56 protein-coding genes and 1 pseudogene (2 of these 57 running past the window's edge) are annotated in these 56,232 nt (G+C 71.6%); 20 read left to right on the top strand and 37 right to left on the bottom strand.

Annotated features, from left to right (window positions below; translation table 11 throughout):
• Positions 1-141, bottom strand: the 5' portion of a protein-coding gene (locus RV986_RS13025; protein ID WP_475917551.1) for a DUF4267 domain-containing protein. 231 nt of this gene lie to the left of the window's left edge; the window shows 141 of its 372 coding nt (coding positions 1-141); it begins with the start codon at positions 139-141; the stop codon falls past the left edge of the window.
• Between the two features lie 462 nt (positions 142-603).
• Between RV986_RS13025 and RV986_RS13020 the strand changes: the two genes are divergently transcribed.
• Positions 604-3,108 (top strand): SpoIIE family protein phosphatase, encoded by a 2,505-nt coding sequence (locus RV986_RS13020; RefSeq protein WP_475917550.1) that lies wholly within the window; start codon positions 604-606, stop codon positions 3,106-3,108.
• A gap of 18 nt (positions 3,109-3,126) precedes the next feature.
• Here RV986_RS13020 and RV986_RS13015 read toward each other — a convergent pair whose 3' ends face one another.
• The 5 genes and pseudogenes from RV986_RS13015 to RV986_RS12995 form a co-directional block, all read right to left on the bottom strand.
• Entirely contained in the window at positions 3,127-3,909 is a 783-nt protein-coding gene (locus RV986_RS13015) for a peptidyl-tRNA hydrolase (RefSeq protein ID WP_475917549.1), read from the bottom strand.
• Between the two features lie 83 nt (positions 3,910-3,992).
• On the bottom strand, positions 3,993-4,187 hold the full coding sequence (locus tag RV986_RS13010) for a hypothetical protein (RefSeq protein ID WP_475917548.1): 195 nt from the start codon (positions 4,185-4,187) through the stop codon (positions 3,993-3,995).
• A gap of 65 nt (positions 4,188-4,252) precedes the next feature.
• On the bottom strand, positions 4,253-5,134 hold the full coding sequence (locus RV986_RS13005) for a polysaccharide deacetylase family protein (RefSeq protein ID WP_475917547.1): 882 nt from the start codon (positions 5,132-5,134) through the stop codon (positions 4,253-4,255).
• A gap of 93 nt (positions 5,135-5,227) precedes the next feature.
• Positions 5,228-6,130: a PPK2 family polyphosphate kinase gene (locus RV986_RS13000; protein WP_475924265.1), complete on the bottom strand. Its 903-nt coding sequence runs from the start codon at positions 6,128-6,130 to the stop codon at positions 5,228-5,230.
• A gap of 82 nt (positions 6,131-6,212) precedes the next feature.
• A pseudogene (locus RV986_RS12995) lies at positions 6,213-7,012 on the bottom strand (aminoacyl--tRNA ligase-related protein); the annotation flags it as partial.
• Between RV986_RS12995 and RV986_RS12990 the strand changes: the two are divergent.
• Entirely contained in the window at positions 6,921-7,214 is a 294-nt protein-coding gene (locus RV986_RS12990) for a hypothetical protein (RefSeq protein ID WP_475924731.1), read from the top strand. The pseudogene RV986_RS12995 and the gene RV986_RS12990 sit on opposite strands and share 92 nt — an antisense overlap.
• Here RV986_RS12990 and RV986_RS12985 read toward each other — a convergent pair.
• The 5 genes from RV986_RS12985 to zapE all read right to left on the bottom strand — a co-directional run bounded on the left by RV986_RS12985 (position 7,150) and on the right by zapE (position 12,049).
• A complete protein-coding gene (locus RV986_RS12985; RefSeq protein ID WP_475917546.1) occupies positions 7,150-8,208 on the bottom strand; it encodes a slipin family protein in 1,059 nt (352 codons plus the stop codon). The genes RV986_RS12990 and RV986_RS12985 overlap by 65 nt on opposite strands.
• 108 nt (positions 8,209-8,316) lie before the next feature.
• Positions 8,317-9,789 (bottom strand): SulP family inorganic anion transporter, encoded by a 1,473-nt coding sequence (locus RV986_RS12980; protein WP_475917545.1) that lies wholly within the window; start codon positions 9,787-9,789, stop codon positions 8,317-8,319.
• Positions 9,790-9,797: 8 nt separating this feature from the next.
• Positions 9,798-10,376, bottom strand: a complete 579-nt coding sequence (locus tag RV986_RS12975; protein ID WP_475917544.1) for a carbonic anhydrase — start codon at positions 10,374-10,376, stop codon at positions 9,798-9,800.
• Between the two features lie 70 nt (positions 10,377-10,446).
• Positions 10,447-10,803: a hypothetical protein gene (locus RV986_RS12970; RefSeq protein WP_475917543.1), complete on the bottom strand. Its 357-nt coding sequence runs from the start codon at positions 10,801-10,803 to the stop codon at positions 10,447-10,449.
• A 142-nt stretch (positions 10,804-10,945) separates the two neighbouring features.
• Positions 10,946-12,049: a cell division protein ZapE gene (zapE, locus tag RV986_RS12965; RefSeq protein ID WP_475917542.1), complete on the bottom strand. Its 1,104-nt coding sequence runs from the start codon at positions 12,047-12,049 to the stop codon at positions 10,946-10,948.
• Positions 12,050-12,086: 37 nt separating this feature from the next.
• On the opposite strand from zapE, the gene RV986_RS12960 reads away from it, so the two are divergent.
• The 4 genes from RV986_RS12960 (at position 12,087) to msrB (ending at position 15,505) form a co-directional block, all read left to right on the top strand.
• Positions 12,087-12,977, top strand: coding sequence for a pyrimidine reductase family protein (locus RV986_RS12960; RefSeq protein WP_475917541.1), 891 nt, complete (start codon positions 12,087-12,089; stop codon positions 12,975-12,977).
• 125 nt (positions 12,978-13,102) lie between these two features.
• Complete coding sequence (locus RV986_RS12955) at positions 13,103-13,576, top strand: indole-3-glycerol phosphate synthase (protein WP_475917540.1); 474 nt, start codon at positions 13,103-13,105, stop codon at positions 13,574-13,576.
• Between the two features lie 107 nt (positions 13,577-13,683).
• Positions 13,684-15,069 (top strand): UDP-N-acetylmuramate--L-alanine ligase, encoded by a 1,386-nt coding sequence (gene murC / locus RV986_RS12950; RefSeq protein WP_475917539.1) that lies wholly within the window; start codon positions 13,684-13,686, stop codon positions 15,067-15,069.
• 28 nt (positions 15,070-15,097) lie between these two features.
• Complete coding sequence (gene msrB, locus RV986_RS12945; protein WP_475917538.1) at positions 15,098-15,505, top strand: peptide-methionine (R)-S-oxide reductase MsrB; 408 nt, start codon at positions 15,098-15,100, stop codon at positions 15,503-15,505.
• Between the two features lie 3 nt (positions 15,506-15,508).
• On the opposite strand, the gene RV986_RS12940 is transcribed toward msrB, so the two are convergent.
• On the bottom strand, positions 15,509-16,516 hold the full coding sequence (locus RV986_RS12940; RefSeq protein WP_475917537.1) for a lysylphosphatidylglycerol synthase transmembrane domain-containing protein: 1,008 nt from the start codon (positions 16,514-16,516) through the stop codon (positions 15,509-15,511).
• A gap of 451 nt (positions 16,517-16,967) precedes the next feature.
• Between RV986_RS12940 and RV986_RS12935 the strand changes: the two genes are divergently transcribed.
• The gene (locus RV986_RS12935) at positions 16,968-17,729 is read left to right on the top strand and encodes a Crp/Fnr family transcriptional regulator (RefSeq protein ID WP_475917536.1); all 762 of its coding nucleotides are present in this window, start codon (positions 16,968-16,970) and stop codon (positions 17,727-17,729) included.
• A 17-nt stretch (positions 17,730-17,746) separates the two neighbouring features.
• Here the strand turns inward: RV986_RS12935 and RV986_RS12930 are convergent, their stop codons facing one another.
• From RV986_RS12930 to RV986_RS12895, 8 genes are all read right to left on the bottom strand, one after another.
• Entirely contained in the window at positions 17,747-18,352 is a 606-nt protein-coding gene (locus RV986_RS12930) for a hypothetical protein (RefSeq protein ID WP_475917535.1), read from the bottom strand.
• The gene (locus tag RV986_RS12925) at positions 18,253-18,645 is read right to left on the bottom strand and encodes a hypothetical protein (RefSeq protein ID WP_475917534.1); all 393 of its coding nucleotides are present in this window, start codon (positions 18,643-18,645) and stop codon (positions 18,253-18,255) included. The genes RV986_RS12930 and RV986_RS12925 overlap by 100 nt, the downstream gene beginning before the upstream one ends.
• A gap of 71 nt (positions 18,646-18,716) precedes the next feature.
• Positions 18,717-19,364, bottom strand: coding sequence for a hypothetical protein (locus tag RV986_RS12920; protein ID WP_475917533.1), 648 nt, complete (start codon positions 19,362-19,364; stop codon positions 18,717-18,719).
• A gap of 246 nt (positions 19,365-19,610) precedes the next feature.
• Positions 19,611-20,867, bottom strand: coding sequence for a vWA domain-containing protein (locus tag RV986_RS12915; RefSeq protein WP_475917532.1), 1,257 nt, complete (start codon positions 20,865-20,867; stop codon positions 19,611-19,613).
• Positions 20,864-22,129, bottom strand: coding sequence for an AAA family ATPase (locus tag RV986_RS12910; RefSeq protein WP_475917531.1), 1,266 nt, complete (start codon positions 22,127-22,129; stop codon positions 20,864-20,866). Before RV986_RS12910 ends, RV986_RS12915 begins: the two co-directional genes overlap by 4 nt.
• A gap of 90 nt (positions 22,130-22,219) precedes the next feature.
• Positions 22,220-23,683, bottom strand: coding sequence for a hypothetical protein (locus tag RV986_RS12905; protein ID WP_475917530.1), 1,464 nt, complete (start codon positions 23,681-23,683; stop codon positions 22,220-22,222).
• A 160-nt stretch (positions 23,684-23,843) separates the two neighbouring features.
• Positions 23,844-25,157, bottom strand: coding sequence for an amidase (locus tag RV986_RS12900; RefSeq protein ID WP_475917529.1), 1,314 nt, complete (start codon positions 25,155-25,157; stop codon positions 23,844-23,846).
• A gap of 27 nt (positions 25,158-25,184) precedes the next feature.
• Positions 25,185-25,802 (bottom strand): TetR/AcrR family transcriptional regulator, encoded by a 618-nt coding sequence (locus RV986_RS12895; protein ID WP_475917528.1) that lies wholly within the window; start codon positions 25,800-25,802, stop codon positions 25,185-25,187.
• 138 nt (positions 25,803-25,940) lie between these two features.
• Here RV986_RS12895 and RV986_RS12890 point away from each other — a divergent pair, with 138 nt between their 5' ends.
• Positions 25,941-26,693, top strand: a complete 753-nt coding sequence (locus RV986_RS12890; RefSeq protein WP_475917527.1) for an NADPH-dependent F420 reductase — start codon at positions 25,941-25,943, stop codon at positions 26,691-26,693.
• Between the two features lie 83 nt (positions 26,694-26,776).
• Here RV986_RS12890 and RV986_RS12885 read toward each other — a convergent pair whose 3' ends face one another.
• The 7 genes from RV986_RS12885 to RV986_RS12855 form a co-directional block, all read right to left on the bottom strand.
• Positions 26,777-28,960, bottom strand: a complete 2,184-nt coding sequence (locus RV986_RS12885; protein ID WP_475917526.1) for an ArnT family glycosyltransferase — start codon at positions 28,958-28,960, stop codon at positions 26,777-26,779.
• A gap of 178 nt (positions 28,961-29,138) precedes the next feature.
• Positions 29,139-30,185, bottom strand: coding sequence for a glycosyltransferase (locus tag RV986_RS12880; protein WP_475917525.1), 1,047 nt, complete (start codon positions 30,183-30,185; stop codon positions 29,139-29,141).
• Positions 30,186-30,377: 192 nt separating this feature from the next.
• Complete coding sequence (locus RV986_RS12875; protein WP_475917524.1) at positions 30,378-30,980, bottom strand: GTP-binding protein; 603 nt, start codon at positions 30,978-30,980, stop codon at positions 30,378-30,380.
• Positions 30,967-31,323 carry a DUF742 domain-containing protein gene (locus tag RV986_RS12870; RefSeq protein ID WP_475917523.1) on the bottom strand — a complete coding sequence of 119 codons (357 nt, stop codon included), beginning with the start codon at positions 31,321-31,323 and terminating at the stop codon, positions 30,967-30,969. Before RV986_RS12870 ends, RV986_RS12875 begins: the two co-directional genes overlap by 14 nt.
• Position 31,324: 1 nt before the next feature.
• A complete protein-coding gene (locus tag RV986_RS12865) occupies positions 31,325-31,756 on the bottom strand; it encodes a roadblock/LC7 domain-containing protein (RefSeq protein ID WP_475917522.1) in 432 nt (143 codons plus the stop codon).
• An 11-nt stretch (positions 31,757-31,767) separates the two neighbouring features.
• Complete coding sequence (locus RV986_RS12860; protein WP_475917521.1) at positions 31,768-34,218, bottom strand: sensor histidine kinase; 2,451 nt, start codon at positions 34,216-34,218, stop codon at positions 31,768-31,770.
• A 215-nt stretch (positions 34,219-34,433) separates the two neighbouring features.
• Positions 34,434-35,456, bottom strand: a complete 1,023-nt coding sequence (locus tag RV986_RS12855) for a substrate-binding domain-containing protein (protein WP_475917520.1) — start codon at positions 35,454-35,456, stop codon at positions 34,434-34,436.
• A gap of 354 nt (positions 35,457-35,810) precedes the next feature.
• Between RV986_RS12855 and RV986_RS12850 the strand changes: the two genes are divergently transcribed.
• On the top strand, positions 35,811-36,254 hold the full coding sequence (locus tag RV986_RS12850; RefSeq protein WP_475924264.1) for a cupin domain-containing protein: 444 nt from the start codon (positions 35,811-35,813) through the stop codon (positions 36,252-36,254).
• 37 nt (positions 36,255-36,291) lie between these two features.
• Here the strand turns inward: RV986_RS12850 and RV986_RS12845 are convergent, their stop codons facing one another.
• Both RV986_RS12845 and RV986_RS12840 read right to left on the bottom strand, forming a co-directional pair.
• Positions 36,292-38,685, bottom strand: a complete 2,394-nt coding sequence (locus RV986_RS12845) for a SpoIIE family protein phosphatase (protein ID WP_475917519.1) — start codon at positions 38,683-38,685, stop codon at positions 36,292-36,294.
• A gap of 32 nt (positions 38,686-38,717) precedes the next feature.
• The gene (locus tag RV986_RS12840; protein ID WP_475917518.1) at positions 38,718-39,686 is read right to left on the bottom strand and encodes an AraC family transcriptional regulator; all 969 of its coding nucleotides are present in this window, start codon (positions 39,684-39,686) and stop codon (positions 38,718-38,720) included.
• Positions 39,687-39,877: 191 nt separating this feature from the next.
• On the opposite strand from RV986_RS12840, the gene RV986_RS12835 reads away from it, so the two are divergent.
• Genes RV986_RS12835 through RV986_RS12815 form a run of 5 tightly spaced genes read left to right on the top strand, consistent with a single transcriptional unit; the run spans position 39,878 to position 43,910 of the window.
• Complete coding sequence (locus tag RV986_RS12835; protein WP_475917517.1) at positions 39,878-41,212, top strand: ATP-binding protein; 1,335 nt, start codon at positions 39,878-39,880, stop codon at positions 41,210-41,212.
• Entirely contained in the window at positions 41,209-41,622 is a 414-nt protein-coding gene (locus RV986_RS12830; protein WP_475917516.1) for a roadblock/LC7 domain-containing protein, read from the top strand. The genes RV986_RS12835 and RV986_RS12830 overlap by 4 nt, the downstream gene beginning before the upstream one ends.
• Complete coding sequence (locus RV986_RS12825) at positions 41,619-41,978, top strand: DUF742 domain-containing protein (protein WP_475917515.1); 360 nt, start codon at positions 41,619-41,621, stop codon at positions 41,976-41,978. Before RV986_RS12830 ends, RV986_RS12825 begins: the two co-directional genes overlap by 4 nt.
• Positions 41,956-42,558, top strand: coding sequence for a GTP-binding protein (locus tag RV986_RS12820; RefSeq protein WP_475917514.1), 603 nt, complete (start codon positions 41,956-41,958; stop codon positions 42,556-42,558). The genes RV986_RS12825 and RV986_RS12820 overlap by 23 nt, the downstream gene beginning before the upstream one ends.
• Positions 42,555-43,910, top strand: a complete 1,356-nt coding sequence (locus tag RV986_RS12815) for a cytochrome P450 (RefSeq protein ID WP_475917513.1) — start codon at positions 42,555-42,557, stop codon at positions 43,908-43,910. The genes RV986_RS12820 and RV986_RS12815 overlap by 4 nt, the downstream gene beginning before the upstream one ends.
• A 247-nt stretch (positions 43,911-44,157) precedes the next feature.
• Here RV986_RS12815 and RV986_RS12810 read toward each other — a convergent pair whose 3' ends face one another.
• Positions 44,158-44,577 carry a DUF6114 domain-containing protein gene (locus RV986_RS12810; protein ID WP_475917512.1) on the bottom strand — a complete coding sequence of 140 codons (420 nt, stop codon included), beginning with the start codon at positions 44,575-44,577 and terminating at the stop codon, positions 44,158-44,160.
• The gene (locus RV986_RS12805) at positions 44,577-45,263 is read right to left on the bottom strand and encodes a DUF6230 family protein (protein WP_475917511.1); all 687 of its coding nucleotides are present in this window, start codon (positions 45,261-45,263) and stop codon (positions 44,577-44,579) included. Before RV986_RS12805 ends, RV986_RS12810 begins: the two co-directional genes overlap by 1 nt.
• A 605-nt stretch (positions 45,264-45,868) precedes the next feature.
• On the opposite strand from RV986_RS12805, the gene RV986_RS12800 reads away from it, so the two are divergent.
• Positions 45,869-46,513 carry a Tat pathway signal sequence domain protein gene (locus tag RV986_RS12800; RefSeq protein WP_475917510.1) on the top strand — a complete coding sequence of 215 codons (645 nt, stop codon included), beginning with the start codon at positions 45,869-45,871 and terminating at the stop codon, positions 46,511-46,513.
• A 30-nt stretch (positions 46,514-46,543) separates the two neighbouring features.
• Here RV986_RS12800 and RV986_RS12795 read toward each other — a convergent pair whose 3' ends face one another.
• Positions 46,544-47,497: a lytic polysaccharide monooxygenase gene (locus tag RV986_RS12795; RefSeq protein WP_475917509.1), complete on the bottom strand. Its 954-nt coding sequence runs from the start codon at positions 47,495-47,497 to the stop codon at positions 46,544-46,546.
• 389 nt (positions 47,498-47,886) lie between these two features.
• On the opposite strand from RV986_RS12795, the gene RV986_RS12790 reads away from it, so the two are divergent.
• Both RV986_RS12790 and RV986_RS12785 read left to right on the top strand, forming a co-directional pair.
• On the top strand, positions 47,887-49,434 hold the full coding sequence (locus tag RV986_RS12790; RefSeq protein ID WP_475917508.1) for a S8 family peptidase: 1,548 nt from the start codon (positions 47,887-47,889) through the stop codon (positions 49,432-49,434).
• Positions 49,435-49,510: 76 nt separating this feature from the next.
• Positions 49,511-50,677 (top strand): damage-control phosphatase ARMT1 family protein, encoded by a 1,167-nt coding sequence (locus RV986_RS12785; RefSeq protein ID WP_475917507.1) that lies wholly within the window; start codon positions 49,511-49,513, stop codon positions 50,675-50,677.
• 35 nt (positions 50,678-50,712) lie between these two features.
• On the opposite strand, the gene RV986_RS12780 is transcribed toward RV986_RS12785, so the two are convergent.
• The 3 genes from RV986_RS12780 to RV986_RS12770 form a co-directional block, all read right to left on the bottom strand.
• Positions 50,713-51,984: a cytochrome P450 gene (locus RV986_RS12780; RefSeq protein ID WP_475917506.1), complete on the bottom strand. Its 1,272-nt coding sequence runs from the start codon at positions 51,982-51,984 to the stop codon at positions 50,713-50,715.
• Complete coding sequence (locus RV986_RS12775) at positions 51,981-52,775, bottom strand: alpha/beta fold hydrolase (protein ID WP_475917505.1); 795 nt, start codon at positions 52,773-52,775, stop codon at positions 51,981-51,983. Before RV986_RS12775 ends, RV986_RS12780 begins: the two co-directional genes overlap by 4 nt.
• A gap of 162 nt (positions 52,776-52,937) precedes the next feature.
• Positions 52,938-53,495 (bottom strand): DUF1062 domain-containing protein, encoded by a 558-nt coding sequence (locus tag RV986_RS12770; protein ID WP_475917504.1) that lies wholly within the window; start codon positions 53,493-53,495, stop codon positions 52,938-52,940.
• A 53-nt stretch (positions 53,496-53,548) separates the two neighbouring features.
• Here RV986_RS12770 and RV986_RS12765 point away from each other — a divergent pair, with 53 nt between their 5' ends.
• The gene (locus RV986_RS12765) at positions 53,549-53,728 is read left to right on the top strand and encodes a hypothetical protein (protein WP_475917503.1); all 180 of its coding nucleotides are present in this window, start codon (positions 53,549-53,551) and stop codon (positions 53,726-53,728) included.
• Here the strand turns inward: RV986_RS12765 and RV986_RS12760 are convergent.
• Both RV986_RS12760 and RV986_RS12755 read right to left on the bottom strand, forming a co-directional pair.
• Positions 53,725-54,267, bottom strand: a complete 543-nt coding sequence (locus tag RV986_RS12760; protein ID WP_475917502.1) for a GNAT family N-acetyltransferase — start codon at positions 54,265-54,267, stop codon at positions 53,725-53,727. The genes RV986_RS12765 and RV986_RS12760 overlap by 4 nt on opposite strands.
• A gap of 101 nt (positions 54,268-54,368) precedes the next feature.
• A complete protein-coding gene (locus tag RV986_RS12755) occupies positions 54,369-54,743 on the bottom strand; it encodes a VOC family protein (RefSeq protein ID WP_475917501.1) in 375 nt (124 codons plus the stop codon).
• Between the two features lie 285 nt (positions 54,744-55,028).
• Here RV986_RS12755 and RV986_RS12750 point away from each other — a divergent pair, with 285 nt between their 5' ends.
• Both RV986_RS12750 and RV986_RS12745 read left to right on the top strand, forming a co-directional pair.
• A complete protein-coding gene (locus RV986_RS12750; protein WP_475917500.1) occupies positions 55,029-55,883 on the top strand; it encodes a TIGR03619 family F420-dependent LLM class oxidoreductase in 855 nt (284 codons plus the stop codon).
• A 109-nt stretch (positions 55,884-55,992) separates the two neighbouring features.
• A protein-coding gene (locus RV986_RS12745) for a terpene synthase family protein (RefSeq protein ID WP_475917499.1) crosses the window boundary here: on the top strand, positions 55,993-56,232 show its 5' end (the start). 2,241 nt of this gene lie beyond the right edge of the window; only the first 240 of its 2,481 coding nucleotides appear in the window; the start codon lies at positions 55,993-55,995; its stop codon lies beyond the right edge, outside the window.

Below are 56,232 nucleotides of genomic sequence, written 5' to 3'. Positions count from 1 at the left end.
ATAGGCGGCGTCGCCGTTCGGCTTGGCCGGGACGCCGTACCCCGTGGCGGCGGCCACCGGCTGGAACAGGAAGCGCGCGCCGATGAACACCACGAAGAGATCGAGCACGATCGCAAGGCCGTAAGCGGTGGTGGTAAGCACGTCAACTCTCCTTGTTGGTTTCCAGCGGTGCTAGGGACAAGGACGACGCTAACATAGCGGAGACAAAAGTTCTAGCACCGCTAGAATCACGGTCATGAGGATCCGGACATCCTCACGGAGACCTTCTGGAGCGGACTGCACGGTCTCGTCACGCTGATGCGCAGTGGTCGCCTCCCCCGGGAGGGACGCGACCGCCGCCTGTCTCTCCTGATCGGCCACTTCGCCCCGGGCCCTGCCTGACTTCGGCGACGCGGGGCGGTGCGCGCCATCGCGCGGACTGCCGTCACCTCGGCGCCGCCGCCGCGCTGTCACAGGACAGGGCGTTGTCCGGTCTATCGGTCAAAAGGTGCAAATCAATTCAGATCGATGTGTGCACCTGCGTCTGGAAGCGAGGGCGGAGATGAGACACGGGTTGCTCCGGATGTCCGCGCCTCCCTCCACCTATCTGAGGACAAAGGCTCGATGACAAGCACGAACGTGGTAACGCGCGGCAATCATGCGAACACGCAGGAGATATCCGGCTCGGCGATCGCGATGCTCGACGAGCAGGGCACGGTGGTCGGATGGACGAAGGCCGCCGAGCGGATCGTCGGATACTCCGCGGGGGACGCGGTGGGCCGGTCCGCCGCGCTCCTCCTGCCGTCCGCCGAGAAAGCGCCGACGATATCGGCGTTCGTCGAGCAGTGCCGTGCGCAAAATGGCTGGTCGGGCACTACGGCGGTGTGCCACCGAGACGGCCGCATGCTCAACATCAGCCTGCGGATCTCGATGTTGTGGGGGCAGGACGGAACGGTCCGGTGGCTCGTTTCCTGGACCGACATCGGCAGGCTCTCCTCGGAAGCGATGAACGGATCGGTGCGGGAGTCGCTTCTCACCCGCGCACCGATCGGCATCGTCGTCTGTGACCCGCAGCTGCGGTGCACCTGGGTGAACGACACGATGGAGAGCCGCGACGGCATTTCCCGTGACCGACGGCTCGGACGTCTCCACACCGATGCCCAGCCCGGTGCCCAGGCCGAAGCGTTCGAGGCAATGATGCGGAAGGTACTCCGGAGCGGCACCACAGAGGTCCACGAGTACCAGGCGTGGGTGCCGACGAGTCCGTCCCAGGAGCACGCGTTCGCGGCTTCGTTCTTCTGCCTCCAGGACGCGAAAGGCCAGGTGCTGGGGGTGTGCGCCATCAGCGTCAATCTCACCGAGAGCCGGCGGGCGCGCGAGCGCCTCGCCATCCTCAGTGAGGCCAGTACGCGCCTGGGCAGCACCCTGGACGTGATGCGGACCAGCCAGGAACTGGCCGACCTTGCCGTGCCCCTGCTCGCCGACTTCGTCGTCGTCGACCTGGAGCAGTCGGTCCCGTTCGGCGAAGGGCTCCCGGGCCGCATCGGCCTGGTGGACGGGCGCCTGCCTGTGTTCCGGCGTGCCGGTATGGCCTCGATCCGCCAAGGGGTCCCGGAATCCGCATATGCGCGCGGTGAGCGGGTCCCCATGACGCCCCCCTCACCCCGCACCGGCGTCCTGAGCACCGGAAGGTCCTACCTGGAGCCGATGCTGGACACCACCCCGGGCACATGGATCGACAGGGATTCGGCACGGGCGCAGAAGATCCGTGAGTACGGCATGCACTCCTTGATGATCGTTCCCATCCGTGCGCGGCGCGTCCTGCTGGGCGTGGCGTTGTTCATCCGCACCGAGGACCAGATGCCGTTCCAGGAGGTCGATCTGCTCCTCGCCGAAGAACTCGTCACTCGCGCCGCGCTGTCGTTGGACAATGCTCGTCAGTACGCTCGCGAACACACCGCGGCCCTCGCCCTCCAACGCAACCTGCTCCCGCACTGTCTGAGGGGCGGCGCGGCGGTCGAGACGGCCTCGCGCTACCTGCCCGCCGACATGGGCCGCGGCGTCGGGGGCGACTGGTTCGATGTGATCCCGCTGTCCGGTGCCCGCGTGGCCCTCGTCGTCGGCGATGTGGTCGGACACGGCATCAACGCCGCCGCGACCATGGGCAGGCTCCGCACCGCCGTCCACACGCTCGCAGACATGGAGCTGCCCCCCGACGAAGTGCTGGCCCACCTCGACGACACGGTCCAGCGACTGGCCGAGGAGGACGCCCTGGCCCCGGACCAGACCCCCACGGCCATGGGCGCCACCTGTCTGTACGCCGTCTATGATCCGGTCACCCGCCGGTGCACCATGGCGCGGGCCGGGCATCCCCCGCCCGCGATCATCGACCCGCAGGGCCGGGTCACCTTCCCCGACCTTCCCACCGGAACCCCGCTCGGTATCGGGCTGGGGGTCCCTTTCGAGTCCGTGGAGCTGGAACTGCCGGAAGGAAGTCTTCTCGCCATGTACACCGACGGCCTGATCGAGACCCGCGACCACGACATCGACGTGGGAATGCAGCGCCTGGGCGCTGCCCTGGCAGAACCGGGTCGCTCCCTGGAGGACCTCTGCGTCCGTGCGACGGAGGCCTTCCCGGGGCCGGCACCGTCCGACGACGTCACCCTGCTGCTGGTGCGGACCCGCTCACTCAGCCCGGCCCAGGTCGCCTCCTGGACGTTGCCGAACGACCCGACCGCTGTCCGCAGCGCCCGGCACCTGGCAGCCCGCCAGCTGACCGAATGGGGCCTGGAAGGTCTTGAGGACTCCACGAAGCTGATCGTCAGTGAACTGGTCACCAACGCCGTCCGCCACAGCACCGGCCCGATCCGTCTGCGTCTGATCCAGCATCAAGTCCTGACCTGCGAAGTGTTCGACACCGACGACCGCTCCCCACGTCCACGTCGCGCACGCGCCCTCGACGAGAGCGGCCGCGGCCTCTTCCTGGTCGCCCAGCTGTCCCGCAGATGGGGCTCCCGCTCGACACCGGGCGGCAAGGTCGTCTGGGCCGAAGAAGACCTGGGCTGCGCACCCTCACGCCCACTGGCATGCGGGTCGAGCAACAAGAACGACAAGAATGAAAGGGCGTGACCCCGGCCGTCGTAGGCGCTACAGAGAACCGACGCGGTGATGTCCCTCCACCGCGAGAGTCAGCCCGGGGGCGATCTCGGTGAAGCCCGCGTCGCGGACCAACGGCTGCCCGGAGGTGGTGAGTTCACGCCAGCGGGCCGGGACCGCGGTGCGGACGGCGAGGGGGAAACCGGCGTCGCGCCAGGCCGCCCGCTCCTCGTCCGACAGCTCCCACCAGGCGAGCTGGGCGCCGTGCCCCGCCTGCGCCATCGTCTTGCCGGCCGACATGTCGAGGTCGGGGTTGAGCCAGAGCACGGGCGCGGTCGGGTCGGCGTCCATCGGTGGCTCCGGGTCGTCGAGGTCCGTGCCGGAGACCTGGAGCCGGGCGAGATCCTTCGGCCAGCCGTCCAGCGGCACCGGCGGGAAGACGCGCACCTCGGCGGCCTTCCCGGTCACCGTGATGCCGGGCAGCGCCTCGGCCCGCCGCCACTCGGCCCCACGCGCCCGTCGTACGACTTTGCGAATCCGGGCGTCCTGCCAGTCCCGCATCGCCGATGCCCACTCGCCGTCCCCCAGCGACCGCTCGTCGCTCAGGATCGTCAGCACGGCACGGGCCGCGGTCTCCAGCGCGTCCGTACGGGCCGGAGGCGCGGCCTTCTCGATGCGCACGACCAGGGGCAGCACGAACTGCGGTGCCTCGTCGCGCGCGGTGCGCTCGGATCGGAAGGGGCTGTCGTCGGCCGGACCGGACGCGTCGGCGGCGGCGCGTGTGCCGTCCGCGTCGGCTGTGGTCGGGTCGGCTGCGGTCGGTTCGCTGCTCACGCCCTCCAGTGTGCCAGGCGGAAGATCGGTTCTTCGGCCCGTACCCCGGCGGGCGCCGCTCACCCCGAACGGACGCGAACCGGTCACCCCGAACAGGCGGTCCGCTGTGCCTCCTGCCACTCGCAGACGGGGCACAGCGTGATCCCTTTGTACGACTCCGGGTACTCGGTCGGCTTCCGGCACAGCACACACTCGGCGAACGGCGCCCCGGCGTCGGCCGGGACCGGGACCGGGACCGGAACCGGGACCGCTGGGGTGTCGCAGTACTCGTCGCTCATGGCCCCAGCCTAAGCCGGGACCGGAGCACGCCCACGGGGTGCGGATGCCTACGCGGTGCGGATGCCTACGTGGTGCCCTGCTGCCCGTTGCCGGCCGCCGTTCCGATCAGCTCGGAGACCTTCACAAAGCGGAAACCCTTCTTCCGGAGCTCGGGGACGATGGTGTGCAGGGCCCGTTCGGTCGCCGGAGCCGCGCTGAGCGTGCAGTGCATGACGACGACGGAGCCGGGTTTCACTCCCTCCAGCACCTGCCGGGCCACGGCGTCGGAGTCGGTGGCGAAGGCGTCCCCGCTGACGACGTCCCACTGCACGGCGGTCACGCCGACGGCACTCAGCGCGCGCAGCGCCTGCTGGTCGTAGCACCCGCCGGGGAAACGGAAGTACGGCATCGGGTGGGGCACGCCCGCCCGCCTGAAGGCGGCGTACGCCTTCTCCACGTCCGCGCGCATCTCGTCCTCGGGCACGGTGGGCAGGCCGTAGCAGTCGGTGGTGAAGGCGTAGTGGCTGTACGAGTGGTTGGCTACCTCGAAGAGCGGGTCCCGCCCGATGTCCCTGGCCTCGTCGGGATACTCCTCGGCCCACCGCCCCGTCATGAACACGGTCGCCGGCACCTTGAACGTGCGCAGCGTGGAGATCAGCCGGGGGTTGTCGAAGCGTTCCCCGGCCGCGGCGCGTGGCCCCTGGTCGGCGGTCATGTCCGCGTCGAAGGTGAGCGCGACGGTCTTGTCCTGTGTCTGCGGGGCGTTCTTGAAGACGGGGGTCAGACCGCTGGGTCCAGGGGCGAGCGTGGGGGGGCGCGAGGGCGCGGCACTGCTGCTGCCGGGGGCCGACGCGGGGTGCCCCGGAGGGGCGGCGTGCGGGGTTGCGGATGTCCCGCAGGCGGCGAGCGCGACGCCGAGTGCGCCGAGGGCGCAGGTCGCGGCGAATCGTCGTACTGGAATGATCACCGAATTAAAGTATATGAACAAATGTGATGATCTGCTCATTGTGGGCACGTGCCGGACGAAGGCGGCGGCGAAGTCACCCGGCTGGGGTACCGCTCACCCCTCCGCGAGCAGCCGCTCCCGGCACTCCGCCACGTCGAAGTCGGCCTTCGGGTACTGAGGGTCCAGCGCTTCGAGGTGTTCCAGGAGCAGGGTGCCGATCGCCCAGTTCCGGTACCACTTGCGGTCGGCGGGGACGAGGAACCACGGCGCCTCCGGCGTGGAGCAGCGCTCCAGGACGAGTTCGTACGCCTTCTGGTAGGCGGGCCAGAGCGCGCGGTCCGCGATGTCGTCGGGGCTGAACTTCCAGCGCTTGGCCGGGTTGTCGAGCCGTCGGAGCAGGCGGCGGCGCTGCTGGTCGTAGGAGAGGTGGAGGAAGCACTTCACCACGGTGACGCCGTCGTCGGCGAGGGACTTCTCGAAGCGGTTGATCTCGCCGTAACGGTGGGCGATCTCCTTGCGGGGAGCCAGATCGCGGACGCGGGCGACGAGCACGTCCTCGTAGTGCGAGCGATCGAAGATGCCGATCTCGCCGGGCTCGGGAAGGGCCCGTCTGATCCGCCACAGGAAGGAGTGTCTGCGCTCCTCGGCGGTCGGTGCCTTGAAGCCCCGGATACGGCAGCCGGCGGGGTTGACCTGACCGATGACGTGCTTGACCGTGCCGCCCTTGCCGCTGGTGTCCATGCCCTGGAGAACCAGCAGGACGCGGCGGCGGTCGCCCGCCGTGCTCGCGGCCCACAGGCGTTCTTGCAGGTCGGCGAGGCGTTCTCCCATGCCGACGACGGCGGCCAGTGCGGCGGCCTTGTCGCGCGGACCGGCCGGCGTGGCCCTCGCGTCGTACGAGGAGAGGTGGACCCCGTCCTTGCCGCCGGAGACGCGCAGCAGCCCCCGCAGCGAGGCCGGGGCCCGGGCCTCGTCCTGCCCGCCGTCGCCTCGGCTGCCGCCGTCCTTCTTGGCCACCGCGCACTCCTTCCGGCCGTCTCCCTCGATGGTGCGACGGGAGGCCGGTGCCCGCGAGTCGTGCTGCGACATGATTCGCGGGTCAGTACACCTGGCCGGTCAGGCCGGTGCCGCGGGCGGTGACGAGACGGGTGATGCGCTCCAGCGCCTCGGCGGCCGGTCGCGGGTCGAGCCGGCGGCCGTCGCGCAGGCGCAGGGCCACCTGGCCGGCGGTGGCCTCCCTGGGGCCGATCACCGCCTGGTACGGGACCAGGCGGGCGGCGCGGACCCGGGCGCCCAGGGTGCCCTGGTCGGCGGTGACGAGCCGCGCTCGCAGACCGCGGTCGAGGCAGCGTCGTACGAGCGGGGCCGCCTGTTCGACCTCGGCCTCCGCGTCCGAGACGGGCAGGGCCACCAGCTGGGTCGGGACGAGCCAGGACGGGAAGGCGCCGCCGTGTGCCTCGATGAGATGGGCGACGGCCCGTTCCAGGCTGCCGATGACGCTGCGGTGGACCATGACCGGCCGGTGCTTCGCCCTGTCGGCGCCGATGTAGTGCAGGTCGAAGCGCTCGGGCTGGTGGAAGTCGACCTGGACGGTGGAGAGGTGGTGGACTCCCGGCCGGCCGGATCGGCGATCTGGACGTCGATCTTGGGGCCGTAGAACGCGGCCTCGCCCTCGACGGCCTCGTACGCCACCCCGCAGCGGTCGAGGACCTCGCGCAGCAGCGCGGCGGAGCGCTGCCACAGTTCGGGATCGGCGACGTACTTGCCGCCGGGGCCCGGCAGCGAGAGCCGGTATCGGGCCGGGCGGATGCCCATCGCCTCGTACACCCGGCGGATCAACTCCAGGGCCGCGTACGCCTCTTCGGCGACCTGGTCCAGGGTGCAGAAGATGTGCGCGTCGGGCGAGGCCGGCGGGGGAGGCGGCGGCGGTGGCGCCCGGCCGATCGGCTTCATCGAGTTGCGCGACGGCGCGGCCACCTACCACCCGATCCGCGACCCGTGGGTCGACGTCGTCGCCCCGCCGGCGACGCTGCTCGTCACCGCGGCGGTATCGGTCCTGACCCGTACGCTGACCCGCCGTCGGCCGAGCCGGGACCGCTGAGCGGGAAGTCGTCGTCCTTGGGCTCGCCGGGCGGCGGGAAGCCGTTGTGCCGGGATTCGTCGGGCGGCGGGAAGTTGTTGTTCGGGGGCTTGTCGAGCTGCGGGAAGTCGATGCCGGTGGGCTCGTCGAGTCGCGGCGGCGCCGGTGTCTCGGTCGCCGCCGGGGTCTGCGGGGCCGCCTGGGCCTGCGGGGCCGCCGGGGTCTGCGGGGCCGCCTGGGCCTGCGGGGTCTGCGGGGGCTGTGCCCGTTCCAGGAACCGCAGGAGTTCCACGGGGAAGGGAAGGACGAGCGTGGAGTTCTTCTCGGCCGCGACCGCCACCACGGTCTGCAGCAGCCGCAGCTGGAGCGCGGCGGGCTGCTCGGACATCACCCCGGCGGCCTCCGCGAGCTTCTTCGACGCCTGGAGTTCGGCGTCCGCGTTGATGATTCGGGCCCGCCGTTCGCGGTCGGCCTCGGCCTGCCGGGCCATCGACCGCTTCATCGTCTCCGGCAGCGACACGTCCTTGATCTCCACCCGGTCGATCTGCACCCCCCAGCCCATCGCCGGACTGTCGATCATCAGCTCCAGACCCTGGTTGAGCTTCTCGCGGTTGGACAGCAGATCGTCCAGATCGCTCTTGCCGATGATGGAACGCAGCGAGGTCTGCGCCATCTGCGAGACCGCGAAGCGGTAGTCCTCGACCTGGATGACGGCGTCGGCGGCGTCCACCACCTTGAAGTAGATGACCGCGTCGACCCGGACCGTCACGTTGTCCCTGGTGATGCCGTCCTGCGCGGGCACGGGCATCGTCACGATCTGCATGTTGACCTTGCGCAGCCGGTCCACGCCCGGGACGATCATGGTGAATCCCGGCGCGCGCACGCTACCCCGCAGCCGCCCCAGCCGGAGCACCACGCCTCGCTCGTACTGCTTGACGACCCGGGCCGCCGCCGTGACGTAGACCAGTCCGGCGGCACCCGCCGTCGCGATCGCCACCACCAGCTCTTCGACCATGACGACCGCCTTTCGAGCCGCCGCATACCACCACTAATCCCACGATATGCCTCACGCGGGCTCGCGGTCGAGGATCGTCGAGGATCCCCGACCGCGAGCCCCGGCGGGTCAGCCGGAGGTCACCTTCACCGGTTCGGTCCCCGCCGCGCTGTGCCGCGCCGACCAGTTCTCCAGCGCGGTCCGGCAGGCGTGGTCGAGGTGGTGCAGGCCGGAGAGGTCCAGCTCGACGGGGCGGTCCTGGGGCAGCGCCTCCAGACTGTCGAGGATCTTCGGCAGCCGCAGGAAGGTCGCGTTGCCCGACAGATGGGCCTGGACGGGCCCGGCCCCCTTGTCCATGACCTCAAGACGGATGTGCGAGGCCTCCCACGCCGTCTTGGCGACGGCCAGGGCGAGCCCGATCAGCACCCCCTCGAACATGCTGACCGCGACGATCGACACCGCGGTGACGACGAGGATCAGCGCCTCGCCCCGGTGTTCGCGCCACAGCGAGGCGATCTCGCGCAGCGGGATCAGCTTCCAGCCCGCGTGCACCAGGATGCCGGCGAGGGCGGGCAGCGGGATCACGCCGAGCGCGGCGGGCAGCAGCGCCGCGAACAGCAGCAGCCACACGCCGTGCAGCACGCGCGAGGCCTTCGTCCGCGCGCCCGCCTGCACGTTCGCCGCGCTGCGGACGATCACCGCGGTCATCGGCAGGGCGCCGAGCAGCCCGCAGACCGTGTTGCCCGCGCCCTGCGCCATCAGCTCCTTGTCGTACTCGGTGCGCGGTCCGTCGTGCAGCCGGTCCACGGCCGCCGCGCTGAACAGCGACTCGGCGGAGGCGATCAGCGTGAAGGCGAGGACCGTACCGAGCACGCCCACGCTCGCGAGCTCACTGAAGGCGTCGAGGGTGGGCAGCTGGATCGAACCGGCCGGCCCCCGCACCTCGACCTCGGCCACCGACAGCCCGGACACCGCCGAGACGAGGGTGGCCAGGGCGACCGCGCCGAGCGCCCCCGGCACCGTACGCACCCGGCGCGGCAGCCGTCGCCACAGGACGAGCACGGCGATCGTGCCCGCGCCGAGCCCGACCGAGGACAGCGCCTCGGTGCTGCGGGACGCGTCGACGACGGCCTGCGGCAGCCCGGCCAGCTTGCCGAGCCCGGAGGCGGGCGCCTTCAGGCCCGCCATGGAGTAGAGCTGGCCCGCGATCAGCACGAGTCCGATCCCGGCCAGCATGCCCTCGACGACGGCCACCGAGATGGCCCGGAAGTAGCGCCCCCACTTCAGCGCGCCCATGAGGAGCTGGAGTACACCCGTGGCGAGCACGACCACTCCGAGGACGGCGAGGCCGTACTCCCGCACGGCCTCGAAGACCAGCACGGTCAACCCGGCCGCCGGGCCCGACACCTGAAGGCTGCTGCCGCGCATCGGGCCGGTGACGAGACCGCCCACGATGCCGGTGATCAGGCCGAGTTCGGCCGGTACGCCGGAGGCGACGGCGACGCCCACGCACAGCGGCAGGGCGACCAGGAAGACGACGATCGAGGCGGCGAAGTCCTGCCGCAGATGGGGGAGTTTGCCCGTGAGGTTCGGCAGGGTCATCGTGCGGCTCACAGCGCCTCGAAGGAGTCGGTGGCGGGCCGGTGCGCGCGGACGGCTCCGGTGTGGACCTCGTAGTACCAGCCGTGCAGGCGCAGCCGGCCCGCTGCCAGGGCCTTCTCCACACAGGGATAGGCGCGCAGCCTGAGCAGTTGGGCCAGGACGTGGTTCTGGACCGCGTCGGCGACGGTGGGGTCGTCGTCGGGCGCGTCGGACGGGCGTTCCGCCTGCGCGAGCCAGTCGCGCACGGCGGGTACGGCGGTCAGGTCCTCGCCGCGCACCAGCGCGCCCACGGCGCCGCAGTGCGAGTGGCCGCAGACCACGATCTCGCGGACGCCGAGCACGTCCACCGCGTACTCGACGGTGGCCGCCTCGGAGGTCGGCCGGCCGGGGACGTACGGCGGGACGATGGTGCCCGCGGTGCGCAGCTCGAAGAGCTCGCCCGGGCGGGCGCCGGTGATCAGGGCCGGGACGACCCGGGAGTCGGAGCAGGTGACGAACAGGACCTGCGGGGACTGGCCTTTGGCGTGCGAGGCGAAATCCTCGGGCCGTCGACCGAAGGAGCGGGCATGGTCGATGAGGGGCTGCATGTCAGTTCCTCCTGGCGCGCCCTGAGGGCGCGTCGGCTTACAGGACGGAGCGTGGGGGGATGCGCTCCGCTCAGCAGCGGAAGACCTGGAGTGCGGCGGGGGAGTGGGCGGACGAGGATCTCGACGCGCGGTGGCGGGCGGCGGAGCGCGAGTCCGCGGAGTGCGGCGGGGCCGGTGGGGGCGAGGTCGCCTGGTCGGTCGCCAGCAGGGCGCGCGCGGGCGTCTCGGGGACGAGATCCTCGTCCCGGGTCCGCTGCCGGGCGCCCAGGGGCGGTGCCACCTTGTGCGGGTGCTCGGCCTCGCCGCAGGAGACGGTCTCGCCCCTGTGCGCGGACGCGAACGATTCGGTGGGACCGAAGAGTTGCAGGCCGATCAGGACGGCGGCGAGTACCACATACAGGGTCCGGGCCGTCGTACCTCGCAGCATGCGCCCCCTCCCGGCACTTCCTCGCGTCTCTTCCCTGTCTCTTCCCTATGTCAATACATAGGTTAGCCCGGCGAGTTGTTTGCAGGGTTAACTCGACGTTTCGCTGCGAAGAGGGCCGAAAACCCGGTGGAGGGGCCGAAAACTACGCCTCGACGAGTCCCTTGGCGTCGCGTGCCAGCGCGGTGAGCCGGGAGATCGCGCGGAAGTACTTCTTGCGGTAGCCGCCGTTCAGCATCTCCTCGCTGAAGAGCCGGTCGAAGGGCGCCCCGGAGGCGAGGACGGGCACCTCGCGGTCGTACAGCCGGTCGGCGAGCACCACCAGCCGCAGCGCCGTCGACTGGTCCGGAACGGGCTGGACGTCGGTGAGACAGACGGCCCTGAGGTCGCCGGTCAGGGCGCCGTAGCGGCTCGGGTGCACGCGTGCGAGGTGGTCGAGCAGATGCGGGAAGTCGTCGAGAGAGGCGCCCTCGGTGGCGTACGCGGCCTTGGTGACCTGTTCGTCGGTGAACGGCGCCGGGGCCTCGGGCAGCCCCCGGTGGCGGTAGTCCTCGCCGTCGATCCGCAGCGGCCGGAAGTGCGCCGACAGGCCCTGGATCTCGCGCAGGAAGTCGGCGGCCGCGAACCGCCCCTCGCCGAGCTTGCCCGGCAGGGTGTTCGAGGTGGCCGCGAGCGCGACGCCCGCGTCGACCAGCTTGCCGAGCAGGGTGGAGACGAGGACGGTGTCGCCGGGGTCGTCGAGCTCGAACTCGTCGATGCACAGGAGCCGGTGCCCGGAGAGGGTCTGCACGGTCTTCTGGAAGCCGAGCGCGCCGACCAGGTTCGTCAGCTCCACGAAGGTGCCGAAGGCCTTGAGCGCGGGTTCGGCCGGGGTCGCGTGCCAGAGCGAGGCGAGCAGATGGGTCTTTCCGACGCCGTAGCCGCCGTCGAGATAGACGCCACGGGGGCCGGCGGGGTTCTTCGGTGCCCTGCTCCTGCCGAACCCGAGGAATCCCCGCTTGCCGGTGCCGATGGCGTGCGCCCCGCCCAGACCGGCCGCGAAGCCGGCGAGGACGCGCACGGCCTCGGTCTGGCTGGGCTGGTTCGGGTCCGGAATGTACGTTTCGAAGCGCACCGAGTCGAAGCGCGGCGGCGGCACCATCTCGGCGACGAGCCGGTCCGCGGGGACATGCGGCTCGCGGGCGCACAGGGACAAGGGGGCTGCCTCGGGTATCGGTTCGATCCCGGAAGCGGCGGTGGAGGACGACACGGTTCCCCACTCTAAGCGCCGTGCCACACTGCACGACATGCGACGCCTGTTCCCTGTGACCTACGAAACAGCAGCCCAGGCCACGGCCGGGGCCCCTGGTGCGTCCGGTATGCCTGGTACATCCGGTGCCGATGCCATGGACCGTGAGTGGGAGCTCCGGGAGCTGGCGGAGGCGTACGCCTACCCCGACGTTCACCCGTCCGGAGGCGGTGCAGGCAGTGCAGGCGGTGCCGGGGCGCCCTGGCTGCGCGCCAACATGGTCTCCACGCTCGACGGCGCCGCCCAGCACGACGGAAGGTCCCAGGGCATCTCCAGCGCGGCCGACATGCGGATCTTCGGGGTGCTGCGAGGGCTCGCGGATGTCGTGATCGCGGGCGCGGAAACGGTACGCCAGGAGGGTTACCGCCCGGCACGCGCGCGTGCGGACTTCGCGGCGCTCCGGGAGGCGGCCGGGCAGGGTCCGGCGCCCGCGATCGCCGTCGTCACCGCGAGCCTGGATCTGGACTTCTCTCTTCCGCTTTTCACCTCGCCCCTGGTGCCCACGCTGGTCCTGACGGGAGCGGCGGCGGCCCCCGACCGGGTGGCGGCGGCCGAGAAGGCGGGCGCCGAGGTGGTGATCGCCGGGGACGGGGCGGGTGTGGACCCCCTGCGGCTCGTCCGCGCCCTCGCCGACCGCGGCATGACCCGGCTGCTGGCGGAGGGGGGCCCGCGGCTGCTGGGCCAGATGGTCGCGGCGGGGGTCCTGGACGAACTCTGTCTGACCCTCTCCCCGACACTGACGGCGGGCGAAGCGCAGCGGATCGCCGGGGGGCCCTCGGTGCCGGTTCCGACCCGCTTCGAACTGGCGTCCTTGCTGGAGGAGGCGGGATTCCTCTTCGCCCGGTACCGTCGGCCCGCCGTCGGTGCTGCCGTCGGTCCCGACAAGTAGGCGGAATATTCCGTTCCGTTTATCTTCTGCCGGGCACACTAAATCTCGCAGTCCCCGTGAGATCACGGGGCAGGATGGTTTCCGCAGGGGGCCAGGGAGGCCCGCGGAGGAGAAGGGCGTCTGTCGTGTTCACAAGCGTATTGATGATCGAGAAGGCCCTGACGTCCGACGATGTGGAGTTCGTCACCACCTTGCACGGTGACGAAGCGGTCGCCTTCCATGTGCTGCTCCAGCCGCGCGGCGACCAGGCGGACCGGCTGCTGCGGGCCATCGACGACGTCGCGCTCGGCGAGCTGGACGAGGCGGCCCACGAGCGCGAGACGCCGGAGGGCGCGGCGGCGGTGAACCAGGGGCAGCAGGCCCTGAGTGTGTCGCTGGTGGCTCTGCGCACGGCCGGCAGTGAGGCGGAGGGGCGGCTCATCGAGGACCATCCGCTGGACGCGCTGAAGGCGCTGGTCGACGAGATCGACGCCGACGAGGTCATCGTGCTCACCGACCCCCACTACGTGGAGGAGTTCTTCCACCGCGACTGGGCCTCGCGGGCCCGTCACAAGGTCGGCGTGCCGGTGCTGAAACTGTATCCGCACAGCAAGGCTTAGGCTGGCCCCGCGCGCTTTCGGGCGCCAGTGGACGCGTCGCACCTCTCGACGCTGCCGACCCTCGTGACCCTTCCGACGCTTCCGACACCTCCTGGGGAGACACTCGCATGGCACCCGGCCTTCCTACCGCCATGGACCGACCGCACTTCATCGGCATCGGCGGCGCCGGAATGTCGGGTATCGCGAAGATCCTGGCGCAGCGCGGGGCGAAGGTGGCGGGCAGTGACGCGAAGGAGTCCGCCACCGCCGAGGCCCTGCGCGCGCTGGGCGCGACCGTGCACATCGGCCACGCGGCGGACCATCTGGCCGCCGACGCCACCTGTGTGGTCGTGTCCTCGGCGATCCGCGCGGACAACCCCGAGCTGGCCCGCGCGGCCGAGCTCGGCATCCCGGTGGTCCACCGTTCGGACGCCCTCGCCCGGCTGATGGACGGCCTGCGTCCGATCGCGGTCGCGGGCACGCACGGCAAGACGACGACGACGTCGATGCTGGCGGTGTCGCTCGGCACGCTCGGCCTCAAGCCGTCGTACGCGATCGGCGGCGACCTGGACGCCCCCGGTTCGAACGCCCTGCACGGCGAGGGCGACATCTTCGTCGCCGAGGCCGACGAATCGGACCGCAGCTTCCACAAGTACGCGCCCGAGGTCGCGATCGTCCTCAACGTCGAGCTCGACCACCACGCCAACTACGCCTCCATGGACGAGATCTACGAGTCCTTCGAGACCTTCGCGGGCAGGATCGTGCCGGGCGGCACACTGGTGATCTCCGCGGACCACGAGGGCGCCCGCGAGCTGACCCGGCGCCTGCCGGCGGACGTCCGCGTGGTGACGTACGGCGATGCGGCGGACGCCGACGTACGCGTCCTCTCCGTGGTTGCGCAGGGTCTCAAGAGCGAGGTGAAGGTGCTCCTGGACGGCGCGGAGCTGACCTTCGGCGTCTCCGTCCCCGGCCGCCACTACGCGCACAACGCGGTGGCGGCGCTGGCGGCGGGCGCGGCGCTGGGCATCCCGGCCGCCGAACTGGCCCCGGCCCTGGCCTCCTACACGGGGGTGAAGCGGCGCCTCCAGCTGAAGGGCGAGGAGGCGGGCGTCCAGGTCGTCGACTCCTACGCGCACCACCCGACGGAGATGACGGCGGATCTGGAGGCCATGCGCGCGGGCGTCGACGGCCGCATTCTGGTGGTCTTCCAGCCCCATCTGTTCTCCCGCACCCAGGAGCTGGCCAAGGAGATGGGCGAGTCCCTGGCCCTGGCGGACGCCTCCGTGGTCCTCGACATCTACCCGGCCCGTGAGGACCCGATCCCGGGCGTCACCAGCGAGCTGATCATCGAGGCGGCACGGGCGGCCGGCACGGACGTGACGCCGGTCCACGACAAGGCGGAGGTGCCCTCGGTCGTCGCGGGAATGGCGAAGCCCGGTGATCTCGTTCTCACCATGGGCGCGGGAGACGTGACGGACCTCGGACCCGAGATCCTGACCCGCCTGTCGAAGTAGCCGTAGCGTTTGTGAGGGGTTGAGCTTCATGTCGTACGACATCGAAAAGCCGGACGAGCAGTGGCGCGCGGAGCTGACCCCGGCCGAGTACACGGTGCTGCGGAAGGCGGGCACCGAGCCCGCCTTCACCGGTGAGTACACCGACACCAAGACCAAGGGCGTGTACTCCTGCCGGGCCTGCGGCGCGGAACTCTTCACCTCGCACGAGAAGTTCGAGTCCCACTGCGGCTGGCCGTCCTTCTATGACCCGAAGGACACCGACGCGGTCGAACTGATCGCGGACCGCTCGCACGGGATGGTGCGCACGGAGGTGCGGTGCGCCCGGTGCGGGTCGCACCTTGGGCACGTGTTCGAGGGGGAGGGGTATGCGACCCCCACGGACCAGCGGTACTGCATCAACAGCATCTCGCTGCGGCTGACGACGGACGAGGCCTGAGGTTCACAGCACCTTTCGGTGGACGAGGGTCGACAGGACGAGGGCACCCGGCAGCAGGGGTATCCAGACGCTCAGGACGCGGTAGCCGATCACGGTGGTCGTGGCCAGGCCCATGGGCGCGCCGAACGCGACCATGGTGAACACCAGCGCCGCGTCCACCGGGCCGATGCCGCCCGGCGCGGGTACCGCCCCGACGGCGGTACTCGCGAGGAGCAGCGCGAGGACCACCTCCGCCCAGGACAGCGGCAGCCCCAGCGAGAACCCGACCGAGGCGATCACGCTCCCCTGGAGCACCGGGGCGGCGGCCGCTCCGCCCCACAGGGCGACAACACGGCTGGGCATGGTGTGCAGGAGCCGCGCCTCGGTCAGGGCGGTGCGTACGAAGGCGAGCGCCGGGCGGCGCAGTGGACGTACGACCGTCAGAAGCAGGGGGAGCGTGACGAGACCGAGCAGCGCGCCCCCGGCGGCCACGAGCAGCGTCCACTGGTCCGGGACGAGGGCGCCGAGCCGTAGCGTGTCGGGAAAGGCCACGAGGAAGACGATGAGGACCAGCGTCTTCGCCAGCGGTCTGACCAGCGAGTACAGGGCGAGCGAGGCGGTGGCCCGGGCCAGCGGCACGCCGCGGTTCTGCAGGAAGCGCAGGGTGACGGCATGGGCGCCGATGCTCGCCGGAAGCACGTGGTTCGCCGCGCCGGCGGCGAACTGCGACGCGACCAGCAGACCCGGCGGCAGTTTGTCCGACAGGGCTCCCTGCCGGACGCACGCGGCGGACACACAGCCCAGGCAGGTGAAGAACAGTCCGGCCAGCAGCCACCAGGGGTCGGCGGCGGCCAGCCGGGCGGCGCCGTCGCGTACCGCGCGCCAGTCGACCGCGGCCCACGCCGCGATCGACAGCAACGGGAGCAGGGTCAGCGTCAGGCGGACGAGGCGTGCGGTGGAAGGGGAGCGGGTGGCGGTCGTGGCGGGGGCGGGGAGTGCCACGGTGAGATCGTCGAGCGGGAGCGGGGACACGGCGCACATCGTCCTTCCGCGTCGCGCCCGGGTAGGGGCGGACGGATACAAGGCGAGGCAAAGGCAGAGGGGACGCCGGAAACGTTCCCGCCCGGTGTGACGGCGCGGTGTCCGGGAGGGGAAGGGGCACCAGCGGCTGGGCGACGCGGCCGGGGGCCGACGCCTCGCGGCGACGACCCGCTGAGGTCTGCCGAACGGGCGGGGGCGCGGTGTAACTCCTCGCGTGGGTTCGGCGTGGAGCGGGTCCGACGCGGTGTGTTCGCACGCCCGGTCGGCTCGGCCGGCTCGGGCGGCACGTCGTCGACCGGTGATACGGGGAAACGGCACCGTCCCCGATCGGTACGCTGTTTCCCCGCTCCCGGCCCCCGCACCTCAGTGTCGCCGGGGCCGGGAACGGGGATCCCGTCCTGGTACGGGATCGGGTGGACAGGTGCGTCCGGGGGGAAGCGCGATGGGCACGGACAGCGGAAACGGAACAGACATATGGGGCGGGGCGGACGGCGCTGACCGGACCGGGCGTTGGCCGCGGGCAGGGCTGCTCGGCGGGCTGGACGACCACGGACGGGAGACCTTGCTGCGGCTGGGCAGCGCGGTGCGCTATCCGGAGGCCGGGCGGGTGGTCATACGGCAGGGCGACGTCTCCCGTTTCGTGGTGCTGCTGCTGGACGGTGTGGTCAAGGCGACTGTGGTGACCGTCGACGGCATGGAGATACTGCTGGCCATACGGGTCGGCGGCGATCTGGTGGGCGAGTTCGCGGCGCTGGACGGCGGGCCCCGCTCCGCCACGGTCACCACCTGCGGTCCGGTCGCGGCCCGGCTCGTCCGGCACGAGGACTTCCTCGGCTGCCTGGAACACCACCCCGTGATAGCCCAGGCGGTGAACCGCGCGGTGGTGGGCAAACTGCGCGTCGCCAACGCCCGCCGGGCCGACTTCGGGGCGTGCGACGTGCCGACCCGGGTGGCCCGGGTCCTGTACGAGACGGTGGTGGCCTACGGGGAGCGGGACGGCAACCGGGCGGTGCTGCGCTGGCCGTTGACCCAGCCCGAGCTCGCCACGCTGGCCAGCGCCGCCGAACCGAGCGTCCAGAAGGCGCTGCGCGCCCTGCGCCGTGCCGCCGTCGTGGCCACGGGATACCGCTCCGTCAGCGTGCTCGACCTGGTCCGGCTGCACGCCGCCGCGTATCCCGAGGAGGAGGCCGCGGCAGGCCGCTGACCCGGCGCCGCACCGGTTCAGCCGGCCGGGTCGGCCCGGCCCGCCAGGTCCACCCGGAACACGGCGGGCGGAGTCTGCGGCAGGGCCTTGCGCGGTTCGTAGATTCCCGCCACCCGGCGCGCCACGAACGCCTCGGCGTCGAAAGTGCCGGTCAGACCGGAGCTGTCCGGGGGGAGTTCGGCGACCACGACGGCCTGCAGCCACTGCGGTACGAGCGGAGCGCCGTCCTGGGCCTGGAAGGTCCAGCCGAAGCCCGCCGGCCCCTCGTCGACACCCGTGACGACGGGGAGCCGATCGGTGCGACTGACGCTGCTGGAACGCGTGTGCTTCACCCCCAGCTGCAGGAGTTTGGGCAGCGCCGGCTGGAACTCCGAACTGAAGGCACGCGTCGCCTGGGAGTCGGTGTACGTCAGATGGGGGCGCAGGAGCATGAGCGGCGGCTGCGGCTGCAGCACGACACGCACCCGGGCCGTGTCGTAACGGCGTCCGCGCGGCAGTTCGCGCAGCATGAAGGTGAACTTGATCAGCTCCAGGCGGCGGCGCTCGGCCCCGGCCCGTCTGGCCGCCATCGCGGGCAAGTCGGCCGTGGAGAGCCGGTAGTTGTCCACCCGCAGCAGGGCCACGCCTCGGCGTCCGGCCACATCATCCAGTGCGGCGGCAGCCCGTCCCGGTGCTCCGGCCCGACCCGGACACCGACCACGCCGGGCGCGTACCGCACCTCGCCGTCGCCCGCTCCCGCCACCATCCAGAACGGTGCGCCCGGACGCGCCTCGCCCTCCGCGGCGAGGGTGAACACCGCCCCCAGGACGAGCGTTCCGGTGAGTTCCGGCAGCGGCGTTCCGTCCAGCTCCGGTCGGATCAGGACCTCGTACGACACCTCGTACGACATCGCGTCGTCGCTGGTTCCGGCCTCCATGGGACACCCCCGTCACCCGTCTCCGCAGTTGTAGCCCGGCCCTCGTCCGGAAACCCCGTACCCGTACGGCTTCACCACAGGTCGTAGGGCTGGTCCCCGTCGAGGGCGTCCGCCACCAGGGTGCCGGGGGTGGTGTCCGGGGCCTCGTCCGCCGCGGGGGCGCCGCTGTCGCCGCCCGGGACGAAGAGCCAGCCGTGGGCCTCGAAGAGCTTCACGCGCAGCAGATGCCGTACGAAGGCGTCGCCCGGGATCCCGTGGTGTCCGTGGCGCAGTACGTTCTGGTAGAGCCGGTCGGCTGCCACGATGACCAGATCCGCCGCCGGATTGCGACTCAGCGCGTCCCTGACCGGACGGGCGTCGCACATGCGGAAGGCCTCCACGACCGCGTCGCCGACATAACCGTGCGCCGCGCGGAAGACCACGCCTTCGTGCCGGGCCATCCGCAGCCGGATCCGTCCGTCGGCGCCCAGGGGGCCGTTCGCACCGCCGAGCCCGGCCGTCACCGACCGCAAGAAGGAGGCGATCAGGCGTGGTTCGTCCACCTCGCCGCCGGTCGGCAGCAGCGCGAGCCCGCCGTCCCCCTGCGGCTGCACCTCGTACCCGCCCGGCGGCAACCCGGCACCGGCACAGGCACCGACGACCAGGTCCTGCAGCCGTCTCTGCACGTCGAACTGCGCTTCCTGGCCGAGCCCGCTGTAGCCCTCCACGTCGTACGCCACGCACAGACGACGGTTCCCTGGCGACTCCAATCCCACTGCCCCCCGGGTCCGGATGCTGTTGGCGAATCCGGTCGGTCATGTCGGCTGCCCAGCATGTGTGCCGGAAGTCGTGAGCACTAAATCGATTTAGTGCTCACGACTTCCACGGAGGATGGCTCCGCTGCGGATCTGCCAACAGGGTCCGGGTCCGGTGGTGGGCTCACGGTAACGCAACCGCCTTCTCGGTGTACGTCGGCCGAGGGGAACTCACCGGCTGGTGGGAGCCGAGCCGATGACGACCACTCGGGCCCACTCGGGGGGCGAGTCCGGCACGTAGTCGGGGTCGTCCTCGTCCCACGACCCGGAGGTCCGCCGCCGGGGGAACAGACCCACCACCGTGCGGCACGGTGGACGGGTGTCCGGCCAGGGTGTCTGCCCGTCGGTCAGGACCACGACGACGTCCGGCCGGGACTGCGCGCGGAGCGCCTTGGCGAAGCCCGTACGCAGATCCGTACCCCCACCGCCCACCAGCGGGATTCCCTCGGCACGGCACAGGGGGTGCGCGATCCGGGCCGCCGCGTCGCAGGACACCACGGTGATCAGGTCGCGACGGCCGCCCACGGCACGGGAGATCGCGGAGACTTCGAGGAGCGCGCTGCCCAGTTCGGCGTCACTGACCGACCCGGACGTGTCGATGACGACGGTGACCCGGGGCGGTCTGCGCCGCAGGCTCGGCAGCACGGCGCCGGGCACCCCGGCCGAGCGCCGCGACGGCCGGCCGTAGGTGTAGTCCTCACCCGCGCCGGAACCGGAGGCCGCCGAGCGGACCGCCGCCCCCAGCAACTCCCGCCACGGCTGCGGCGGATGGAACGCGTCCTGCGCCCACCGCCGCCACCCCTTCGGGGTGTCCCCCGGCCGGGCGTTGATGCCCCGCGCCACCCGGAACCGCACCGCGTCCCGTTCCTGAGCGCTGAGGCCGTGCGCGCCCTCCGGTCCCAGGTCCCACTCCCGCTCCAGTCCGTCGGCGCCACTGCCGCAGTCCAGCCAGACCAGGCCCTGTGTACGCAGCCCGAGCCGGAACTGGCCCAGGTAGTCCTCCATGAGCTCCCCCTCGGGCAGCTTCAGGAGCCTCGGTGTGACAGCGCCTTCCGGTCGCACCAGCCCGTCGCCGAAGGCGTCGTCGTTGATCTCGCAGTCCGCGGCGATGTTCATCCGCAGGCGTTCCCCCGGGCCGGTCAGTCCGCGCTCGCGCGCGACCCGGTCGCCGCGCCCGTGGTGGTCGCGCAGCAGGTGCGACACCTCGTGTACCCACACCCCGGCCAGTTCCTCCACCGAAGTCCGGTCCACGAACGCCGGCGAGACGTAGCACCGCCAGTGCCGGTCGACGGCCATCGTCGGCACCCGCCGCGACTCCACGGTGTGCAGGGCGAACAGCGCCGTCGCCAGGTAGGGCCGGACCCGGGCGGCGTGCAGCCGGGCGGTGAAGAGCTTGTCGAGGTCCAGTGTCCCCGGTGCGCCCGTCATCGCCGGGTCGCCTTCGTGGCGGCCGCGGCCCGGACCGCCGCGTGGTCCGCGCGCCGGGACATCGAGACCGCTCCGGCGAGCCGCTCGATCGTGGCCGGTACGTCCCAGTCCTCCTGGCGCAGGGTGGCGAGCGTGGTCGCGGGGACGACGACCAGGTCCGGGGCTCCGGTCTCCAGCGCCCGGACCAGCAGCGCCCACGCCGCGTCCCAGCGGGACTTCTCCGGGCGCCGGCGGACCGCGGCCACCACCCCGTCGAGCACGGCCTGGCGCAGATCCCCCCGCTCGGGCAGCGCGGCGGCCGCCGGGTCGGCGAGCAGCGCCTCGGGGTCCGGGAGGTCCATCCGGTCCAGGCTCGCCAGCAGTTCCAGCCCGGGCCCGTCCCCGACCGTGCCCCTGACCAGCAGGGAAAGGACTTCCCTGGAGGATCCGGCCGCGGTCGCGAAGGCGATCAGGCTCAGCGTCATGTCCCAGCTGCGGGGGGACGGCCAGGGACCGCCCCGGCGCGTCTCGTTGCTGGGCAGTTGGTGGACGAGTTTGGGGCGGCCGGTGAGCAGCCCGCACACCGCGCGACGGGCGAAGTCCACGGCCTCCGGCAACCGCAGCGGGTCGAGTCGCGGCAGGGTCGCCCGGGGCCAGGTCCCCCCGAGACCGCGTACGACGACCTCGTGGTCGTGGGTCCACTGGAGATGGACGAACCGGTTGGCCAGCGGCGGGCTCAGCTCCCAGCCGTCGGCCGCCGAGGACCGCGGGTTGGCGGCGGCCACGATCCGCACCCCGGGCGGCAGTCGAAGGGCGCCGATCCGCCGTTCCAGGACGAGGCGGAGCAGGGCGGCCTGAACGGCCGGTGGCGCGGTGGACAGTTCGTCCAGGAACAGCAGCCCCCGGCCGGCCCGTACCAGTCGTACGGCCCAGTCCGGCGGGGCCATCGGGACTCCCTGCTCCGCGGGATCGTCGCCGATGACGGGCAGCCCCGAGAAGTCGGAGGGCTCGTGCACGCTGGCGATCACCGTGGTCAGCGGAAGGTCCAGGGACGCGGCGAGCTGTGTCAGGGCCGCGGTCTTGCCGATCCCCGGCTCACCCCACAGGAGTACGGGCAGGTCGGCGGCCACGGCCAGCGTCAGGGCCTCCAGTTGGGAGTCGGGGCGCGGTTCCGTGTCCGTGTCCCGCAGCAGGGACAACAACGCGCCGGCGACGTCGAGTTGGGAGGTGTCGGCCGGGTCGGAGAGGGCGTCGGGAGCAGCGGATGGGGTGTATGCGGGCATATTTCATCACCTTTGGGTTCGTGGTGGGCCGGGTGGGAGCGCGGGGGAACGGCCGAGTGGGCGCGGGGGAGGGGGACGGACGTCCCCGGGTCAGCGTGAGGTCGTGTCGCGTGGGTGCGAGCGGTGGTCACCGGGACGGCGGGGACCGGGGCGGACGTGGGCGGGTCCGGCCAGGCCTGCCCGGAACAGTCCGTAGGTGATCCGCCGTGCCGCGGCCGCCTCCAGTTCGTCCTGGAGAGGGCCGTGGCGCAGCACCGCGTCGGGGCCCAGCAGGCCCTCGACGACGGCCAGCGCACCTGCGGTGTCGCCGTGGATCAGACGTTCGCGGACACCGGTGAGGCAGTCGGGGCGGCGATGCGCCGCGTCGATGGCCTGCAGACAGGGCAGCGGGGTACCCGTCAGCGCCGCGAGCAGTTCCTCGCGGCGGATCTCGGCCGGGTCGTGGTCCAGCGGCGCCAGTACCCCGTCGACCAGGCCGATCCGGTGCTCGGCTCCCCGGCACTCGACGAGGCGCGGTTGCCCTGCCCGGTCCGTGAGCCGGGAGGGACCGGTCGGCGAGTGATCCGAGTGATCCGGAGCCAGTGCCGAGGCGACCAGCGGGTGCAGCCGGCCGACCTCGATCGAACCGGTACGGATCAGTTCCAGGTCGGGTGGCACCCAGGTCGCCGCGTCGGGCAGGACCGGCAGCGCGGAGGTGCTGCCGTCCGCGGGCGCCGCCGTGATCCGCACAGCGGGTGGCCCGCTGCCGTCCCCGTCCCCGTCCCCTTCCCCTTCCCCTTCCCTGTCCCTGTCCCCGTCCGTGACCAGGTCCAGGAGCAGTCGGTGCCGGGACCCGAACCGTACGGTGACGGGACCGGTCGTCCGCCCCTCGGCGTGGAGCAGGATTCCTGCCTCGGCCGCCCACCGGTCAGTGGCGCAGTCCCTGTCCAGGTCCGGGTCCAGGTGCGTGGGACGGCCGTCGGCGGGCAGCCGATCGGCCCCGGACCGGACCCGCAGTTCATCGGCCCTGCGCGCGTCCCACAGATGGCGGTGCAGGTCGAGGCGGAACCGCCGGCTGGGATGCGGATGCGGATGCCGGCCGACACCGGCCGTGAAGGAGGAGCCGTGAGGAGATCCGCAAGGAGATCCGTCCCACAGTGCGAGGCTGATCCGCTGACCGCCGTCCGCCCAGGCCGGCGGAGTGCGGACCACGAGGTGCACCGGGCTTTCGCCGTCATGCCCCGCGCAGTCGTGCTCGTACCGGGCCAGAGTGATCGTCAGACCTGGGCGCAGCAGCCCGTCGGGAGCGATCCTCGGCATGTGCCAGCGCAACAGATCGGGAGCCAGTCCGCGGAGATCGGCCCGGACCCGGGACGCGAGGCCGTGGCCGTGCGTGCGCGCGACGGAACGCAGACTGAGGTCGACATCGATGCCCGCGGCGGCGCACGCCCCCGCCCAGTCCCCGGTACGACGGCGGGCGGTCGCGGTCTCGATCATGGAGGGCGGCACGGCGAACTCGCGCACGCGCAGCCAGAAGGTGAGCCGGGAGTCCCCGAGCGCGGTGTGAGTGAGCATCAGCACTCACCTTGCGCGGTCGGGACCCCCATTCTGCCAATGGAGTGAGTCGTCATCGCGGGGGAGCGTATCGCTCCTCGTTCCGGGCTGCCAGGTGTTTTCGGCCGGGGCGCCGCCGGGGAGCCGATGCCCGGTGGTCACAGGGGTGTGCCGTGGTCGCCTACCGCCGTGCTCGCGCGGACCCTTCGACGGCGTGGCCGAGGGAGAAGAGCTGTTCCAGGCGGTCCGGGTGTCCGACGAGCTGGAGCCCCAGGGGCATGCCATGGGCGTCCCGGTGGCCCGGAACGGTCAGGGCCGGCAGGCCCAGCAGCTGCCAGGGGCGGCTCAGGACGGGGGAGCCGGTGGCCGTCAGCCCCTTCGGCGCGGCCCCCTGCGCGGCCGGGCCGAGCACCGCGTCCACGTCGGTGAGCAGCTCCAGCGTCGCGGCGCGCTCCCGCCGCGCGAGGGACAGCGCCTGGTGGTAGTCCGCGGACGCGATGCCGCGACCGTGCGCCAGGAGTTCGCCCAGCGGTGCGCTCAGCCGGTCCGGTCGGGCGCCCTCCACCGCCAGTGCCCGCGCGGCCTCGTACGCCATCACCGTGGTGTGCGCCTCGACGAGCCGGGGCGTCCGCGCGGGCCAGTCGACGTCCACGAGCACCGCGCCGCTCGCCACGGCGTCCTCGACGGTCCGGATCAGGGCTGCCCGCATGTCCTGCGAGATCTCGGCCAGTTCGGTGCCCGACCACACCGCCAGCCTTGGGCGCGTCGGCGGTTCGGGAGGGCCGGGGAGCCGGTCGGCGCCGGTCAGCGCCGAGTGGGCGAGGCGGAGGTCGGCGACGGTCGGGGTGAGCAGCCCGACCGCGTCGAGGCTGTGGGACAGGCCCATGAATCCGGTCGTGTCGAGGGGACCTCCGGCCGGGGCCACGAAGCCCGCGACCCCGCAGTAGGCGGCCGGCCGGGTCAGCGAGCCGGCGGTCTGGCTGCCGAGCGCCAGCGGGACCACCCCGGCGGCGACGGCGGCCGCGGAGCCGCTCGAAGAACCCCCGGGTGTGTGCGCCAGGTTGTGCGGATTGCGGGTGGGACCGGGCGAGAAGTAGGCGAACTCGGTGGTGACCGTCTTTCCGAGGGGAATCGCGCCGAGCTGCCGGAGCCGGGCGATCAGTGGGGCGTCGGCCTCGGCGACCCGCCCCCGGCGCAGCGGCGATCCGCACTCGGTGGGCAGACCGGCGACGTCGATGATGTCCTTGACCCCGACCGGGACGCCACGCAGGAGCCTGCCCGGGGACGCGGGGCTCGGGGACACGGCATCCGACGGCGCGGTGTCCAGCTCCCGGGCGGCGGCGCGCGCACCCGCCCGGTCGACCCGTACCCACGCCCGTACGTCGGGCTCCGTACGGTCGAGGCGTTCCAGCGCGTCGGCGATCGCCTGGCTCGCGCTCAGCTCGCCCGCCGCCACGCGCGCCACCAGAGCGGACAGCGTGGCCGCAGCCTCCACGGTTGCCGGCCTCCTTCTCCTTGTGGGTCAGGCAGTTGTCGCGGGGGTGGGCCGGCGCGGTGCGAGCGCGGCGAAGGCCTCGTCGATCAGGTCGTCGAGGTCGAGGCTGCCGTCGGCGGCGGTCCAGTGGTTGACGGCGATGTTCAGACAGTCGACCGCGGCGGCGGCCCGCACCAGCGGGCCCAGGGCCGAGGGCTGCGAGGGGGCCGCGCGCTCGGCGAGGGCCTCGGCGATGACCGGGCGCCAGCCGTTCTGCTTCTCCATGCTGCGCGTGCACAGCGCGGGGGTCTTCATGATCAGACGGGACAGCGCGAGCGCGCCGGCCGGGTCCTGCCGGTGGTGCTCGACGACCGTGCCCAGGGCGTGTCGCAGCGCCGTCCAGTCGTCCTCGCCGGCCGGGCGGGCGCGCAGCGCGTCGGCGATCCGCCCGCCCTGGGCGTCCACCGCGTCGAGGACGGCGTCCTCCTTGGTGCCGAAGTAGCGCAGGAAGGTGCTCCGGGACACCCCGGCCGCCGCGGCCAGGTCGTTGACGGTGACGTTCTCGAAGCCCTCGCGGCGGAACAGCTCGAAGGCCACCTGGGCCAACTCGGCCCGGACGGCGGCCCGTGCGATGTCCCTCGTGCTCGTACGCGCTGCTCCGTTCACCTCGGGATCGTACCGCTCACCCGCTCCCCGCTCGCCATAGTGAATCGCGGGCGCTAATGTGACACTGAGTTTCACGATTGGCATATGGATTCACTCTTGATCTATCTGCTTCACATCACACCAGCGGGAGAACCCACCGTGACCAAGACCCTCGGACTCATCGGCAGCGGCATGATCGGCGGCGGGCTGGCCCGCCTCGCCGTAGCCGCCGGACTGGACGTCGTACTCAGCAACTCGCGCGGACCGGAGACCCTCGCCGACCTCGTCGCCGAACTCGGCGCCCACGCGCGCGCGGCCACTCCCGAGGAGGCCGCCCGCGCCGGTGACCTGGTGGTGGCGACCGTGCCCCTGATGGCCTACGACCGGCTTCCCGCGGCCGCCCTGGCGGACCGGACCGTGATCGACACGATGAACTACTACCCGGACCGCGACGGCCACATCGCCGAGCTGGACGCGGGCGAGCTGACCTCCAGCGCCCTGGTCCAGCGCCAGCTGCCCGACTCCCGGGTGGTCAAGGCCTTCAACAACATCGACTTCCGGCGCCTGTTCATCTCCGCACGCCCCTCCGGCGCCCCCGACCGCAGCGCGCTGCCCGTCGCCGGTGACGACGCGGACGCCAAGGCGCGGGTGAGGGAACTGCTGGACGTCCTCGGGTACGACGCGGTGGACATCGGCACGCTCGCCGACAGCTGGCGCAGCGAGCCGGGCACCCCGGTCTACGTGCAGCCCTACCTCGCGGCGCAGCCCGAGGGGCTGAGCCAGGAGGAGGCGCAGCGCTGGTTCTTCGAGACCCCGGGTGTCCCGGTGCCCGCCGACCGGGTCAAGGAGCTGACCGACGCGGCCGTACGGCGCCCGGCGGGCGAAGCCCGCGCCACCCTCGCCCGGGACTGAGCGACGGAAAGGAACGGAAAGGAGGGGCGGGCCACCGGCGGGGGATGTCCGGTGGCCCGCCCCTGCCGGGGTGGATGGCTGGGTCAGCCGACGTCGGTGGCGTCCAGGCGGTACAGACCGCCGGTGCTCGACGTGGAGGAGGTGGAAGAAGAGGTGGTCGAGGACGAACCGGAGCTGTACGCCGAGGACTTGACGGCCGTGCCGTGCGCCTCGACCCAGGTGGCGATCTCGGAGTTCGTGCCCTGTCCGCCGTCGCTGCTGACGATGATGTAGTGCAGCTTGCCCGACTTCACCAGGCTCTTGAGCTTGGCGAGGGTCATGGCGTTGTCGCTGCCCGACCAGCCGCCCATGGAGATGACGGGCTGCCCGGACTCCAGGATGATCGAGGACGCGGTCTGGTCGGTGGCCACGGCCAGCAGCCAGGTGGCCCCGTCCTGATGCTTCTTCAGGTACGTGATCATCTCGGACGACACCTGCGTGCCGCCTCCGCCCATCTGACCTCCGCCGGTCTGACCACTGCCGGTCTGGCCACTGTCCGTCTCGCCATCGCTCGGCCGGGTGCCGGAGCCGGAGGGTGCGGAGCCGCTGCCGGACGGGGGCTCGCCCATGGTCTGGCCCCCCGTACCGCTCGTACGACTCGTACCGTTCCCGCCGCCCGGTCCCCCGCCCATACCGCCCATGCCGCCGCCGGTGCTGGGACCGGCCGTCGGGTTGGTGCCGTTGGTGGAGGACGTGGCCGCCGAGACCGAGTACGCGGCGGGACCGGCCAGCAGGGCGACGACCGCGGCCAGCGCGGCGAAACCGACGAGCCGGCCCCGTCGCATGAAGCGTCCGGCGAGCAGCCCGAGCACCGCGACCGTGCCCGCGACGCCGACCACGATCTCGGCGACGGTGTAGAGCGCGCCGGAGCCCGAGACCCGCTGGAGCAGCACGATCGCCCAGGCCGCACTGGCCGCGACCGCGGCCGGCAGCACCCAGCTCCTCCCCCAAGCTCTCGACTCCGCTTGAGCAGGGGGCGCCCCCATCGCCGCCGGACCCTCACGGAACGCCCGGTACAGGGTCACGCCGCCCGCACCGGCCAGAGCCGCGATGCCGGGGGCCATGGCGGTGACGTAGTACGGGTGGAAGGTGCCCTCCGCGAGGGCGAAGGTCAGATAGTGCAGGACGAACCAGCCGCCCCAGAGCAGCAGCGCCGCACGCTTCGCATCCGTCCGTGGGGCCCGGCCGCGCAGGATCAGTCCCGCGACGAGGGCGATGGCCGCGAAGGGGATGAGCCAGGAGATCTGGCCGCCCATGATCTCGTTGAACAGCCGGTACACGCCCGCGCTGCCACCGAAACTGGCACCGTTGCCCGCCGAGCCCACCGACGAACCGGCGCCGAAGATACGGCCGAAGCCGTTGTAGCCGATGACCAGGTCCCAGACCGTGTTGTCGGTCGAACCGCCGATGTAGGGGCGGGAGGAGGCGGGGATCAGGTCGACGACCACCATCCACCAGGCGCTGGAGACCACCAGGGCCACCGTGGCGACGGCGAGGTGGCGGATCCGGCGGCCCAGGGAGCCGTGTGCGGCCCAGAGATGGACCAGGAAGAAGACCGGCAGGACGACGTACGCCTGCATCATCTTGGTGTTGAACGCGAAGCCGATCGCGACCGCCGACCAGACCAGCGGCATCAGCCGGCCGGTGCGCACGGCCTTCATCAGCGCGGCGGCGCCGAGCAGCATCAGGAAGACCAGGATCGGGTCCGGGTTGGTGTCCCGGGTGATGGCGACGGTGATCGGGGTCAGCGCCAGTGCCAGTGCGGCGACGGTCGCCGCCGCGGGGCCGAAGTCGCGCTTGACCATACGGTGGAGCAGGGCCACGGAGCCCGTGCCCACCGCGACCATCGGCAGCGCCAACTGCCAGGTGCCGAAGCCGAAGGCGCGGGCGGACAGCCCCATCACCCACAGGGCGAACGGTGGTTTGTCGACGGTGATGAAGCTGCCGGAGTCCAGCGCGCCGAAGAAGAACGCCTTCCAGCTCTTGGTGCCGCTGTAGACGGCCGCGTTGTAGAAGCTGTTGCCGGTGATGGAGGTGATGTTCCAGGCGTACAGGGCGGTGGCCGCGAGCAGGATCGCCCAGAGGGCGGGACGCGTCCAGCGCGGGTCCTCGGCGGGGCCGGTGAAGACCCTTCTGGTCCGGGCGGTGAAGCCGCCGTCGGCGGGCGGGGCCGCCGCACGGTGCCGGCTGCCCTGTGAGGAGGTGGGCGGTGGGGCGAGAGTCGTCATGATGCGGGCTCCAAGCGGGGAGAGGGACTGCGACGCGGGCCGAGGGCCCGGAGCCGCATCAGGGCGAAGCGGGGTGCGGTGGCGACCGGGTCGGCGCCGACCGCGGTGATGGCGATGGGGACGGGGATGGTGGCGGGGGAGCGCGGCCGCTGTCGTGCGCCGCGGCCGCGCGGCCCGCTCACGCCGCCCTCGCCCGGGCGGGCGGGGCGGCGGCCTCCGCCGGGTCCGACGCACGGTCGGCGCTCGCGCGAGAGCCGACCCCACCAGGGCCGGGCTCCACGGAGCCGACCTCGCCGCACCCGGCCCGACGGGAGACGGCCCCACCCGTGACGGCCTCACCGGTGACGGCCTCACCGGTGACGGCCTCACCGGCGACGGCGATACCGCGGGCGGCGATGCGGGTGGCGGCCCCGTGTGTGGTGGCTTCGTGGGCGGCGGTCGTCATGCGATCCGTACCGGCCCGGTGCGGTACCGCGACGCGGGTGCGGCCGGTCAGGATCCTTCGTTGCATCCGGCCCATGCCCTTGAGGTCGTCGACGGCGGTGCCGACGATGTCGACCCGGCTGTCGGGGTCGTCGACCCAGTCGACCGGCACCTCGTGGATGCGCAGACGGTTGCGCTCGGCCAGCACCAGCAGTTCGGTGTCGACGAACCAGGTGTTGTCCTCGATGTGCGGGGCGAGCGCCCGGAAGACCTCAGCGCGCACCGCCTTGAAGCCGCACTGCGCGTCCGAGAAGCGCGCGGCGAGACCGAGCTTCAGCAGCAGGTTGTAGCAGCGGGAGACGAACTCGCGCTTCGGCCCGCGCACCACCGCCGCCTGGCTGTGCAGCCGGCTGCCGATGGCGAGGTCACTGTGGCCGGAGAGCAGGGGCGCGACGAGGGGGAGGAAGCCTTCGAGGCCGGTGGACAGGTCGACGTCCATGTAGGCGACCACATCCGCCTCCGACCGGCTCCACACGTACTTCAGCGCGCGGCCCCGGCCCTTGGCCTCCAAGTGGACGGCGTGGACATGGGGGAGACGGGCGGTCAGGTCGGTGGCCGCCTGCCAGGTGGCGTCCGTGCTGGCGTTGTCCGCGACGGTGATCCGGAACGGGAACGGGAAGGAGGCTTCGAGGTATGCGTGGAGGCGGCCGATGCTGTCGGCGAGGACGTGTGCCTCGTTGTGGACCGGCACCACGATCTCGGCCGACCGCTGCCGGACGCCTCCCGCGTTCTTTTCGTTCATGGCCCCGACGATCAGGGCCGGATCTGGGGCATCGCTGAGTCCGCGCTGAGCGAAGGATGAGAATCAGGGAACTCACAGCTTTCGCACAGTCACACCGTCGCGGCACACAGGAACGCCGACGGACTCCCTCTTCTCGTACGTCAGTCATGGCCCGTATGCCAGTCTTGGTCGTACGTCAGTCTTGGTCGTACGTCAGTTACTGCGGGCCGAAGCGATCAACTCGTCGATCAGGGTGAGCAGCACATCCCGGCACGACCCGCGCTCCCGGGCGTCGCAGAGCAGCACGGGAGTCCGTTCCGGCAGGGCCAGGGCGTCCCGGATCTCCTCGGGCGTGTACGGATGCTGTCCGTAGAAGCCGTTGACGCCGACGACGAAGGGGATGCCGCGGCGCTCGAAGAAGTCGATGGCGGCGAAGCTCGACTCCGGCCTGCGGACGTCGATGAGGACCACGGCGCCCAGGGCGCCGATGGCGAGGTCGTTCCACATGAACCAGAATCGCTGCTGGCCCGGGGTGCCGAAGAGGTACAGGACCAGTTCGGGGCTGAGGGTGATCCGCCCGAAGTCCAGGGCCACGGTGGTGGCCCGTTTCTCCTGGATGCCGTCGAGGTCGTCGACGTTCAGACCGGCGGAGGTGAGGGGTTCCTCGGTGCGCAGCGGGACGATCTCGCTGACCGTCCCGACCATGGTCGTCTTGCCGACGCCGAACCCTCCGGCGATCAGGATCTTGACCGCGTCGGGAGCGGAGGGTGCGTCGGGTGCCGAAGTCCCGCGAGCGGCGGGGTCAGAGCCGGCCAAGGCCGTCCCTCACTTTCTGCAGCAGGTCCAGGTCCGGGGTACGGGAGACCAGGCGGGGTGGCTGGACGGTGATCCGGCCTGCCTCCAGCAGGTCGCAGAGCAGGATGCAGACCACGCTCACCGGCAGGTCGAGCTGAGCGGCGAGCTCCGCCACCACGACCGGCTTCGCGCAGAGCCGCAGGATCCGGGTGTGCTCGGACTGCGGCCGGGTGCCGCCCGCGGGCGGTGGATCCACGGCGGTCACCGACGTGATGAGGGTGAAGTCGGCGCGGCTGGGCCGGGTACGGCCTCCGGTCAGCGTGAACGGCCGTACCAGCCGGCCGGCCGCGTCGCCTTCGCTCACCTCACTCGCCGTTGTCGGCGGCGACGGAGACGCCCGCACGCGGTGCTGCCCTGAGGTGCTCGCCGATCTTCTTCACCAGCATGTTCATCTGGTAGGCCACCACGCCGACGTCCGCCCCGTGGTTGGTGAGCACGGCGAGATGGGCGCCGGGTCCCGCGGCGGTGAGGATCAGATAGCTGTCGCGCATCTCGATGAGCGCCTGGCGCACCGGACCGCCGCGGAAGTCCATGCTGACGCCTTTGCTGAGGCTCATCAGGCCCGACGCGGTCGCCGCCAGCCGCTCGGCGTCGTCACGGACGAACGCCGTGGACTTGCTGACGACCAGACCGTCCTCGGAGAGCACGACGGCGTGGTTCACATCGGCGACCCGTTCCACCAGTCCGGTGAGCAGCTGGTCGAGCTGGCTGTGCGTGGCGGTGCTGGGGCGTGTCATTTCTCTTTCCTTCACGAGCGGTCGGCGGGCGGAGTCCACGAGCGGTCTGCGAGCTGGGTCGGGGGGTGGTTCTCCCCGTGGTCGTACGACGGTCCCTGGCTCCCGTGGTCGTACGACGTCCCCTGGCCCTCGTGGTCGTACGAGATCTCCTCTTCGTCGTCTCGGGCCTGGAGCGTGCCGCGCTGGAACCCGGCGAGTGAGGAGGCGGCCCGCTCCGCGGTGAAGTCGGAGACATCGGCGGATTCCCTGTCGTCGGCCTCGGCCGGCGCGGCCTCCTCCCGCAGTTCCGTGGCCAGGCTGGTCTGCGGCACCCGGCGCGGCAGCGGAGCGAGTCCGCCGCGCCGGGCGGCAGTGGATGCGGGGGCCGGGGCGGAACGGGGTACGGAGGTGTCACTCGTGCGGGCCCGGGCGGCGGGCCGCGCCTCCTCCGTACGTTCGTGGGGCCGGCGCTGCGGTGCGGGGTCACCGGCGGAACTCCGCTTGGCCATGACGAGCGCCGGTTCGGCGGTGGCCGGGGCCGACGGGTCGGGGGTCTCGCGCACCACGACGTCGTGCGGGATCAGCACGATCGCGGTGGTCCCGCCGTAGGGCGAGGAGCGCAGGGTGACGGCGATACCGTGCCGGGTGGCGAGCCGGGCGATCACGAACATGCCGAGCCGGAGGTCGTCGGCCAGCGCGACCACGTCGAACTGGGGCGACACCGCCAACTGGGTGTTGAACGCCGCGTAGTCCTCCTCGGACAGGCCGAGGCCCCGGTCCTCGATCTCGACGGCCAGCCCCTTGGCCACCATCGCGGCCCGCACGCTCACCGGGCTGGGTGCGGGGGAGTAGGTGGTCGCGTTGTCGATGAGTTCGGCCAGCAGATGGATGACGTCCGCCACCGCGGGCGGGCTCAGGTACACCTCGTCGTCGGTGTGCACCTCCACCCGCTGGTACTCGGCGACCTCACCGACGGCACTGTGCAGGATGTCGATCAGTGCGACCGGTTCGGTCCAGCTGCGCCGGGGCTGTTCGCCGCTGATGATGACGAGGTTCTCCTCGTAGCGGCGCAACTGGCTCGCCGTGGAGTCGAGTTCGTACAGTCCCTTGAGGATCTGCGGGTCCTGGTGCTCGCGTTCCAGCGCGTCGAGCTTGCTGAGCTGCAGGTTGACCAGGTTCTGGCTCTCCCGGGCGATGCCCAGGATCACCTTCTGGAAGCCGCGTCGGGTGTCGGCGAGCTCCACCGCGGTGTGCACCGCCGTGCGCTGGGCGGCGTTGAACGCCTGGGCCACCTGGCCGAGCTCGTCCTCGCCGTAGTCCAGCGGCGGGGTGGCGGACTCCACGTCGACCTTCTCGCCCCGGTCCAGCCGGGCGACCACGTCGGGCAGCCGCTCCTGGGCCAGGCTGAGCGTGGCCATCCTGAGGCCGCGCAGCCGTCGGGAGAGGGAGCGGGTGATGCGCCAGGACATCACGACGCACAGCAGCAGGGCGACGAGTCCGCCGGCGCTCAGCACGGTCGCCTTGACCAGCAGTCCGCGCGCGCTGTCGGAGCTGCTGTCCAGCAGTTCGTCGGTCTGCTGCTGGATCAGGTTCGAGTACTGGCTGGAGATGCGGCCGAGCGCGGCGCTCCAGCGTTGGTGCGCGTCCGGCAGCTTGATCGCCCGGCCCGTGCCGACGTTCCCCTCCCCGGTCGCGATCACCTGGTCCTCGACGGCCTCCAGCGTCTTCCAGTCCTGGCTCTGGAGGATCCGCTCGACCTGTGTCTTCACGGTGCCGTGCAGCGAGTTGAGGATCTGGCTCTGGAAGACCCAGCGCCGCACGTCGACCAGCTGGGCGAACTGTCGCCACGACTTCTCGTCGAGTTTCCCCGCGGGCCAGGCCAGGGCGAGCCCGGCGTCCTCCTGGGCCACGAGCTCCGCCGCGTTCCCCACCGTGATCAGCGGACCGGCCTGCGAGGTGAGGTCCCCGTCGTCGACCTGGGAGAGTTCCTGGAAGGCGTGGATCTGGTCGCCGATGATCAGGGTGTACTGGTCCAGGGCCTGTTGGGGAGTGATGTCGGTGGGGTCGTCCACCTGGCCCCGGTAGTACTCCAGACTTCCGACCGAGGCGATGACCGAGTACATTCGGTCCCCGATCCGCGCGGGCGCGTTCTTGAAGTCGTCCGACCGGCTCACCAGTTTCGCGACCTCCGCGTCCGTACGTCTGCGCTGCTGGTCCAGAGCGGCCCGGGAGCCGGTCGGTGAGGCCAGCCACGCCGCCGACAGGCTGCGCTCCCGCTGCAGCGCGAGCGTCGCCTCGGTGCCCATGGCGCCGGTCGACCTGCTCAGCTCCGTCTGTGCCCGCAGCCGCAGTCCCTCCGAGAAGATCTGCGTCGTCGTCACACCCCACATGGCGGAGAGGGTGACGCTGGGGACCAGCGCCAGCAGGATCAGGGAGAGCCGTATGGAGCCGAGACGGCGCCGGGCACCGGTCCGTGGAGACATCGTCGTCCTAGGGCGATCAGCGAAGAGGGGAAGGGTCTTGATGAGCGCGGATGAGGGCGAAGGAGGGCAAGGGGGTGGTCCTGCCGAAGCACACGGGGTGCGCAGATGCTATCCGTACAAGTGCCCGTACGCACCGTGAGTGACGGAAAACCTCGGTGAACGCTGTGCCGGGCGGCGCCGGGGCCGTCGCGCAACAGCCCCGCCGCGGCCGTGCGTCAGCGGTTTCCGCCGGCCGCGAACCTCGCGACCGAGGCCACGTTCTCCTTGGTCACGAACGCGGGGCCGGTGAGCACGGGAGCGGTTCCGCCGCCGCTGACGTTGCCGTTGGAGTGGTAGAGCCAGAGTGAGTCCACGGCGAGATAGCCCTGCAGATAGGGCTGCTGATCCACGGCGAACTGCACGTCTCCGCTCTGCACGGCCTTCACCAGGCTGCTGTTGAGGTCGAATGTGGCGACCTCGGCCTTGCTGCCCGCCTCCTTCACCGACTTCACCGCGGCGAGCGCGAACTGTGCGCCGTTCATGATGACTTCGTCGATGCTCGGGTCCTGGCGCAGCTTGGCCGTGACGGCGGTGGTCACCGCCTTCATGTCGGTGCCGTTCACATAGAGCGGCTCGGTCTTGCCGCCGAAGGTCTTCTTCACACCGGCGCAGCGGGCCTCCAGGGCGACATTGCCCTGTTCGTGGATGACACAGAGGGTGTGCTTGGCCTTGAGCTCGTCCAGTTTGTCGCCGGTGGCGCGGCCCGCGACGCTCTCGTCCTGGCCGAAGTACTCCAGCAGGCCCTCGGACCGCCAGGCGTCGATCCCGGAGTTGAGGCCGACCACCGGTATGCCCGCCGCCTTGGCCGCGCTGACGGCGCTCTGCATCGCCTCCGGCTTGGCCAGGGTCACCGCGATGCCGTCGACCCGGTCGCGGATCGCGTCCTGCACCAGACTCGACTGTTCCGCGGCCTCGGAGTTGCTCGCGTACGTGAGGTCGATGTTGTCCTTGGCGGCCGCCGCCTGAGCGCCCTTGCGCACCAGCTCCCAGAAGGCGTCGCCGGACGCGCCGTGGGTGATCAGGGCGACCTTGATCCGGCCGGTGGTCGCCTTTCCCGCCGTGCCGCTGTTCGCGTCGGAGGTCGAACCGTCGGATCCGGAGCAGCCGGCCACGAGCAGGCAGCCCGCGGTGAGGGCGGCGACGAGTACCGCGCCGTGCGGAGATCTGGGGGGTTGGTGAGGTGTGGGAGACATGGTCATGGCGTGCGGCACCTCGCTGTGCGGCCCAGCAGAAGGACGGGAAGAGGACGGGGAGGGTGGAATCGGTGCGACGGTCGGGAGGTTGTGCACCGACTGTCGTACTTTCGTTGGGCCGGAGCCAATCGTGTGTGACGCTCAGCCGTCAAGTGAGCGGTCATATGCCCGGGGTTGGCGTGCTCCGGGATTCGGCGGCCCATCGTCACTACTTGGACGCACGAGGTGCGGGTTGGGTGGTATCGCACCTTCCGTGCGGGGCTCGGATGTTCAATGATGGTGCGCGGGCCCGCAGTCGGAGGGCTGTTGGGTTCATACGGGGAGGGTGAGATGACGGCTGAGGTTTCCGCCGTGCGTGCCGTGCGTGCCATGCTGCGTACGGCGGTGACGGGCGCCGCGGTCGTGGGTATGTCAGCCGTGCCGCTGGCTGCCGGGACCGCGCAGGCGACACCACCGGGGCCGGGCGTCACCGGGACGGTGCTCTACCGGACCACCGTGGGGAACACCGACTACACCCTGCGCGAGATCACCATCCCGCCGGGCCAGAGCACCGGTTGGCACTACCACGACGGACCGCTGTACGGCAGGGTGGAGAAGGGCACCCTCAGCCACTTCGACTCGACCTGCGCGCAGGACGGCCGCTACCCGGCGGGCAGCACGATCACCGAACCCGCGGGCCCCGGCCATGTGCACATCGGCCGCAACCTGGGGTCGGCCCCGGTCGTCCTGTACGTGCTGTACGTGCTGCCGCACGGTGCCCCGTTCTCGCAGGACGCGCCCAACCCCGGCTGCGACTTCCAGTAGCGCCCGCGAGAACACCGGGGGACCCGCGGTCGCGCGATCACTCGGATGGCAGCATCTGCTCGGCCCAGATGGTCTTTCCGGCGTCGGTGGTGCGGGAGCCCCAGCGGTCGGTGAGCTGGGCGACGAGAAGCAGTCCGCGGCCGCCCTCGTCGAAGGTGCGGGCCCGGCGCAGATGGGGCGAGGTACTGCTGGCGTCGGAGACCTCGCAGATGAGCGTACGGTCGCGGATGAGCCGGAGCTGGATGGGGTCGCCGCCGTAGCGAATGGCGTTGGTGACCAGTTCGCTGACGACGAGTTCGGTGACGAACGCGACCTCGTCGAGTCCCCAGCGGGTCAGTTGCTTGGTGGCGCACTGCCGGGCGGTGGCGACCACCGCCGGATCGGCGGGCAGGTCCCAGACGGCCACCTGGTCGGCGTCCAGGGCGCGGGTGCGGGCCAGCAGCAGGGCCACGTCGTCGGTGGGGTGCTGCGGGAGCAGCGCCTGGAGGACGTTGTCGCAGGCGTCCTCCAGATTCGCGGCGCGGACCGCCAGCGCGCTGCACAGCACGGCCGTTCCGGCGTCCATGTCCAGGTCGCGGGCCTCGAAGAGACCGTTGGTGTAGAGGCCGAGGACGGAGCCCTCCGGCAGGTCCAGCTCGGTGGCCTCGAACGGGAGCCCGCCGACGCCGAGCAGCGGTCCCGCGCTCACCTCGACGACCCGCACGGTGCCGTCCGGGAACAGTACGACGGGCGGCGGGTGTCCGGCGGCGGCGATCGTGCAGTGCCGGGACACCGGGTCGTAGACCGCGTACAGACAGGTGGCGCCGATCTCGCGGCCGGTCGTGTTCTCGTCGGCCGCGAGATGCCCGACCAGGTCGTCGAGGTGGGTGAGCAGCTCGTCCGGGGGCAGGTCGACGTCGGCCAGCGTCCATACCGCCGTACGGAGCCTGCCCATCGTGACGGAGGCGTGGATGCCGTGCCCGACGACGTCGCCGACGACGAGCGCCACCCGGGTCCCGGACAGCGGGATCACGTCGAACCAGTCGCCGCCGACGCCCGCCCGCGACAGGGCCGGAAGGTAGCGGGAGGCGAACTCGACCGCCGCCTGCCCCGCCATCGCCTGCGGCAGCAGACTGCGCTGCAGGGCCAGCGCGGTGGTGCGCTCCTTGGTGTACCGGCGGGCGTTGTCCACACAGACCGCCGTGCGGCTGGCCAGCTCCTGCGCCAGGGACACGTCGCTCTGGTCGAAGGGGTCGGGGCCCTGGGTGGTGAGCAGCCGTACGAAGACCGCCACCCCCAGCGTCGTACCGCGCGCCACCAGGGGCACCGCCATCAGCGAGAGGGGGCGGCGGTCCCCCTGGCCCCGGTGCGGCCGGGCGACGCGGGCGCTGTGCCCGGTGAGCCAGTCGTCGATGTCCGGGGCGCCGGTCCGGGTGAGGACCGCGCGGCCGGTGGTCAGGGCGCGGACCGGCGGCGAGAAGGACGGGTAGGCGTCCGCCGAGCCCAGGCCGATGTCCGCCTCCTGCACCCCGGCGGTGCCGGAGTGGTGGGCGACCCGGCGCAGCTCCGGATCGGCGTCGACCGGGCCGACGGCGGGTTCCTCGCCCTGGAGCACCGAGTCCAGCAGGTCCACGCTCACGAAGTCGGCCAGCTGGGGCACCGCCACCTGGGCCAGCTCGCGGGCGGTGTGGATCACGTCCAGTCTCGTACCGATGTCGGCGGCGGCCTTGCTCAGCAGATCGAGCCGTTGCCGCGCCCGGTACTGCTCGCTGCTGTCGTTCACGGCGATGGCGACCCCGACCAGCTGATCGGCGGGGTCGCGCAGCGGCCACATCTCGATGTTCCAGGCGCGCATGCGCAGTCCGGAGGGGGCGCGGGCCCAGCTCGCGTAGTGGACCGGCCGGCCGGTCTCGACCACCTTGCGCAGCTGGCGCTGGAATCCGCGGCTGTGCTCCGCGTTCTCGATGGTGTCCAGGAAGAGGCGGTGGCGTACCTCGGCCTCCTGGACGCCCAGGAGCCGGCCGGCGGTGTCGTTCATCCGCAGATAGCGCTGCTCGGTGTCGAAGACCGACATCGACACCGACGCCTGTCTGAAGGCCAGGTCCCCCAGGTCGCGGCCCCGCTGGTCCGGCGCCGCGGTGATCACGTATCCCCGCCGCTCCCCGTGGCCGCCCTGGAGCGGGCACACCCGCAGGGCCAGCTCGGTCCGCCGCCCGTCCCCGCGCCGTACGGCGACCACCGCGCAGCCGCTCGTGTGCAGGGCCCGCCAGGCCTCGCCGGGGTCCCCGTCCGCCAGCTCGGAGACCGGCCGTCCGGTGATCTCCGCCGCGGTGTACCCCGTCAGCAGGCAGGCCCCCGCGCTCCAGCCGGTCACGATTCCGTGCGCGTCCAGCACCGCCATGGCGTCACCGGCCGTGGTCGCCCACCCCGTACCGCCCGGCAATATCACCATATGTACAAGAATGAGGTGATCCGGCAGTCGCATCAACCCAGGGCGGTGCCCGTACGGCGTCGCGGCCGCCGCCCCCCGGAACGCATCTCCCGGGGACTCACCCCGTACCGCTGCCGGAAGGCCGTGCTCAGGGCGCTCGCGGAGGAGAACCCCGAGGCGAAGGCCAGGTCGGTGATCGTCAGGTGCACGCAGTCGGTGCACTGCAGACGCTCGCGGACCAGGCGCAGACGTTCCTCGCGGATCAGGTCGCGGGGGGTGGTGCCGGCGCGTTGCAGGGCCAGCTGGATCTGCCGGAGGGACCAGCCGAGGGCATGGGCCATGGACGTACCGGTGAGGCCGGGGTCGGCCGCGTGCTCGCGTACGTGGCGGCGGACCATCGTCTCCACGTCGGTGAGGTGGCCGGACGGGTCGGGGCGGTCGTCGCCGATGGCGAGCATGCACAGCAGCTCGACGATCCGGTCGGAGACGGCGTTGAAGTGGGCGTCGGTGAGGTGGTCGCGCTCCGCGTGCAGGTCGCCGAGCATGGAGCTCACCACCCGGCCGAGGCCCCTGCTCAGATCGAGGCCGGTGGCCAGCGGCGACCTGCGGTTGAGCGGGCCGTCCACCTCGCGGGCGGGGATGGTGAGGACGAACGCGTGCGTCGACGCGTCCTGGACCCACTCGAAGGGGGCTCCGAAGGTGACCAGTGTGCCGGTGCCCGGGGTCAGCCGGGCCTCCCGGCCGTCCTGCCGCAGCACGATCTCCCCGCTGAGCGGCAGCAGTAATCGGTAGTCCTCGTCGGGGTCCTGCCGGACCTGGTGGGCGGTCCTGGTGTACTCGATCTCGTCCGACCAGAACTTGACGAGCTGATACTTCTCGGTGCGCTGGCGGACGGTCCCGCCGCGGAAGTTGTCGGTGCGCGCGTAGCGGTAGTCCATCCGGGACTGGTAGGACCCGATGTGCTCGCTCCAGAAGTCGGCCCGCTCGCGCGGATCCACCTCCCCGGTCGTCAGTGATTCCACGATGTAGCTTTCCGGGGGCAACGACGACACCATCAACTCCGGTGTTGCAAGCGGCAGTTACTCGTCGTCAGCCTAATGCATACAGTCCGTGCGTCTCACGACAACTTCCTTGCGCGCGCGGGCAAGCGCTTGCGCCGGGGGATCGCTACGGTCGTGCGACCCGCCAACTTGCATATGCCATTGAGGATTTCATGACCGAACGGATACCGGAGGCGGCGATCTGGTGCCTGGCCGCCGGGCTGGCCGTCGGACTGCTCGCCGTCACCGTGCTGCTCGTGCGTCAGCGCGGGATCACCACGCGACAGCGCGGCCGGGCCGCCGAACTGGCGGACGAGGTCCGGGCCCGGGACGAGGAACTGCGCCATCTCGTTGCGGTCCGTCTGCCCGCACTGGAGGGCGCCCCGCACCGGTCCGCCCTCGGGGCCGGTCTGTCCCTCCCCGCGGTCGGTCCGCTCGACGACCGGCTGGCCGACACGGACTTCGCGAAGTGCCTCGACAGCCTCCTGGACCGGTTCTCCGGCGCCGTGGAGCATGCGCAGACCCGCGCCGACCAGTCCGCGAAGACGGCCCTGAAGGCGTCGATGCGCTCGATCCAGGCACTCGCCAACGAGCAGCAGGTGTCCATCTCGGAGATGCAGGACCGGCACGACCACCCCGACGTGCTGCGCGACCTGCTCGAAATCGACCACACCAACGCCCAGTTCGGCCGGCGCGCCCAGGCCATCGCCGTGCTCTGCGGCTCCTGGCCCGGACGGCAGCGGGCCACCTCCCCGCTGACCGAGGTGGTACGCGGCGCGATCTCCCGCATCCGTGACTACCGGCGCATCCGCGTCAACGGACAGGCCGACATCGCCGTCGAGAGCCGGGCCGTCGAACCCGTCGTCCTCGCCATCGCCGAACTCCTGGACAACGCCGCGCGCCACTCGCAGCCGAACACCACCGTCGAGGTCGACGTCCAGACGGTGCACAACGGAGCCGTCGTGGTCATCGACGACGCGGGCGTCGGCATGGACGGCCGGGCCTGCGCCCACGCGGCCGAGCTGCTGACCGGCCGTCGGGCGGCGGACGTCACCCGCCTCGACGACCCGCCCCAGTTCGGCTTCGCCGTCATCGGCGCGCTCGCCACGCGCTACGGGTTCAGCGTCTCCGTGGACACCCGCTCCCCGTACGGCGGCGTCCGCGCCGTGGTGTTCGTCCCGGCCGCGCTGCTCACACACGCCGACCCCGTGCGGGATCTCCCGCCGCGGGAACCGGCGCCCCGGTCCGCGCGTACGGCCCGGACGGCCGGGCCCGCGGAGGCGACGACGCCCGGCGGACTGCCCAAACGGCGCCGTCGCGCTCCCCGCGCCGAACCCGCCGCCGCACCGGACCCGGCCGTCCCGGCGCCGGACGAGAGCACCGGCAGGTCCGCCGAGGAGAACGCCCGGCGCATGGGCGCCTTCGCCCGTGGTACCCGGGCCGCGCGGGACTCCGCACCGACCGCAGACGAAACCCCCCACGACACCGAAGGGAACACACAGGGATGAGCGCGCCCATGACCAACGAGCTGGGGTGGATGCTCGACGAGGTTCTGAAGGTTCCCGAGGCGCGGCACGCGATCCTGCTGTCCGCCGACGGCATGCTCCGGGCCCACTCGGCGGGCATCGACCGCGACGACGCCGAGCGGCTGGCCGCGGGCCTGTCCGGGGTGCAGTCGATCAGCCGCAGCACGGCCGAGTTCTGCGGCAGCGCGACCGCGCCGTGGCGCCAGACGCTGATCGAGTTCGCCCACGGATACGTCTTCCTCGTCGCCGCCGGCGAGGGTGCTCACCTCGCGGTGTCCACCAGCGAGAACGTCGACATGGAGGCGGTCGCGTACCGCATGCACAAGCTGGTCGACCGGCTCGGCAAGGAGCTGACCAGCCCGGCCCGGCAGGACACCGGCAGTCCGGCATGACACCCGGGCGCCGTCCCGCGGGACGGCTGGTGCGGTCGTACGTCGTCACGGACGGCCGCGCCCATCCCTCCCGCAACACCCTCGACCTGGTCACGCTGCTCATCGGCGTCGACGACCTGCCGTTGACCGGGCTCAGCCCGGAGAAGCTCCGGCTGGTGGAGCTGTGCCGGCCCGGAGCCCTGTCGGTCGTCGAGGTGGCCGGGCATCTGGAACTGCCGGTCAGCGTCACCAAGGTGCTCATCGCCGACCTGATGGACAGCGGTCACATCGTCACCCGCCCGCCGGTACCGGCCGCCCGCCTCTCCGATGCCCGCATCCTCCAGGAGGTACTGGATGGGCTCCGCGCCCGACTCTGACGACGTCCACCTCGGCTCCGGTGTGCAGACCGCCGTCAAGCTGCTCATCGTGGGCCACTTCGCGGTCGGCAAGACCACCTTCGTCAGCGCGCTCTCCGAGATACGGCCGCTGCGCACCGAGGAGGTACTGACCGAGGCCGGTTCCCTCGTCGACGACCTCGCCGGGACGAAGGACAAGACGACCACCACCGTCGCCCTGGACTTCGGCCGTCTGACCCTCAGCGACGCCCTGGTGCTCTACCTCTTCGGCACCCCGGGGCAGCACCGTTTCACCGAGCTGTGGCGGGACATGACCACCGGCGCGCTCGGCGCGCTGGTGCTCGCCGACGCCCGGCGGCTGTCCGAGTCCTTCGACGTCATGGGCGTACTGGAGGAGCTGGACCTGCCGTACGCCGTCGCCCTCAACGACTTCGACGACGCGTCCGGACACGATCTGGACGAGGTGCGCGAGGCACTCGACCTGCTGCCCTCGACCCCGCTCGTGCGCTGCGACGCGCGCGACCGGTCCTCGTCCACCCAGGCGCTGATCGCCCTCGTCGAGTACCTCATGACCCGCAGCGGCGAACGGGAGCCCGTGTGACCTCCGTACCACCACCGCCCGTACCACCACCGGGCTGCCCGGCGCACGAGCCCCTGTACGGGCCGGAGTTCGCGGCCGATCCCGCCGCCGTCTACCGACGGCTGCGCGGGGCCGGACCGACCGCACCCGTCGAGCTGGCACCCGGCGTCCGGGCCACCCTCGTCACCTCGTACGCCGCCGCCCTGCACGTGCTGCGCAGTCCGGAGACCTTCTCCAAGGATCCCCGCCGCTGGCGCGATCTCGCCGACGGCACCGTCCCGGAGGACAGCCCGGTCGTGCCGATGATGAGGTACCGGCCCAACGCCCTGTTCACCGACGGCGAGGAGCACGAGAGGCTGCGCGGGGCGATCACCGACACTCTGGCCCTCGTCGACCCCGCCACCCTGCGCGGATACGTGGAGCGCGGCGCCGACACCCTCATCGACCGCTTCGCGCCGCTCGGCACGGCGGATCTGCTCGGCGAGTACGCGCAGGTCCTGCCGCTGCTCGTCTTCAACCACCTCTTCGGCTGCCCGGCCGAGTACGGGGTCCGGCTGGTCGAGGGCATGTCCGGGATCTTCGACGGAGTGGACGCGGAGAAGGCCGACGAGCTGCTGACCGGCACCCTGCTCGACCTGGTCCGGCTGAAGCGGGCCGCGCCCGGGCAGGACATGACGTCCTGGCTGATGGCGCACCCCGCCGGGCTCACCGATGAGGAGATGATCCACACCCTGGTCCTGCTGATGGGCGCGGGCACCGAACCCCAGCAGAACCTGATCGCGAACGGCCTGCGGCTGCTGCTGTCCGACGACCGGTTCGCGAGCGAGCTGTCCGACGGCAACCTGCCGGTGGAGGACGCCCTCGACGAGGTGCTGTGGACCGACCCGCCGATCGCCAACTACGCCGTGCACTACCCGCTGCACGACGTCGTGTACGAGGGGACGCTGCTGCGGGAGGGTGATCCGCTGGTCGTCAGCCTCGCCGCCGCCAACACCGACCCGGCGCTGACGGCCGATCAGCGGGCGGGCAACCGGGCCCACTTGGCATGGAGCGCGGGACCGCACAACTGCCCGGCCCAGAGCCCCGCCCGGCTGATCGCGGCGGCCGCGGTGGAGAAGCTTCTCGACCGGCTCCCCGAGGTCGAACTGGCCGTACCCGTGGAGGAGTTGACCTGGCGCCCGGGCCCCTTCCAGCGCGCGCCGACCGCACTGCCCGCGCGTTTCCCGCCCGCCGCGACGGTCGTACGGCCCGACAGCGAGCGGCAGTCCTACGCGAGCCCCCTGCCGGCGCTCGCGACCGAGCCGCCCACCGCGGAGACCGACCACGCCCACGGCGGCTGGACCCGGCTGCAGTCCTGGTGGCGCGGGGAGTGAGCGTCGGCCCGTGGAAGACCCGGGCCGGGGCCCAGAGGGCCCGTCGCTTCGGCGCGTCACGCTGACGCGAGGGTAGGGATCCCCACCGAGACCGTGCGGTGCCCGGTGCGTACGGAGGTAACTTCCCTGCGCCTACCGGCAAGTTGACGAGGTGCCTGGCTCCTGGAGCCGTTGCCGCAACAGCTCCCGCCCCGGCCGCCCGCTGTCCTGAGCCCGGCCGGGGCGGGACCCCTGTTCCGACCAGGCCCTAGGCCTCGCTCACCGTGTGCCCCTGCCGGCGCCTGCGCAGCAGACGACGCTTGCGCGGCTCCTGGCCGGGGAGCCAGCCGAAGGCCAGGCAGCTGCCGGTCGCCCCGAGGAGGAGGCCGACGAAGAAGCCGCCGAGGTTGGAGGTGAGCCAGGTGCCGAGGGAGAGGAGGATGCCGAGCAGCGAGTAGAACAGCCGCTGCGTCGGGTTGAAGAGGATCAGCAGACCGCACAGGATCATGACGGTCGGCAGCAGATAGCCGGCCATTCCCTGCATGCCGATGTGCATGATGACCTTCAGGGACGCCTTCTCGGTGAGGAGGATCTCCGCCCCGCCCAGGGTGAGCAGCAGCCCGCCCCAGAAGGGGCGGTCCGCACGCCACCGCCGGAAGCCGGACCGCAGATCCCGGACGGCGGACATCAGCAGCCCGTACCGCTGAAGCTGAGCTTGAGACCGGGGAGCTTGAACACCGCCGCCGTGGTGGCGTAGTTGGTCTGCCGCAGGTTGCCGATGTGGACGGTGTCGGCCTGCTGGCTGAAGACGCCCTTGTTCCCCTGGACTCCGGCCTTGTCGAGCGTGCTCGCGTCGTTGCCGATCTCGATGTTGCCGAAGGACGCGTCGCCCGACAGCTCGGTCGAGTCGGTCGTCAGATTCGTCGCCTGCACCTTGTCCTCGCCGCCACCCGCCCTGATGACCAGGTTCGTACCGCCCAGGTCGACGCTCTGGCACAGCTTGGTGAGCGTCGCGTTCCTGATCGCGGAGGTGACGACCAGAACCTGGCCACCGGTGTCGCCGGCGTTCGGGCTGCCCTCGGCCATGTTGTCGAGGTTGCCGAACTGCTCGAAGCCGGTGCCGTTGAGCTCCGTCGCCGTGACGGTGAACGGCATACCGGAGATGGCGAACTGCACCCCCAGCGCACCCTGAGCGGTGAGGATCATCAGACCCGCGGCCGCCACGGTGGCAGGCACCGCCATCACCGCGGCGCGGCGCAGGCGGACCCGCCCGCGTCTGTCGAAACCGTTTGCCGAGTTCTCGGGGTTCTCGGGGTTCTGGGGGTTCTCGGGGGTCGAATCGGTGGACGCCGCGGCGTCCGAGGACGAGGCCATGTTCTGCTCCCTGGGCATAGTCAACGCAGGTGGGGCTTCAGCGGCACGTTGTCCTGGCGCGGACAGCGGCTGCCGCGCACGCCTCCTCACAACTCCCGGCGGTCGCAAGGGCTTTCTCGTTACGCAGCAGTAGCCTGCGTGGAAGTTACCGGGGGTTACATTCTTGGGTCAAGGGACTTGTGGCAAAGGGATGTTGATTGTGTGTCATCTGTGTGCATAGCCGCGTACACGGATCCCCGCTGACCTTCAACTTCCGTGCTGTGCCTTGACGTTGACCATTCATCAGGTCTACAACTCAGCCTTGTTTCCCACGGATCCGTGGCGCCGGATCCGAAGCGCGGCACGTACGCCACCTCCTGGACCCCCCGCTCCCCGCGGGGCGGCCGTGGCACGTCTGAACGTGCGGTGCGCTCCAACGACCCATCACATATCCCCTCCGTGGCACCGGCACGGCACCTTCCCCCCTGGGCCGTGCCCGGTCGCCCGGCCTCCGCTGCCGGTCCGTGACGTAAGGAGAAGGCGTCACAGGCCGGCAGCGGTCCGCCGCCGCGACCCGCCGCCAAGGCGCCGCACACCCGCACCCCGTCTGAGAAAGAGGCACCCCCATGCGTACTCGTTCCCTGCTCGCCCTCGTCGGTACCGCCGCCGCGCTCTCGGTCGCCGCGATCGCCCCCGCCTCCGCGGAGGACACCCCGGTGCTCACCACCGGCGGAGTCGCCGTTGCCAACGGTGACGCCCTCACCGCCTCGCTCGCGAGCGGCACCGCGGCCACCCTCTACTCCAGCAGCACCGGCACCAGCGGCGTCTCCTGTGCGGCGTCGGCCTTCAACGCCACCGTCACCGACAACCCGACGGCCCCCGGCACGGCCACCGAGTCGCTCACCGCTCACACCTTCGGCACGTGCACCAGCAATGTCCTCGGCGTGCTCGGCGTCACCAGCGTCACGGTCAACAACCTTCCGTACACCACCACGGTCGGCTCCGACGGCACGGTCACCGTCACCCCGGCCGCCGGCTCGACCATCCAGACCACCGTCGTGCTGCGCACCCTGCTCGGCACCATCAACTGTGTCTACCAGGCGCCCAGCCTGACCGGTACGGCGAGCAACACCGACAACAGCATCGCCTTCGCCAGCCAGCCGTTCACCAAGTTCTCGGGCTCGTCCCTCTGCTTCAGCAGCGGTTACTTCACCGCCAAGTACGCGCCCGTCACCGACACCACCCAGTCGGGCACGGTCACCGTCAACTGACGACGACCATCCGAACGACCACCTGAACGATCACCGTCGGCGTCGCAAGGTGAGCGCGACGCCCGCGGTGAGCAGGAACGCCACCGCTCCCCCCGCGCCCGCGACGAGGGGGAGCGTGTTGCTGTCGTGGGACGAACTGTCCGCGGCCGGTGTGAGCTGGTCGGGCGCGGTCACCTCCGCCGTCGTCGGCGAGGACGTGGTCCGCGGGGCGGAAGCGGTCGGCGACGGCTCGGCCGGGGCCGTGCTCGGGCTCGGACTCCGCTGTGTCCTCCCGCTCGCCGTGGGCGTCTTCGAGGCCGCTGTGGAGGTCGTGGATCCGGCGCCGCTGCCCGAGTTGCCCGCGCCGCCGCTCGGGAACACCACGTCCGAGCACGAGTAGTACGTGTCCGTGGTGCTCGTGTTCTGCCAGATCGTGTAGAGCATCTGCCGGCCGGTCCGGTCGGACGGCAGCGTGCCCTTGATCCGGTAGGCGCCGTTCACCAGCGCCGGGTCGGTGGCCGTGGCGAACGGTTTCGCCGGCAGGTCGGACCACTTCAGGGGCTTGGTCGGGTCGTAGCCGGGCTTGCTCAGATACAGCTTGAAGGTCCCCGTGTGCGGAATCGTCGAGCTGTAGGAGAGAGTGAAGGACGCGCCCGGCGTCATCCGGGTGGAGGGCCAGTCGGCGCGGGCGAGGTCGAGCCCCTTGTAGGCGGGCAGACCCCCGCTGCACAGCTGCCCGTCCGGGATCACCTGGCGGTCCCTGCCGCCCACACCGGCGACCCGGAGGTTGTCCCAGTCGGTGAAGGACGTGCCGTTCGCCGCGATCGCCGCCTTGCAGGCCGCCGTACGGATGTCGGCGCCGCCCTCGGGCGAGCACGCCACCACCCGGCTGACCGGATCCGTCGGAGCGCCGTGCGCCTGGGCCGCACCCGCGGCCCACGTCATGAGGAGCAGCGGGGCCGCCACGGCGACAGCGGCCGCGGTGGCGGTGCGGTGTGCGGTCATCCGGTGGGTCTCCTCGCGGGGTGGGGGCAGCGGGATGCGGCCGTACGGCATCGCGCGAAGGCGTGGCCGCACGGTGAAGTACGGGGAGGCGGGGCCGTGCGTTCAGATCCGCGCGTCAGGTGAAACAGGGCACTCCCAGCCAACCGGGCACCCTTGAGGGTTGGTTACCGGCCAGATCGAGGGTTTCCCCCGTATCCGTATTACTCGGGCTTTGCCTATCGTTCGGGCACAGCCGACCCACAGGCAACCCCTGACCGGTCGCTCGCGACGTATGGCCGGCCACCGTGCCGCTTCTGGACTGCACCCCCCTCCGCTTCGACGACGAAGCGATTCGACCGCTGCTCCGCCGTGCCGTGTGCTGCCCGGAGCCGGCCACGAAAGGCAAGCCCTTGCGTCCCACCCCCGTACGTGAAGCCCGACGGAGGCTGATATCCGTCGCCGCGATATCTGCCGCCCTGCTGGCCGGAACGACCACCGCGGTCGCCGCCCAACCGACCACCGGGAAGCCGGCGGCCACCCCGGCCGCGCAGGCCGTCGCACAGGCTGTCGCCGCGCCCGCCGAGCGCCTCATCGTCGGCTACCGGTCCGGCGCCGCCGAGGCCACCTCCAACTCCGCCGCCTCCGCCGACGCCGAGACCAAGGGCAAGGAGGCGGGCGAGAACCTCGACTTCACCCGCCGCCTCGGCACCGGCGCGGCCCTCGTCGACCTGGGTGACCGGCTCGGCACGAAGGACGTCGCCGACGTCATCGACCGGTACCGGGCCGACCCGCAGGTCGCCTACGCCGTACCGGACCGGCTGAACACACCGCAGGCCGACCCGAACGACACCGAGTACACCAAGCAGTGGGACCTGTACGAGGCCAAGGCGGGCATGAACGTCCCCGGTGCCTGGGCCACCTCCACCGGCAGCGGGGTGACCGTCGCCGTCATCGACACCGGGTACGTGGCGCACTCCGACGTCGCCGCGAACATCGTGGCCGGCTACGACTTCATCTCCGACACGGCGGTCTCGGCCGACGGCGACGGACGCGACGGCAACCCGGCCGACCCGGGCGACTACTACGCGGCGAACGAGTGCGGCTCCGGCATCCCGGCGAGCGGCTCCTCCTGGCACGGCACGCACGTGGCGGGCACCATCGCCGCGGTCACCAACAACAACAAGGGCGTCGCGGGCATCGCGTACGGCGCGAAGATCTCCCCGCTGCGTGTCCTCGGCAAGTGCGGCGGCTACGACTCCGACATCATCGACGCCATCACCTGGGCCTCCGGCGGCACCGTCTCCGGCGTCCCGGCCAACGCCAACGTCGCCAAGGTCATCAACATGAGCCTCGGCGGCAGCGGCGCCTGCACCTCGGCCACCCAGAGCGCCATCACCGCCGCCGTGAACCGCGGTACGACGGTTGTCGTCGCGGCGGGCAACGACAACGACAACGCCGCGAACCACTCCCCGGCGAGTTGCAACAACGTCATCACCGTCGCCGCGACCGGCCGCAGCGGCTCCCGTGCCTCCTACTCCAACTACGGCTCCATCGTGGACATCTCCGCCCCCGGCGGCGACATGAGCACCGCCACCGCCAACGGCATCTACTCCACGCTGAACTCCGGTACGAAGACCCCGTCCACCGAGTCGTACGCGTACTACCAGGGCACCAGCATGGCCACCCCGCACATCGTGGGCCTGGTCGCGCTGATGAAGTCGGCGAACTCCTCGCTCACCCCGGCCCGGATCGAGACGGCGATCAAGAACAACGCCCGTGCCCTGCCCGGCACCTGCTCCGGCGGCTGCGGCGCGGGACTCGCGGACGCGACGAAGACCGTGCAGGCCGTGGCGAGCGGCGGCGGCTCGACCGGGGGCACCACCTTCTCCCACACCCGCGTCCAGGACGTGGCCGCCTCGGACACCGGCAAGCTCAACAGCTGGAGACTGACCTTCTGAGCGCGGCCCACGGGGGGAGGGGCGGCCCACGCGCGGCGTGGGCCGCCCCTTCGGCTCAGCGGATACCGTGAGCCGCATGTCCGAACCCGTCGACGCGCCCGTGATCCTCAGCAACGTACCCGGCTCGTTCCCCTGGAGCGTGCTGGCCGAACGGCACCCGGCACTCATCCGGAAGGTGCGGGTCGCCTTCCCCTACGGCCCCGAGCAGCACCGCGCGCTCGACGCCCTGCTGAAGAACGCCACCGAGGGCGTCGTCGAACCGCTCGGCGAGCGGGCGGCGGACCGTGCGCGGTGGGAGGAGTGGGGTGTCCGGCAGTACACCGGCCGTTCCTGGTTCGACGTGCCCTTCCTGTGGTCCGAGAGTTACTTCTACCGCAGGCTCCTGGAGTCCCTGGGCTACTTCGGCCCCGGCCCCTGGAAGGGCATCGACCCCTTCGGTCCCTTCAAACGCGCGGAACTCGACACCCCGGAGGCGGACGAGGAACTCGCCGCCCTCGACCTGCTCGCCGACCGGCCCGTCGAGGAGCGGGAAGAGGCCCTGCTGCACGGCTCGCTGTGGGGCAACCGCGCGGACCTCGGCTTCCGGCTGGCCGCGGGAGACGGGGCAGCGGCCGCCGACTCACCACTGGTCGCGAACGACAGCGAGACGCTGCGCTCCCTGTTCGCCGGCGGCACTCTGTGCCTGGTCGCGGACAACTCCGGCCGCGAACTCGTCCCCGACCTGCTCCTGATCGACCACCTCCTCCACCACCGCCGCGTCGGGCGGGCCGTCCTGCAGGTGAAGCCGTACCCGTACTACGTCTCCGACGCCACGACCGCCGACGTGGTCGACGCCCTGCGCCGCCTCACCGCCGCGAAGGGGGCGGCGGGCGAGTGCGGCCACCGCCTGTGGTCGGCCATGACCGACGGCCGCCTCACCGTGCGCGCCCATCCCTTCTCCTGCGCCCCGCTGCCGTACGCCGACATGCCCGACGACCTGCGCCGGGAGTTCGCCGAGGCCGATGTGACGATCATGAAGGGCGATCTGAACTACCGCCGTCTCGTCGGCGACCGGCTCTACCCCGCCACCACGCCGTTCGCCGAGCCGACCGCGTACTTCCCGGGCCCGGTGGCGGCCCTGCGCACCCTCAAGTCCGATGTGATCGTGGGCCTGGACGCCCGCACGGAGGCCGCGCTCGGCGCGGCCGAGGAGCAGCGCTGGCGCGTGAGCGGCACGCACGCGCTGATCCAGGTACGGGTCTAGTGGTCACGTCTTCAGCCGTTCAAGGCTTCTGCTGTTCAAGTCACCAGCATCGGGAGTGACTTGATGCCGTTGATGAAGTTCGAGACCAGGCGTCGCGGAGGTCCGGCGGTGCGCAGTACGGGCAGCGCCCGCAGTGTCTCCTCGTAGAGCACGCGCAGTTGCAGCCGGGCGAAGTGCGCGCCGAGGCAGACGTGCGGGCCGTCGCCGAAGGAGACATGGGGGTTGGGCGAGCGGGCCGGATCGAGCCGGTGCGGGTCGGTGAAGACGCGCTCGTCATGGTTGGCCGAGGCATGGAAGACGACCACCTTGTCGCCCGCGCGGATGCGCCGCCCGGCCAGCTCGGTGTCGACGTCCGCCGTCCGGCGGAAGGTGAGCACCGGGGGATGCAGCCGCAGCAACTCGTCCACCGCTGAGTCGAGTGGGAACTTGCCGGCGCGCAGCGAGGCGTAGGTGTGCGGATGGTGAGCCAGTGTCAGGAGACCGCCGGGAGCCGCGCTGCGCACGGTGTCGTTGCCCGCGACGGTGAGCAGGAAGAAGAACATCTCCAGTTCGGCGGCGGTGAGTTCGGGGTCGGCGGTGAGCGTGGTCATCACGTCGTCGTCGGGATGGTTCTTCTTGTACAGGGCCAGCTGGTGCGCGTACGCGAACATGTCCCGCAGCATGGCCGGGGAGCGCGGGTCGGCCGGTCTGCCGTGCGCGTCGAGCACGGGCGCGCCCGCCTCGTCGGGGTCCTGGTAGCCGATCACGCGCTGTGTCCAGTGCAGCAGCAGGCCGCGGTCGCGTGCCGGTACGCCGAGCAGGTCGGCGAGGTTGAGCAGCGCGTAGTCGTCGGTGACGGCGGCGACGAGATCGCAGACGCCGTCGCCCTCGCGGGCCTCGGCCACCGCGCGGGCGAGCAGGTCCCGGGCGCGGGTGCGCGCGACCGACGCGAACCGCTCCACACGGCGAGGGGTGAAGGCCCGGCTGACCAGCCGCCGCAACCGGCCGTGCCCCGGGGGATCCTGATTGAGCATCATGCGCCGGATGAAGGGGAGGTCCGCCGGGTCGGGATCCCGGATCTGGGTCGCTCCCAGATACGAGGAGTACGTCGCCGAGTCCTTCAGCACCCGGACCACGTCCGCGTGCCGCGTCACCGCCCAGAAACCGGGTCCGGCGGGCCAGCCGAGCACCTCGGGCTCGTCCTGCCAGGCCACGGGATGGTGGTCGCGGAGGGTGCGGTACGCGGTGTGCGGGACCCCGTCGGCGTACCGCCGCGGGTCGAAGACGTCCGGAACGGGCGCCGACGGCGCGGTCTCTCGTCCGCTCACGCCGCGCCCCCCTGCCCGCCCGTGTCCGCGGCGCGCAGAAAGCCCTCCATGACATGGATCAGGTCCAGCGGGCTCTCGTCCATCGCGTAGTGGCCCGCCGAGGCGAGCTCGCGCAGCTCGGCGTCGGGATACCAGCGCATCCAGGTCTCCCGCATCAGCCCCGCCGACAGCGCGGGATCCAGCGCCCCGGTCACGGCGAGCGCGGGCACCGCCGCGCCCGTCACCTCGGCGTGGAAGTCCTCGCCGGCCCAGGAGTCCAGATAGGCGCGGAACGCCTTGACGTCGCTGCGGGCGAGCGAACGCGCCACCATCCGGTCCAGCCAGGCCGCGGGCCGCTGCCCGCCGGTGGTGACGTCGATGATGGCGCGCCGGTTCTCCGGCTTGTGCGCCGCGTCGGCGAACAGCTCCCACTGGTCCGCCGGCAGCGGCAGCCCGGACGCGGGCACCGGCGAGACGCCGACCAGACGGCGCAGCCGGTCCGGGGCCAGGGCCAGCAGGCGTTGGGCGACGGCGGCGCCCATCGAGTGGCCGACCACCGAGAACCGCGTCCAGCCGAGCCGGTCCGCCAGCCCGACGACGTCGGCGGCGGCCTCGGCGGTCGTGTACGCGCCGACGATCTCCTTCGCCGCTCCGTAGCCACGCAGGTCGACCAGCGCGTACTGGAAGGTGGCGCGGTCGAGATCCGGGACCACCGCGGCGTACGCGGACCGGTCGGCGAACCAGCCGTGCACGGCGATCACCTTGTGGGTGCCGTCGCCGTGCACTTCATGGGGGAGCACGAAGGAGGTCATGCGACCACCGTGGCCCGGCGGGTGCGGGTCGGCAAGAGTGCGCGACGGCGCGTCCGAGGGGTCCCGGGGTCCCGGGGTCCCGGGGGCGCCCAGGCACCGTGAGCCGCTGACCGGGCCTGTCCGGCGGATCATGCCGGACAGGCCCGTGGTCGCGAGGAGGGTTCAGCGCTTGAGCGTGAAGGTGAAGTCGCCGGAGAGCCTGCCGCTCAGCCGGACTGCCGAGACGAGATTCCCCTCCGTGATCAGTCTCTCGACCTCGGCCCGCGAAAGACCGCAGCCTTCAGCGATCAGTCGCACCGGCCGGACAGGGATCCGCGCCGCGAAGCGGACCGATACCTCGATCACCTCGTTCACCTCGCGGTCCAGGTGATCCGATCCGCCGGTGTCGAGGCGCCAGGCGTTGTCCCAGTCGAGGGCGATGCGATTACGGCGCCGCACGAGCGGATCCTGGAGCAGCTCAGCTGTCAGGCCAGGGTCGTTGTCGTGCAGCCGGTCCAGCAGCTCAGGTCGTACGGAGCGCACATTCATCCGCTCCAGGAGCGTGAGCTTCGCGGTGTCCCCGCAAGCGGTACAGAGTGCGAGGAGCCAGGCGTCGATGAGCTTGTGGTGTGCGTTGACGCGAAATTTACCGCTTGCCCGGAAGTGCTCGGACGCGCACGCGTGGCAACGGCGGCGAACGAGCGGCAGGCAGGTGGGCACGACCACCCAGTTTTCGAGCACAGAAGTACACCGGTTTCAGTGAGAAGTCCGCAGCAAAAAGGAGCGCGGCGCACATGCGCGACGCGCGACGATTCAGCGCTCGGGAGGTCTCACACGGTGTACAACGGCACGTCCTTGCCCAGACGACTTGGTTCGGCAGCACGGTAATGGCGCACAGCGGCGCCGCTCCACTGTTTATCGAGTCGGGCGACGACACCCTCAAGGGCCGGCTCGACCTCGAACAGCTCGTCTAGCTCTGCGAGTCCCGCTTCCAGTCCTGGACGAGGAGGCCGAGCAGCACCTCGTCCAGGAACTCGCCCATCACCCAGGCCGAGGAGCGCAGCACGCCCTCGCGGACGAAGCCGTTGCGCTCGGCGGAGCGCAGCATCGCGGCGTTGTCCGACAGCGTCTCGATCTGCAGCCGCTGCAGGCCGCGCACGACGAAACCGTAGTGGCACAGCACCGCGACCACGTCGGTGCCGTAGCCCTTGCCGCGGGAGGACGGCAGCAGTCCCAGCCCGATGTGCGCGGACCGGTTGTGGTTGTCGATGCTCCACAGCGACGCGGTGCCGACCAGTGTGCCGCCGTCCAGCTCCACCACGGAGAACGGGACGTGCCGCTGTTCCTTGTCGTCCACGACGAGCGGCGAGTCCTTCGAGCCGGGCGTGATCGGCCGCCACGGCCGGACTTCGGACCGCGAGGAGGTGACCACGTCGTCGTAGAGCTCGGCCTGCAGGATCGGGATGTCGTCCTCGTGCCGGGCCCTGAGCCCGACCTTGCTGCCCTTTAGCATGCAAGCTTCCTATCCGACCGGGCCGGCCGACGGCAATCCAATAGAAGAGCACCTCAGTTGGTCTGGAGGCGGTGGCAGATACTGCGGCGGGCCCGGTGGACTCAGTGGAGGCAGAGGCAGAACGGATGGCCGGCCGGGTCCGCGTAGATCCGCCAGTTGGCCCCCGGGCGGAGCTGGTCCGTCCGCTCCAGCACGGTCGCGCCGAGGGCGAGCGCCCGCTTCTCCTCGCCGTCGAGGTCGTCCACGTCGAAGTCCAGGTGGAGCTGCTGCGGGCGCTCCTGGCCGGGCCATTGGGGCGCTCGGTAGCCGTCCACCCGCTGGCAGGCCAGCGGCGTCCCCTCGAACCCGTCCACCTCGATCCAGTCGGGTTCCTCCGGATCCGCGACCACCCGCCCGCCGAGCAGCTCCGCGTAGAACTTCGCGAGCCGTACCGGATCGGCGCAGTCCAGCGCGACCGCCTGCAGCTTTCGAATCACTTGCGACACCTCTCGCTCTTCAGCCGCTTCCGCGACGCCCCCGTACGGCAGGGGTCGTACCCGCAGCGGCGGCGGGCATGCGCGGCGGTACGCCGGATCGCCGCCGCGCTTCACCGAAGTTCAACCCAAAGAAGTCTCAGTTCGGCCGAACTTCGGGCGGTCGACCGACTGCCGCTGTGCGAGGGTGCGTTGCGGACCGCAAGGGACCGTCCCGACGAGCCGGACCGGCATGTCGGCGCGGTGCGTCGGGTCAGGGGCCCGACACGAGCGAGAGGAACCGAGGTCATGCGGATCGGAGTGGCCCCGCACCGGCTGTGGCCGGGACGGGAGAGCGAGCTCGACGGAGTCCTGACGGCCGCCCGAACGGCCGAGAACCTGGGCTTCGACCATCTCATCGCCGGAAGTCACGTCCTCGCGGGCGACCTCGGGGTGACACCGGACCCGCTGGTGCTGCTGTCGGCGATCGCGGGCGCGACCACCCGGATCCGGCTGGTGACCAGCGTCCTGATCCTGCCCCTGCACCAGCCCGTCGTCCTCGCCCATCAGGCCGCCACCCTCGACCGTCTCTCCGGTGGTCGCCTCACCCTGGGCGTCGGCACCGGCTGGGACACCAAGGAGTACGAGGCCGTGGACGTCCCGTTCGCCGGGCGCGGCAAGCGGGCCGACGAACAGCTCGCCGTCATGCGGGAGTTGTGGGAGGACCGGGCCGACGGGATGCGGCTCGGGGTGCGGCCGCTCACCGCGGGCGGCCCCGAGGTGTGGATCGGTGGCGAGAGCGACGCGGCCCTGCGCCGGGCGCTGCGGTACGGCGACGGCTGGCACGGCTCGGGACTCGACGCGGCCGCGCTCACCGGCGTACGGGACCGGCTCGCGGCCCTGGCCGGGGACACCGGCCGGGATCCGGACACCCTCGCACTCACGTCCGGCGCGTTCCTGGTGCCGCCCGGCTTCGCCGCCGCGGTGGACATGCCGTGGCGGCCGCTCGGCGGGGAGCGGGCGAGTGCCGACAGCGTGCGCGAGGAGCTGGGGCTGCTGGAGCGGGCCGGTCTCGTCTCCTGCTCGCTGTGGCTTCCGGTGGCGGCCGAGGCGCTGCCCGACGCGCTGGCGTGGGTGGCGGAGGAGGTGCTGGCGCGGGGATGAACCGGTGTCCCTCGGCGCCATGTCGTGCCGTTGCGCCCGGATTCACGCGATGGTGTGATCATGTCCCGCGCCGCGGATGCTCCCGGAGGGCCCTGGGTAGTGCCCGCCCATGACGCAGCCGTTCGAACTCCCGCACTTCTACATGCCGTACCCCGCACGGCTCAACCCGCATCTGGACGAGGCGCGGGCCCACACCGTCGAGTGGGCCCGCGGGATGGGCATGCTGGAGGGCTCCGGCATCTGGGAACAGTCCGACCTCGACGCGCACGACTACGGGCTGCTGTGCGCGTACACGCACCCCGACTGCGACGGCCCGGCCCTCTCGCTCATCACCGACTGGTACGTGTGG

The organism is Streptomyces sp. RLA012 (assembly GCF_056270325.1).
Note: the sequence above shows the minus strand (reverse complement) of the source record. Positions and strands in the feature narration are given on the sequence as shown.

Coding starts and splice junctions, on each gene's coding strand:
- RV986_RS12880 (WP_475917525.1), bottom strand. CDS start 30,185: ATGAACGAAAAGAACGCGGGAGGCGTCCGGCAGCGGTCGGCCGAGATC.
- murC (WP_475917539.1), top strand. CDS start 13,684: ATGGCACCCGGCCTTCCTACCGCCATGGACCGACCGCACTTCATCGGC.
- RV986_RS12855 (WP_475917520.1), bottom strand. CDS start 35,456: ATGACCATGTCTCCCACACCTCACCAACCCCCCAGATCTCCGCACGGC.
- RV986_RS12845 (WP_475917519.1), bottom strand. CDS start 38,685: ATGGTGATATTGCCGGGCGGTACGGGGTGGGCGACCACGGCCGGTGAC.
- RV986_RS12935 (WP_475917536.1), top strand. CDS start 16,968: ATGGGCACGGACAGCGGAAACGGAACAGACATATGGGGCGGGGCGGAC.
- RV986_RS12910 (WP_475917531.1), bottom strand. CDS start 22,129: ATGCCCGCATACACCCCATCCGCTGCTCCCGACGCCCTCTCCGACCCG.
- RV986_RS12960 (WP_475917541.1), top strand. CDS start 12,087: ATGCGACGCCTGTTCCCTGTGACCTACGAAACAGCAGCCCAGGCCACG.
- RV986_RS12905 (WP_475917530.1), bottom strand. CDS start 23,683: ATGCTCACTCACACCGCGCTCGGGGACTCCCGGCTCACCTTCTGGCTG.
- RV986_RS12795 (WP_475917509.1), bottom strand. CDS start 47,497: ATGACCGCACACCGCACCGCCACCGCGGCCGCTGTCGCCGTGGCGGCC.
- RV986_RS12775 (WP_475917505.1), bottom strand. CDS start 52,775: ATGACCTCCTTCGTGCTCCCCCATGAAGTGCACGGCGACGGCACCCAC.
- RV986_RS12760 (WP_475917502.1), bottom strand. CDS start 54,267: ATGCTAAAGGGCAGCAAGGTCGGGCTCAGGGCCCGGCACGAGGACGAC.
- RV986_RS12785 (WP_475917507.1), top strand. CDS start 49,511: ATGTCCGAACCCGTCGACGCGCCCGTGATCCTCAGCAACGTACCCGGC.
- RV986_RS12860 (WP_475917521.1), bottom strand. CDS start 34,218: ATGTCTCCACGGACCGGTGCCCGGCGCCGTCTCGGCTCCATACGGCTC.
- RV986_RS12825 (WP_475917515.1), top strand. CDS start 41,619: ATGACACCCGGGCGCCGTCCCGCGGGACGGCTGGTGCGGTCGTACGTC.
- RV986_RS12970 (WP_475917543.1), bottom strand. CDS start 10,803: ATGCTGCGAGGTACGACGGCCCGGACCCTGTATGTGGTACTCGCCGCC.
- RV986_RS12765 (WP_475917503.1), top strand. CDS start 53,549: ATGCGCGACGCGCGACGATTCAGCGCTCGGGAGGTCTCACACGGTGTA.
- RV986_RS12985 (WP_475917546.1), bottom strand. CDS start 8,208: ATGGTCGAAGAGCTGGTGGTGGCGATCGCGACGGCGGGTGCCGCCGGA.
- RV986_RS12885 (WP_475917526.1), bottom strand. CDS start 28,960: ATGACGACTCTCGCCCCACCGCCCACCTCCTCACAGGGCAGCCGGCAC.
- RV986_RS12810 (WP_475917512.1), bottom strand. CDS start 44,577: ATGTCCGCCGTCCGGGATCTGCGGTCCGGCTTCCGGCGGTGGCGTGCG.
- RV986_RS12925 (WP_475917534.1), bottom strand. CDS start 18,645: ATGGAGGCCGGAACCAGCGACGACGCGATGTCGTACGAGGTGTCGTAC.
- RV986_RS12835 (WP_475917517.1), top strand. CDS start 39,878: ATGACCGAACGGATACCGGAGGCGGCGATCTGGTGCCTGGCCGCCGGG.
- RV986_RS12750 (WP_475917500.1), top strand. CDS start 55,029: ATGCGGATCGGAGTGGCCCCGCACCGGCTGTGGCCGGGACGGGAGAGC.
- RV986_RS12800 (WP_475917510.1), top strand. CDS start 45,869: ATGCGTACTCGTTCCCTGCTCGCCCTCGTCGGTACCGCCGCCGCGCTC.
- RV986_RS12830 (WP_475917516.1), top strand. CDS start 41,209: ATGAGCGCGCCCATGACCAACGAGCTGGGGTGGATGCTCGACGAGGTT.
- RV986_RS12975 (WP_475917544.1), bottom strand. CDS start 10,376: ATGCAGCCCCTCATCGACCATGCCCGCTCCTTCGGTCGACGGCCCGAG.
- RV986_RS12865 (WP_475917522.1), bottom strand. CDS start 31,756: ATGACACGCCCCAGCACCGCCACGCACAGCCAGCTCGACCAGCTGCTC.
- RV986_RS12805 (WP_475917511.1), bottom strand. CDS start 45,263: ATGGCCTCGTCCTCGGACGCCGCGGCGTCCACCGATTCGACCCCCGAG.
- RV986_RS12980 (WP_475917545.1), bottom strand. CDS start 9,789: ATGACCCTGCCGAACCTCACGGGCAAACTCCCCCATCTGCGGCAGGAC.
- RV986_RS12820 (WP_475917514.1), top strand. CDS start 41,956: ATGGGCTCCGCGCCCGACTCTGACGACGTCCACCTCGGCTCCGGTGTG.
- RV986_RS13010 (WP_475917548.1), bottom strand. CDS start 4,187: ATGAGCGACGAGTACTGCGACACCCCAGCGGTCCCGGTTCCGGTCCCG.
- RV986_RS13020 (WP_475917550.1), top strand. CDS start 604: ATGACAAGCACGAACGTGGTAACGCGCGGCAATCATGCGAACACGCAG.
- RV986_RS12990 (WP_475924731.1), top strand. CDS start 6,921: ATGCCCATCGCCTCGTACACCCGGCGGATCAACTCCAGGGCCGCGTAC.
- msrB (WP_475917538.1), top strand. CDS start 15,098: ATGTCGTACGACATCGAAAAGCCGGACGAGCAGTGGCGCGCGGAGCTG.
- RV986_RS12915 (WP_475917532.1), bottom strand. CDS start 20,867: ATGACGGGCGCACCGGGGACACTGGACCTCGACAAGCTCTTCACCGCC.